General features: G+C 65.8%; 57 protein-coding genes and 1 tRNA gene (2 of these 58 running past the window's edge). 40 read left to right on the top strand and 18 right to left on the bottom strand.

The genetic code is table 11. The annotated features are described in order from the left end of the window. A protein-coding gene (locus tag IE187_RS04570) for a TetR/AcrR family transcriptional regulator (protein WP_189675265.1) crosses the window boundary here: on the bottom strand, nt 1-125 show its start. The gene continues 1132 nt to the left of window position 1, outside the view; only the first 125 of its 1257 coding nucleotides appear in the window; the start codon lies at nt 123-125; its stop codon lies beyond the left edge, outside the window. A gap of 144 nt (nt 126-269) precedes the next feature. Here IE187_RS04570 and IE187_RS04565 point away from each other — a divergent pair, with 144 nt between their 5' ends. The 5 genes from IE187_RS04565 to IE187_RS04545 all read left to right on the top strand — a co-directional run bounded on the left by IE187_RS04565 (nt 270) and on the right by IE187_RS04545 (nt 5572). Then, complete coding sequence (locus IE187_RS04565) at nt 270-1547, top strand: acyl-CoA dehydrogenase family protein (protein WP_189675264.1); 1278 nt, start codon at nt 270-272, stop codon at nt 1545-1547. A gap of 114 nt (nt 1548-1661) precedes the next feature. Continuing rightward, entirely contained in the window at nt 1662-2747 is a 1086-nt protein-coding gene (locus IE187_RS04560; protein ID WP_189675263.1) for a Zn-dependent alcohol dehydrogenase, read from the top strand. Next, on the top strand, nt 2747-3802 hold the full coding sequence (locus IE187_RS04555; RefSeq protein ID WP_133189436.1) for a phosphotransferase family protein: 1056 nt from the start codon (nt 2747-2749) through the stop codon (nt 3800-3802). Before IE187_RS04560 ends, IE187_RS04555 begins: the two co-directional genes overlap by 1 nt. Before the next feature lie 107 nt (nt 3803-3909). Further along, nucleotides 3910-4674 (top strand): SDR family NAD(P)-dependent oxidoreductase, encoded by a 765-nt coding sequence (locus IE187_RS04550; protein WP_189675262.1) that lies wholly within the window; start codon nt 3910-3912, stop codon nt 4672-4674. A 97-nt stretch (nt 4675-4771) separates the two neighbouring features. Next, nucleotides 4772-5572: an SDR family NAD(P)-dependent oxidoreductase gene (locus tag IE187_RS04545; RefSeq protein ID WP_189675261.1), complete on the top strand. Its 801-nt coding sequence runs from the start codon at nt 4772-4774 to the stop codon at nt 5570-5572. 3 nt (nt 5573-5575) lie between these two features. Here IE187_RS04545 and IE187_RS04540 read toward each other — a convergent pair whose 3' ends face one another. The 6 genes from IE187_RS04540 to IE187_RS04515 form a co-directional block, all read right to left on the bottom strand. After that, nucleotides 5576-6451, bottom strand: a complete 876-nt coding sequence (locus IE187_RS04540; protein WP_189675260.1) for an acyl-CoA thioesterase — start codon at nt 6449-6451, stop codon at nt 5576-5578. Between the two features lie 141 nt (nt 6452-6592). After that, nucleotides 6593-7720 carry an acyl-CoA dehydrogenase family protein gene (locus tag IE187_RS04535; protein ID WP_189675259.1) on the bottom strand — a complete coding sequence of 376 codons (1128 nt, stop codon included), beginning with the start codon at nt 7718-7720 and terminating at the stop codon, nt 6593-6595. Nucleotides 7721-7827: 107 nt separating this feature from the next. Further along, nucleotides 7828-9009, bottom strand: coding sequence for an acyl-CoA dehydrogenase family protein (locus tag IE187_RS04530; RefSeq protein ID WP_189675258.1), 1182 nt, complete (start codon nt 9007-9009; stop codon nt 7828-7830). A gap of 4 nt (nt 9010-9013) precedes the next feature. Beyond that, nucleotides 9014-10429, bottom strand: a complete 1416-nt coding sequence (locus tag IE187_RS04525; protein ID WP_189675257.1) for an amidase family protein — start codon at nt 10427-10429, stop codon at nt 9014-9016. Then, entirely contained in the window at nt 10422-12455 is a 2034-nt protein-coding gene (locus tag IE187_RS04520) for a 3-hydroxyacyl-CoA dehydrogenase NAD-binding domain-containing protein (protein ID WP_189675256.1), read from the bottom strand. Before IE187_RS04520 ends, IE187_RS04525 begins: the two co-directional genes overlap by 8 nt. Nucleotides 12456-12574: 119 nt before the next feature. Then, a complete protein-coding gene (locus IE187_RS04515) occupies nt 12575-13798 on the bottom strand; it encodes a serine hydrolase domain-containing protein (protein ID WP_229839224.1) in 1224 nt (407 codons plus the stop codon). A 143-nt stretch (nt 13799-13941) separates the two neighbouring features. On the opposite strand from IE187_RS04515, the gene IE187_RS04510 reads away from it, so the two are divergent. Continuing rightward, nucleotides 13942-15699, top strand: coding sequence for a class I adenylate-forming enzyme family protein (locus IE187_RS04510; protein ID WP_189675254.1), 1758 nt, complete (start codon nt 13942-13944; stop codon nt 15697-15699). 155 nt (nt 15700-15854) lie between these two features. Next, entirely contained in the window at nt 15855-17180 is a 1326-nt protein-coding gene (locus IE187_RS04505; RefSeq protein ID WP_189675253.1) for a glycosyltransferase family protein, read from the top strand. Between the two features lie 3 nt (nt 17181-17183). Here the strand turns inward: IE187_RS04505 and IE187_RS04500 are convergent, their stop codons facing one another. Together IE187_RS04500 and IE187_RS04495 are read right to left on the bottom strand one after the other, a co-directional pair. Next, nucleotides 17184-18146, bottom strand: coding sequence for a CPBP family intramembrane glutamic endopeptidase (locus IE187_RS04500; protein WP_189675252.1), 963 nt, complete (start codon nt 18144-18146; stop codon nt 17184-17186). Between the two features lie 46 nt (nt 18147-18192). Next, on the bottom strand, nt 18193-19674 hold the full coding sequence (locus tag IE187_RS04495; protein WP_189675251.1) for an FGGY family carbohydrate kinase: 1482 nt from the start codon (nt 19672-19674) through the stop codon (nt 18193-18195). 55 nt (nt 19675-19729) lie between these two features. Between IE187_RS04495 and IE187_RS04490 the strand changes: the two genes are divergently transcribed. Next, nucleotides 19730-20944 carry an AI-2E family transporter gene (locus IE187_RS04490; protein WP_133189412.1) on the top strand — a complete coding sequence of 405 codons (1215 nt, stop codon included), beginning with the start codon at nt 19730-19732 and terminating at the stop codon, nt 20942-20944. Between the two features lie 44 nt (nt 20945-20988). Continuing rightward, a tRNA-Asp gene (locus tag IE187_RS04485) sits at nt 20989-21065 on the top strand. A 141-nt stretch (nt 21066-21206) separates the two neighbouring features. Here the strand turns inward: IE187_RS04485 and IE187_RS04480 are convergent. The 4 genes from IE187_RS04480 to IE187_RS04465 form a co-directional block, all read right to left on the bottom strand. Then, a complete protein-coding gene (locus IE187_RS04480; RefSeq protein ID WP_189675250.1) occupies nt 21207-21416 on the bottom strand; it encodes a DUF2842 domain-containing protein in 210 nt (69 codons plus the stop codon). After that, on the bottom strand, nt 21413-21958 hold the full coding sequence (locus IE187_RS04475) for a 5-formyltetrahydrofolate cyclo-ligase (protein ID WP_229839223.1): 546 nt from the start codon (nt 21956-21958) through the stop codon (nt 21413-21415). The genes IE187_RS04480 and IE187_RS04475 overlap by 4 nt, the downstream gene beginning before the upstream one ends. 306 nt (nt 21959-22264) lie before the next feature. After that, on the bottom strand, nt 22265-22552 hold the full coding sequence (locus IE187_RS04470; protein WP_133189409.1) for a cell division protein ZapA: 288 nt from the start codon (nt 22550-22552) through the stop codon (nt 22265-22267). After that, nucleotides 22552-22740 (bottom strand): hypothetical protein, encoded by a 189-nt coding sequence (locus IE187_RS04465; protein WP_133189408.1) that lies wholly within the window; start codon nt 22738-22740, stop codon nt 22552-22554. The genes IE187_RS04470 and IE187_RS04465 overlap by 1 nt, the downstream gene beginning before the upstream one ends. A gap of 178 nt (nt 22741-22918) precedes the next feature. Here IE187_RS04465 and gap point away from each other — a divergent pair, with 178 nt between their 5' ends. The 3 genes from gap to IE187_RS04450 all read left to right on the top strand — a co-directional run bounded on the left by gap (nt 22919) and on the right by IE187_RS04450 (nt 25708). Next, nucleotides 22919-23929 (top strand): type I glyceraldehyde-3-phosphate dehydrogenase, encoded by a 1011-nt coding sequence (gene gap / locus IE187_RS04460; RefSeq protein WP_133189407.1) that lies wholly within the window; start codon nt 22919-22921, stop codon nt 23927-23929. A gap of 169 nt (nt 23930-24098) precedes the next feature. Next, nucleotides 24099-24506, top strand: coding sequence for an MOSC domain-containing protein (locus IE187_RS04455; protein WP_189675588.1), 408 nt, complete (start codon nt 24099-24101; stop codon nt 24504-24506). After that, nucleotides 24503-25708: a phosphoglycerate kinase gene (locus IE187_RS04450; protein ID WP_229839222.1), complete on the top strand. Its 1206-nt coding sequence runs from the start codon at nt 24503-24505 to the stop codon at nt 25706-25708. Before IE187_RS04455 ends, IE187_RS04450 begins: the two co-directional genes overlap by 4 nt. Before the next feature lie 55 nt (nt 25709-25763). Here IE187_RS04450 and IE187_RS04445 read toward each other — a convergent pair whose 3' ends face one another. Together IE187_RS04445 and IE187_RS04440 are read right to left on the bottom strand one after the other, a co-directional pair. Beyond that, on the bottom strand, nt 25764-26270 hold the full coding sequence (locus tag IE187_RS04445; RefSeq protein ID WP_189675248.1) for a TlpA family protein disulfide reductase: 507 nt from the start codon (nt 26268-26270) through the stop codon (nt 25764-25766). 48 nt (nt 26271-26318) lie between these two features. Then, entirely contained in the window at nt 26319-27524 is a 1206-nt protein-coding gene (locus IE187_RS04440) for an MFS transporter (protein WP_189675247.1), read from the bottom strand. Between the two features lie 135 nt (nt 27525-27659). Here IE187_RS04440 and IE187_RS04435 point away from each other — a divergent pair, with 135 nt between their 5' ends. From IE187_RS04435 to IE187_RS04415, 5 genes are read left to right on the top strand one after another with little or no spacing between them, the layout of a single operon-like run. After that, entirely contained in the window at nt 27660-28568 is a 909-nt protein-coding gene (locus IE187_RS04435; protein ID WP_189675246.1) for a class I fructose-bisphosphate aldolase, read from the top strand. A 36-nt stretch (nt 28569-28604) separates the two neighbouring features. Next, nucleotides 28605-29054 (top strand): hypothetical protein, encoded by a 450-nt coding sequence (locus IE187_RS04430; protein WP_189675245.1) that lies wholly within the window; start codon nt 28605-28607, stop codon nt 29052-29054. Next, on the top strand, nt 29044-29742 hold the full coding sequence (thiE, locus tag IE187_RS04425) for a thiamine phosphate synthase (protein WP_189675244.1): 699 nt from the start codon (nt 29044-29046) through the stop codon (nt 29740-29742). Before IE187_RS04430 ends, thiE begins: the two co-directional genes overlap by 11 nt. A gap of 32 nt (nt 29743-29774) precedes the next feature. Next, entirely contained in the window at nt 29775-29969 is a 195-nt protein-coding gene (gene relB, locus IE187_RS04420) for a type II toxin-antitoxin system RelB family antitoxin (protein ID WP_133189394.1), read from the top strand. Further along, on the top strand, nt 29947-30219 hold the full coding sequence (locus IE187_RS04415) for a type II toxin-antitoxin system RelE/ParE family toxin (protein ID WP_133189392.1): 273 nt from the start codon (nt 29947-29949) through the stop codon (nt 30217-30219). The genes relB and IE187_RS04415 overlap by 23 nt, the downstream gene beginning before the upstream one ends. Before the next feature lie 4 nt (nt 30220-30223). Here IE187_RS04415 and IE187_RS04410 read toward each other — a convergent pair whose 3' ends face one another. Beyond that, complete coding sequence (locus IE187_RS04410; RefSeq protein WP_189675243.1) at nt 30224-30769, bottom strand: peptidoglycan L,D-endopeptidase MepK; 546 nt, start codon at nt 30767-30769, stop codon at nt 30224-30226. Nucleotides 30770-30848: 79 nt separating this feature from the next. Between IE187_RS04410 and IE187_RS04405 the strand changes: the two genes are divergently transcribed. The 4 genes from IE187_RS04405 to IE187_RS04390 all read left to right on the top strand — a co-directional run bounded on the left by IE187_RS04405 (nt 30849) and on the right by IE187_RS04390 (nt 34098). Beyond that, a complete protein-coding gene (locus IE187_RS04405; RefSeq protein WP_189675242.1) occupies nt 30849-31865 on the top strand; it encodes a L,D-transpeptidase family protein in 1017 nt (338 codons plus the stop codon). A gap of 4 nt (nt 31866-31869) precedes the next feature. Continuing rightward, complete coding sequence (locus IE187_RS04400) at nt 31870-32478, top strand: M23 family metallopeptidase (RefSeq protein WP_189675241.1); 609 nt, start codon at nt 31870-31872, stop codon at nt 32476-32478. A 57-nt stretch (nt 32479-32535) separates the two neighbouring features. Then, nucleotides 32536-33099: an elongation factor P gene (gene efp / locus IE187_RS04395; protein WP_010187254.1), complete on the top strand. Its 564-nt coding sequence runs from the start codon at nt 32536-32538 to the stop codon at nt 33097-33099. A gap of 186 nt (nt 33100-33285) precedes the next feature. Beyond that, nucleotides 33286-34098, top strand: coding sequence for an inositol monophosphatase family protein (locus IE187_RS04390; RefSeq protein WP_133189384.1), 813 nt, complete (start codon nt 33286-33288; stop codon nt 34096-34098). Nucleotides 34099-34138: 40 nt separating this feature from the next. Here IE187_RS04390 and IE187_RS04385 read toward each other — a convergent pair whose 3' ends face one another. Beyond that, nucleotides 34139-34786, bottom strand: a complete 648-nt coding sequence (locus IE187_RS04385; RefSeq protein ID WP_229839221.1) for a hypothetical protein — start codon at nt 34784-34786, stop codon at nt 34139-34141. 181 nt (nt 34787-34967) lie between these two features. On the opposite strand from IE187_RS04385, the gene ndhC reads away from it, so the two are divergent. From ndhC to IE187_RS04290, 19 genes are all read left to right on the top strand, one after another. Then, nucleotides 34968-35342: an NADH-quinone oxidoreductase subunit A gene (gene ndhC / locus IE187_RS04380; protein WP_133189380.1), complete on the top strand. Its 375-nt coding sequence runs from the start codon at nt 34968-34970 to the stop codon at nt 35340-35342. Beyond that, complete coding sequence (locus IE187_RS04375; protein WP_229839220.1) at nt 35333-35911, top strand: NuoB/complex I 20 kDa subunit family protein; 579 nt, start codon at nt 35333-35335, stop codon at nt 35909-35911. The genes ndhC and IE187_RS04375 overlap by 10 nt, the downstream gene beginning before the upstream one ends. Beyond that, the gene (locus tag IE187_RS04370; RefSeq protein WP_189675239.1) at nt 35908-36732 is read left to right on the top strand and encodes an NADH-quinone oxidoreductase subunit C; all 825 of its coding nucleotides are present in this window, start codon (nt 35908-35910) and stop codon (nt 36730-36732) included. The genes IE187_RS04375 and IE187_RS04370 overlap by 4 nt, the downstream gene beginning before the upstream one ends. Then, entirely contained in the window at nt 36729-37964 is a 1236-nt protein-coding gene (locus tag IE187_RS04365) for an NADH-quinone oxidoreductase subunit D (protein ID WP_133189376.1), read from the top strand. The genes IE187_RS04370 and IE187_RS04365 overlap by 4 nt, the downstream gene beginning before the upstream one ends. Continuing rightward, nucleotides 37964-38632 carry a complex I 24 kDa subunit family protein gene (locus tag IE187_RS04360; RefSeq protein ID WP_189675238.1) on the top strand — a complete coding sequence of 223 codons (669 nt, stop codon included), beginning with the start codon at nt 37964-37966 and terminating at the stop codon, nt 38630-38632. Before IE187_RS04365 ends, IE187_RS04360 begins: the two co-directional genes overlap by 1 nt. Then, the gene (gene nuoF / locus IE187_RS04355) at nt 38632-39936 is read left to right on the top strand and encodes an NADH-quinone oxidoreductase subunit NuoF (RefSeq protein ID WP_189675237.1); all 1305 of its coding nucleotides are present in this window, start codon (nt 38632-38634) and stop codon (nt 39934-39936) included. The genes IE187_RS04360 and nuoF overlap by 1 nt, the downstream gene beginning before the upstream one ends. After that, entirely contained in the window at nt 39936-41936 is a 2001-nt protein-coding gene (gene nuoG, locus IE187_RS04350; RefSeq protein ID WP_189675236.1) for an NADH-quinone oxidoreductase subunit NuoG, read from the top strand. Before nuoF ends, nuoG begins: the two co-directional genes overlap by 1 nt. After that, nucleotides 41933-43102, top strand: coding sequence for an NADH-quinone oxidoreductase subunit NuoH (gene nuoH / locus IE187_RS04345; protein ID WP_189675235.1), 1170 nt, complete (start codon nt 41933-41935; stop codon nt 43100-43102). Before nuoG ends, nuoH begins: the two co-directional genes overlap by 4 nt. After that, nucleotides 43099-43584 carry an NADH-quinone oxidoreductase subunit NuoI gene (gene nuoI / locus IE187_RS04340; RefSeq protein ID WP_133189365.1) on the top strand — a complete coding sequence of 162 codons (486 nt, stop codon included), beginning with the start codon at nt 43099-43101 and terminating at the stop codon, nt 43582-43584. Before nuoH ends, nuoI begins: the two co-directional genes overlap by 4 nt. Before the next feature lie 33 nt (nt 43585-43617). Next, entirely contained in the window at nt 43618-44229 is a 612-nt protein-coding gene (locus IE187_RS04335) for an NADH-quinone oxidoreductase subunit J (RefSeq protein WP_133189363.1), read from the top strand. Beyond that, on the top strand, nt 44226-44531 hold the full coding sequence (gene nuoK, locus IE187_RS04330; RefSeq protein WP_010187224.1) for an NADH-quinone oxidoreductase subunit NuoK: 306 nt from the start codon (nt 44226-44228) through the stop codon (nt 44529-44531). Before IE187_RS04335 ends, nuoK begins: the two co-directional genes overlap by 4 nt. Nucleotides 44532-44536: 5 nt before the next feature. Then, nucleotides 44537-46684, top strand: coding sequence for an NADH-quinone oxidoreductase subunit L (nuoL, locus tag IE187_RS04325; protein ID WP_189675234.1), 2148 nt, complete (start codon nt 44537-44539; stop codon nt 46682-46684). A 154-nt stretch (nt 46685-46838) separates the two neighbouring features. Continuing rightward, nucleotides 46839-48368: an NADH-quinone oxidoreductase subunit M gene (locus IE187_RS04320; RefSeq protein ID WP_189675233.1), complete on the top strand. Its 1530-nt coding sequence runs from the start codon at nt 46839-46841 to the stop codon at nt 48366-48368. Further along, nucleotides 48365-49804, top strand: coding sequence for an NADH-quinone oxidoreductase subunit NuoN (gene nuoN, locus IE187_RS04315; protein WP_189675232.1), 1440 nt, complete (start codon nt 48365-48367; stop codon nt 49802-49804). The genes IE187_RS04320 and nuoN overlap by 4 nt, the downstream gene beginning before the upstream one ends. 5 nt (nt 49805-49809) lie before the next feature. Next, nucleotides 49810-50601: a biotin--[acetyl-CoA-carboxylase] ligase gene (locus IE187_RS04310; protein WP_189675231.1), complete on the top strand. Its 792-nt coding sequence runs from the start codon at nt 49810-49812 to the stop codon at nt 50599-50601. 30 nt (nt 50602-50631) lie between these two features. After that, complete coding sequence (locus tag IE187_RS04305) at nt 50632-51414, top strand: type III pantothenate kinase (protein WP_189675230.1); 783 nt, start codon at nt 50632-50634, stop codon at nt 51412-51414. Nucleotides 51415-51538: 124 nt separating this feature from the next. After that, nucleotides 51539-53176 carry a ribonuclease J gene (locus IE187_RS04300; RefSeq protein ID WP_133189348.1) on the top strand — a complete coding sequence of 546 codons (1638 nt, stop codon included), beginning with the start codon at nt 51539-51541 and terminating at the stop codon, nt 53174-53176. Between the two features lie 69 nt (nt 53177-53245). Next, nucleotides 53246-53524 (top strand): DUF1467 family protein, encoded by a 279-nt coding sequence (locus IE187_RS04295; protein ID WP_133189345.1) that lies wholly within the window; start codon nt 53246-53248, stop codon nt 53522-53524. A gap of 89 nt (nt 53525-53613) precedes the next feature. After that, nucleotides 53614-54660, top strand: coding sequence for a GGDEF domain-containing protein (locus tag IE187_RS04290; protein WP_189675229.1), 1047 nt, complete (start codon nt 53614-53616; stop codon nt 54658-54660). A 9-nt stretch (nt 54661-54669) separates the two neighbouring features. Here the strand turns inward: IE187_RS04290 and IE187_RS04285 are convergent, their stop codons facing one another. Further along, nucleotides 54670-55645 carry the 3' portion of a carboxylesterase/lipase family protein gene (locus IE187_RS04285; protein WP_189675228.1) on the bottom strand. Its footprint extends 467 nt past the window's final position, so only the last 976 of its 1443 coding nucleotides appear in the window; its start codon lies beyond the right edge, outside the window — the gene reads right to left on this strand; it ends in the stop codon at nt 54670-54672.

Below are 55645 nucleotides of genomic sequence, written 5' to 3'. Positions count from 1 at the left end.
GCGCTCTGTTCGTTGATCGCTTCGGCCGCTGCAGCGAGGATCGCGTCGCGCTTGGCGCGGAAGCGCTTGGTGCTGGTGTCGGAGTCCAGGCTCTCGGCGGTCGGAATGGTGTCGTTGGCCTCCATGCGGCAATCTGTAACATCATCTTTTAGAAGAAACAGTCCCTTTCGTGCGCGCGGGCAATGCGTGGCTTTTCCACGCCAAAGACGCTTTACCGAAAACGCGGTACGGTATACCCAGCCTCCCAACGACCCGATTGGAGAGAGCAGATGGACTTCAGCTTCAGCGAACGCGAGATCTATTTCAGGGATCGTGTGAAGGGGTTCATCGACCAGCAGATCCGCCCGCGCCAGGCCGAATATGACGAGCAGCACCATAGCGGCGAGCGCTGGAAGGTCATTCCCGTCATCGAGGAGATGAAGGAAAAGACCAAGGCGGCCGGCCTGTGGAATTTCTTCATGCCGCCGCATTCGGGGCAGAGCCATGTCGACGATTCGTTCGTCTTCGAGGGCACGCAGCTGACCAATCTCGAATATGCGTTATGCGCCGAGGAGATGGGCAAGGTCGGTTGGGCGAGCGAATGCTTCAATTGCTCGGCCCCCGACACCGGCAATATGGAGGTGCTCCACCGCTACGGCACGCTCGAGCAGAAGGAGCGCTGGCTGCGCCCGCTGATGAACGGCGAGATCCGCTCGGCCTTCCTGATGACCGAGCCGGCGGTCGCTTCGTCCGACGCGACCAATATCGAGACCTCGATCGTGCGCGATGGCGACGAATACGTCATCAACGGCACGAAATGGTGGTCGTCGGGCGTCGGCGATCCGCGCTGCAGAATCGCGATCACGATGGGCAAGACCAACCCCGACGCCTCGCGCCACAGCCAGCAGAGCCAGATCCTCGTGCCGATGGATGCGCCCGGCGTGACGATCAAGCGGATGCTGTCGGTCTATGGCTATGACCATGCACCGCACGGCCACGGCGAAGTCGTGCTGGAAAATGTCCGCGTTCCCGCCGAGAACATCCTGCTCGGCGAGGGCCGCGGGTTCGAGATCGCGCAGGGGCGCTTGGGGCCGGGCCGCATCCATCACTGCATGCGCACGATCGGCGTCGCCGAGACGGGCATCGAGGCGATGGCCAAGCGGCTGCTGAGCCGCGTCGCGTTCGGCAAGCGGATCGCCGATCAGTCGGTGTGGGAGGAGCGCATCGCGCGCGCGCGCATCGACATCGAGATGACGCGGCTGCTCTGCCTCAAGGCCGCCGACATGATGGACAGAGCGGGCAACAAGTCGGCGCAGCAAGAGATCGCGATGATCAAGGTGCAGGCGCCCAACATGGCGCTCAAGATCCTCGACGATGCGATCCAGGCGCATGGCGGTGGCGGTGTCTCGGGCGATTTCGCGCTGGCGCATGATTGGGCCGCGATGCGCACGCTGCGCTTCGCCGATGGGCCGGACGAAGTGCACAACCGGGCGATCGCGCGCAACGAGTTCGGCAAGTACGCGGATTTGCCGGCGGCGGTCGCGGCGAAGGACGCGGTGCGGCGCTAAACCAACCGTCACCCCGGCCTTGTGCCGGGGCCCACCGCGCTTTGCGTACGATGCGTGAGTGGTGAGGTGGACCCCGGCACAAGGCCGGGGTGACGAAGAGAAAAAGAGGGACACGTGAAAGCAGCCATCCTTTACGCCCCGAAGACCGAGTTGGTGATCGACGACATCGCGATCTCCGACCCCGGCCCGCGCGAAGTGCTGATCCGCACCGTGGCGTGCGGGGTGTGCCGCAGCGACCTGCACTTCGTCGACGGTGCCTTCCCGCACCCGATGCCGACGGTGCCGGGGCACGAGGCGGCGGGGATCGTCGAGGCGGTCGGTTCGGACGTCGCGCATCTCAAGGTCGGCGACCATGTCATCACCTTCTTCACCGTGTTCTGCGGCGCGTGCGAGATGTGCGTCACCGGGCGGCCGTCTTTGTGTGTCGATCCCTCGACGCGGCGGCCCAAAGGCGCACCGCCGCGGTTGGCGCTGAACGACGGCACGCCGCTCGCGCCGTTCCTCAATTTGTCGGCGTTCGCCGAGATGATGCTGGTCCACGAGAATGCCTGCGTCGCGATCAGCAAGGAAATGCCGCTCGACCGCGCCGCACTGCTCGGCTGCGCGGTGATCACTGGGGCTGGGTCGATCTTCAACGACAGCCAGTTGCGCCCCGGCGAAAGCGTCGCGGTGATCGGCTGCGGCGGGATCGGGCTCGCCGCGATCAATGCCGCCAAGATCGCCGGCGCGGGGCAGATCATCGCGATCGACCCCGTCGCCGACAAGCGCGCGCTCGCCGAAAAGCTCGGCGCAACGCACACGCTCGATTCGAACGATGCTGACCTCGCCAAGAAGGTCTTCGGGATGACTGGCGGGGGCGTGCATTACGCGATCGAAGCGGTCGGGCGGAGCAATACTGCCGAGCTCGCCTGGACGATCCTGCGGCGCGGCGGCACTGCGACGATCCTCGGGATGATCGCGCCGGGGAACGACGTGAAGATTGCGGGGCCGACCTTCCTGACGGGCAAGAAGCTGCAAGGCTCGCTGCTGGGCTCGACGCGCTTCCCGATCGATTTGCCGCGGCTGGTGCAGATGTATCTCGACGGCAAGCTCGACCTCGACACGATGGTCGCCGAGCGGATCAAGCTCGAGGACGTCAACCACGCGCTCGCAAACTTGCGCACCGGCGACACCGTGCGCTCCGTGATCGAGTTTTCGTGATGGACGATTTCGCGCCCCAGACGATCGCCGTTCCCGAGAAGGACCGGCTCGACGAGGCCGCGCTGACGGCGTGGATGGTCGCCAATGTCGAGGGCTTTGTGGGGCCGCTGAGCTACGCGAAGTTCGCCGGCGGGCAGTCGAACCCGACCTTCAAGATCGAGTCGCCGTCGGGCACCTATGTGTTGCGGCGCAAGCCGATGGGGGTGCTGTTGCCCTCGGCGCATGCGGTCGATCGCGAATACCGGGTGATCGCGGGGCTCTATCCGACCGGCTTCCCGGTCGCGAAACCCTATGGGCTGTGCACCGACCCCGCGGTGATCGGCACCGATTTCTACGTGATGGGCTTCGCCGATGGGCGCAATCTGTGGGACGGCACCTTGCCCGACTACACGCCCGGTGAGCGTACCGGCATCTACAATGCGATGTGCGACACGCTCGCGGCGTTGCATAATACCGACCATGTCGCGGCCGGGCTCGGCGAATACGGCCGACCTGGCAATTATTTCGAACGCCAGGTGGCGCGCTGGACCAAGCAGTATCGTGCGTCCGAAACCGAGCCCATGCCGCAGGTCGAGAAACTGATCGACTATCTCGGCCGCACCGTGCCCGAGCAGACACGCACCTCTGTCGTCCATGGCGATTACCGCATCGACAACATGATCTTCGACAAGACCGAGCCGCGCGTGATCGCGTTGCTCGACTGGGAATTGTCGACGCTCGGCGATCCGCTGGCGGACTTCTCCTATTTCCTGATGAGCTGGGTGACGGCGCCCGAAGGGCGGTCGGGGGTGCTCGGGCATACCGGGCCGGCGACGGGAATCCCGACGATCGAGGCGATGGTCGAGCGCTATTGCGCGGCGACGGGGCGGGACGGCGTGCCCGATCTCAACTGGTATTTCTCGTACAATCTCTTCCGGCTGACCGGCATCGTCCAGGGGATCAAGAAGCGGATCGTCGAGGGGACCGCGTCGAGCGCGCAGGCGGAGAAGTCGGCGGCAGGCGTGTACCGGCTGGCCGATGCGGCGTGGGATTTCGCGGTGAAGGCGGGGGCTTAGTTTCTTATTCCCCTCCCGCTTGCGGGAGGGGTTAGGGGAGGGAAGTGGCGGAGCGCCTGCGGACAGGCCCACCCCCAGCCCCTCCCGCAAGCGGGAGGGGAGCAAGAATGTCGCAATTCGATCTTACAGGCAAAGTCGCTATCGTCACCGGGTCCTCGCGCGGGATCGGCAAGGCGAGCGCGTTCGAGCTTGCCGAACACGGCGCCAAGGTCGTCATCTCGAGCCGCAAGCAGGACGCCTGCGATGCGGTCGCCGCCGAGCTCAACGCGCGCTTCGGCGACGGCACGGCGATCGCGGTTGCCGCCAACATCTCGGACAAAGCGGGGCTCCAGCACCTCGTAGACGCCACCCGCATGGCGTTCGGCCAGATCGACGTGCTCATCTGCAACGCCGCGTCGAACCCCTATTACGGCCCGCAAGCCGGGATCGCCGACGAGCAGTTCCGCAAGATCCTCGACAACAATATCGTGTCGAACCACTGGCTGATTTCGATGGTCGCGCCCGAGATGCGCGAGCGCCGGTCGGGCAGCATCGTCATCGTCTCGTCGATCGGGGGCTTGCGCGGATCGACGGTGATCGGCGCGTACTGCATCTCCAAGGCCGCCGACATGCAGCTCGCGCGCAACCTCGCGCAAGAATTCGGGCCCGACAACGTCCGCGTCAACTGCATCGCGCCCGGGCTGATCAAGACCGATTTCGCGCGTGCGCTGTGGGAGGATCCCGAGCGGATCGAGGCCGCGAACAAGACCGTGCCGCTGCGCCGGATCGGCGAGCCCGAGGAGATTGCCGGTGCGGTCGTCTTCCTCGCCAGCGCGGCGAGCAGCTTCATGACCGGGCAGACGATCGTGCTCGATGGCGGGGTTACCATCTAGCGCCGTCGCCCCGGCGGAGGCCGGGGCCGGTGTGGCTTGGCACGCGTGTGCCTCAAACGAAACGGCCCCGGCCTTCGCCGGGGCGACGGAGGATGCAATGGCACGGTTCAGCGGAAAATCGATCATCGTCACCGGGGCGGGCTCGGGGATCGGGCGCGCGACGGCTTTGCTGTTCGCGAAGGACGGCGGCAGCGTGATCGTCGCCGATCAGAGCGAAACGGTCCACGAAACCGCCACAATGATCGAGCGGGCGGGCGGCGCGGCGCACGCGATCCAGATCGATGCGGGCAACGAGGATGACGTGATCCGCGCGGTCAACGTCGCGTGCGAATATTATGGTGGGCTCGACATCATGTTCGCCAATGCCGGCATTTCGGGCGGGATGGCGAACCTGTTCGACACCGATGTCGCGCTGATCACCGAGGTGCTGCGCGTCAATCTGATCGGGCCGTTCCTCGCGATCAAGCACGCTGCCCCCAAGATCGCAGAGCGCGGCGGCGGCGCGATCGTGCTGACGGCGAGCGTTGCGGGGATCCGCTCGGGGGCGGGGTCGCCGGCCTATTCGGCGTCGAAGGCGGGGGTGATCAACCTCGCGATGGTCTCGGCGCAGCAGCTGTCGGGATCGAACGTGCGCGTCAATGCGATCTGCCCGGGGCTGACCGAAACGGGGATGACCAAGCCAACCTTCGATTATGCGCGCGAGGCGGGCAAGACCGACCGCATCGGCCGGCTCAATCCGCTGCGTCGCGGCGCGCAGCCCGAGGAACTGGCGGAAGTGGCGGCGTTCCTCGCCTCGGATGCGGCGAGCTACGTCAACGGGCAGGCGATCGCGGTCGATGGCGGTCTGTCGAGCAGCCATCCGGTGACCAAGCAGGAATATGGCAAGACCGCGGTGTAGCGATCACTCGCGCAGGCGGATCAGCCCTTCCTGCGCGACGCTCGCCACCAATCGCCCGTCGCGCGCGAAGATCTTGCCGCGGTTGAAACCGCGCGCATGGCCTGCCCAGGGGCTGTCGCAGACATAGAGCAGCCAGTCGTCGGCGCGGAAATCCTCGTGCAGCCACAGCGCGTGGTCGAGACTGGCAGTCTGCAATTTGTGCGTCATCCAGTTGACGCCATGCGCCAGCGTCGCGGTGCCGAGCAGCGACATGTCGGAGGCATAAGCGAGGATCGCGCGGTGCAACGCTGGATCATCGCCGATCGGCGCGACAACGCGGAACCAGCTGTTCTGGCGGGGCTCCTGCTCGACCGGGTCGAGCCAGCTGCGGGGGCTGACCGGGCGGATGTCGACCATGCGCGGGCGCAGGAAAACGCCACGGAATTTCTCGGGGATGCGGTCGATCATCGCAAGGCGGAGCTCGCGGTCGCTGGTCAGATCCTCGGGCGGCGGCACGTCCGGCATCGCGTCCTGATGCGCGAGGCCACCCTCGGGCACCTGCAGCGAGCAGGCGAGGTTGAGGATCGGAAGCCCACGCTGCGTCGCGATGACCCGGCGCGTGGCGAAGCTCTTGCCGTCGAAATCGCGCACGACGCGGTAGAGGATCGGGTGGCTCTCGTCGCCCGCGCGCATGAAATAGGCGTGGAGCGAATGCGCTTGCTTAGGGACATCGGTCGAACGCTGCGCCGCCTGCAGCGCCTGCGCGATGACTTGCCCGCCGAACACGCGGCCGAAACCGTCGGTGCCGCGAATGCCGCGATAGAGATCGGTGTCGATTTCCTCGATGTCGAGCAAATCGACGAGGTTCTGGGCGAGTTGGGCGGGGGTTGGGTCGGTCATGGTGTGCCTTAACGCTTAGGGGGACCGTGAGCCTTGATCGGACGGTGGAGGGGGCGTGCCTCGGGCCTGGTGTTGGTGGAGGTCCCCCTCCACCACTCGGCTGAAGAAGCCGCGCGGTCCCCCTCCTCGTTCCGTGGGGAATCAATACCCTGCCGCGCGTGCAACCTTGTCGGCGTGGAAGTTGGCATCGCCGAACATCTCGGCCAGCACGCGCGCGCGCTTCATGTAGAAGCCGATGTCATATTCGTCGGTCATCCCGATGCCGCCGTGCATCTGGACGCCTTCCTGCACCGACAGCGTCGTCGCCAGCGCGGTCATCGCCTTGGCGACCGAGACTGCGGTGTCGGCATGTGGGCTATCGAGATCGAGCAGTTGCTGGGCTTTCAGCACGGCGGCGCGCGCGACTTCCATCTCCGAATAGAGGTGCGCCGCGCGATGCTGGAGCGCCTGGAAGCTGCCGATCAACGTGCCGAACTGCTTGCGCTGCTTGAGATAGCCGACCGTCATGTCCATCGCGCCGCCACCGACGCCGAGCAATTCGGCCGAGGCGCCGGTCCGGCCGGCGCGCAGCAGCCGGTCGAGCGGCGAGCGGCCGCCATCGACGTCGCCGATCACCGCATCGGCATCGACCTCGACGCCATCGAACTCGAGCCGCGCGGCGAGGCTCGCGTCCGCAAGGCGCTCGGGGGTCGCGGTGAGGTTGGCGGCGTCCTTGGGGATCGCGAAGAGCGTTACGCCCTCGGCGTCGTCGGCGCTGCCGGCGGTGCGCGCGGCGACGATCAGCAGGTCGGCGACATGGCCGTGCGTGACGAACTGCTTCTTGCCGGTCAGCTTGAAGCCGTTGCCCGAACGCTCGGCGGTGAGGCCGACGCTGTCGCGGTGCTTGGCGGCCTCGTCGATCGCGAGCGCAGCGACGGTGTCGCCAGCGATGATGCCGGGGAACCAGCGTGCGGCATGCGCCGTGCCCTTGAGCGCCTCGACCGCCGCGACTGCGGTGGTGAGGAACGGCGAGGGCGACAGGTTGCGGCCGATCTCCTCGAGCACGACGCCCGCCTCGACATGGCCGAGCCCGAGCCCGCCTTCATCCTCGCCGATCAGGAGGCCGGTGAAGCCCATCTCGGCGAAGCTCTTCCACAGGTCGCGGCTGAAGCCGGTCGCATCCTTGGCGTCACGAAGCCCGCGCATGTGGCTGACGGGCGCCTGCTCGCCGACGAAATCGCGGATCGTGTCCTGCAGGGCGGTTTGGTCTTCGTTGAGAAACAGGGGCATTGCTAAACTCCGTCGCCCCGGCGAAGGCCGGGGCCGCTGTGATACGGGCACTCGCGGCGTTGCGCGCGGCAACGCGGCGGCCCCGGCCTTCGCCGGGGCGACGTTGCTTACGCCGGCAATTCGAGGATGCGCTTGGCGATGATGTTGAGCTGGACCTCGCTCGTCCCGCCCTCGATCGAATTGGCCTTGGTGCGCAGCCAGGCGCGCGCCTCGGCGCCGCCGCGCGAGCCTTCGCTCTCCCATTCGAGCGCGTCCGAACCGCCCGATGCCATCATCAGTTCGTGGCGGCTCTTGTTGAGCTCGGTGCCGTAATATTTCATCATCGAGGGCTGCGCCGGGTGGGCGCGACCGGCCTTCAGCTCGTCGATGAAGCGCTCGGACATCGATCCGAATGCTTTCGCGCGGACCTCGAACGTCGCGATCGCCGCGCGCAGCAGCGGATCGGCGAGCCGCCCCTCCGAATCGAGCCCGATCGTCGCGATCGCGCCGTCGAGCAGCGGATTGCCGCCGCTCGAGGCGAGCCCCATGCCCGAGATCATCTCGCGCTCGTGTCCGAGCAGATATTTGGCGACGTCCCAGCCCTTGTTCTCGTCGTGAACGCGCTGCGACTTGGGCACCTTTACATTGTCCATGAAGGTCTCGCAGAACGGCGAATAGCCCGAGATCAGCAGGATCGGCTTGGTCGAGACGCCTTCGCTCGCCATGTCGAACAGCACGAAGCTGATCCCGCCCTGCTTGCTGCTCTTGTCGGTGCGGACGAGGCAGAAGATCCAGTCGGCCTTGTCGGCGTAGGAGGTCCATACCTTCTGGCCGTTGACGATGTAATGATCGCCTGCGTCCTCGGCGGAGGTCGCGAGGCTGGCGAGATCCGAGCCGGCATTGGGCTCGGAATAGCCCTGGCACCAGCGGATCTCTCCACGCGCGATCTTGGTGAGATATTCGAGCTTCTGCTCCTCGGTGCCGTATTTCAGCAACGCTGGCCCGAGCATCGAAATGCCGAACGAATTGAGCGGATTGCGCGCCTTGATTGCGGCCATTTCCTCGCGCAGGATCTTGGTTTCGGCAGGCGACAGACCGCCGCCGCCATACGCCTTGGGCCAATCGGGCACGGTCCAGCCGCGCGATGCCATCGCGTCCATCCATTCCTTTTGCCCAGGCTGGAAATCGGGATTGCGGCCGCCCCAGCACGCGTCCTTTTCGGAGCGGACGGGTTGGCGCATTTCGGGCGGGCAATTGGCTTCGAGCCAGGCGCGGGTTTCGCTGCGGAAAGTGTCGAGGTCTTGCGTCATGGAATCAACTCCTCATCAAGGCATGGGCGGCGCGCGCCACCGCGATGGCGGTGAAGTCGCGATTGTAATCGGCGATCACTTGGACCCCGATCGGCAGACCGTCCGGGTCGGTGCCGATCCGCACGCTCGTCGCGGGCAGCATCGGGAAGGTGGCGAGGCCGGGATAGGCCATTTGCAGCGCGGCTTGCGTGTCGACACCGTCGATCATCGCGATCCGCGTCGCGAGCGGGGTGTCGTCGTGGTGATAGGCGGTGGTGCCCCAGGCGGGCGCGATCACCGCGTCATAGGCGCCGAACAGCCGTGCCCAATCGCGACGGCTCTTGGCCTGCGCATCGACCAGCGTGAACCAGTCGGGCAGCGGAAGCGGTTGCCCGCCGTCCATCGGCGCGCCGCGCGCCATCGCGACGAGCAGCATGTGGATATAGGCGCCGTGTTGCGCGACGAGATCTGGCAGCAAGGCGCTGGCATCGTCGACCTGCGCGCCTTCCGCGCGGAACGCCGCACCGACCGCTGCGATCGCTTCCTGGATCGACGCTTGCGAGGGCGCCAGCGGATGTTCCGGAAGCAGCAGGATCCGCCATTCGCCGGCTCCGCGCGGCGCGGGGCGGGCGAGCGCGTCGCCGCCCATCACACCGAACAGCGCCTCGAGATCGTCGGGATCGCGCGCGAGCGGCCCGGCGACGTTGAGCGCCACCCCGCAGCTTTGCGTGCGCGGGAAATTGTGGCCGAACGCGTTGAGCGCATTGTACGTCGGCTTATGGCCCCACACGCCGCAAAAGGCAGCGGGCAGGCGAATCGATCCGCCAATGTCCGAGCCGATCTCGACGGCCACGAACCCCGCGGCGAGTGCCGCCGCCGCGCCGCCCGACGATCCCCCGGGCACGCGGTGAGGATCGATCGGATTGCGCGTGCGGCCATAGACCGGGTTGTTGGTCTGGAGATCGGCGAGCGCGACGGGGACGTTGGTCTTGCCGAGGATCACCGCGCCGGCTTGCTTGAGCCGCGTGACCTGGACCGCGTCTTCGGTCGCGACGAAATCGGCGTGTTCGGCAAAGCCCCAGCACGAGACGAGCCCGGCGACATCGAAGCTTTCCTTGACCGTCATCGGCACGCCGAGCAGCACGCTTGTCGCGTCCTTGGGGCCAGCGTCGATCGCGCGCGCGGCATCGCGCGCGCGATCGAAATCGCGAACGACGACGGCGTTGATCTCGCCGTCGCCCGCCTCGATCCGCGCGATCGCGGCATCGCACTCGGCGAGCGCGGTGGTCTCACCGCTACGGATTGCGGCGGCGGTCTGGAGCGCGGACCGGACCGCCGTCACCCCGGCGGAGGCCGGGGTCGTCCTGCCGTGATGCGAGTCGGGTGCCTCACTCCCAGCGGCCCCGGCCTTCGCCGGGGCGACGGCGGTTTGCTCATCCATTGAACCGACCGCCGCTTTCCGCCTTCGACTTGAGCAGTTCCGCCACCGCGAAGCCGTGCTTCTCGAGCCCGGCGACGATCTTCTTGAGCCCCTCGGTATCGGCCCAGAACATCGGCCCGCCGCGATAGACCGGCCAGCCATAGCCGTAGATCCATACCACATCGATGTCGCTCGCGCGCTGCGCCATCTTCTCCTCGAGGATCAACGCGCCTTCGTTGACCATCGTGTAGAGCGTCTTCTCGACGATCTCCTCATCGCTGATCTCGCGCTTCTGCATGTTCGACTTCGAGCGGAAATCCTCGATGATCTCGGCCACGCGGGGGCTGGGCGTCGGGTTCCGCTTCTCGTCATAATCGTAGAAGCCCTTGGCGGTCTTCTGCCCCCAGCGCCCTTCGGCGGCGAGCGCGTCGCGGATGTTCTCGATCCGGTTGGGGTCGCGGTGCCAGCCGATGTCGACGCCGGCGAGATCGCTCATCTGGAACGGCCCCATCGGCATGCCGAACGCGACATGGACGCGGTCGATCTGCTCGGGGGTGGCGCCTTCCATCAGCAGCTTCATCGCCTCGACCTGGCGGGGCTTGAGCATCCGGTTGCCGATGAACCCGTCGCACACGCCGGCGACCACCGCGACCTTCTTGATCGTCTTGGCGAGGGCCATCACGGTGGCGAGGACATCGTCCTCGGTCTGTGCCCCGCGGACGACCTCGAGCAGCTTCATCACGTTGGCGGGCGAGAAGAAGTGCATGCCGACCACATCGCCGGGTCGCTTGGTGACCGAGGCGATCTCGTCGATGTCGAGATACGAGGTGTTCGAGGCGAGGATCGCGCCGGGCTTGGCGAGCGCGTCGAGGCGGGTGAAGATCTCCTTCTTCACGTCCATATTCTCGTACACCGCCTCGATGATGAGGTCGCACTCGGCGAGCGCCTCGAAATCGAGCGTCGGGTTGAGCGCGCCCATCGCTGCCTCGACCTGCTCGGGCTTCAAGCGGCCCTTGGCGGCGGAGGCCTCGTAATTCTTGCGGATCGTGCCCGCGCCGCGATCGAGCGCGTCCTGCGCCATTTCGACGATCGTCACCGGGATGCCCGCCGACAGGAAGTTCATCGAGATGCCGCCGCCCATCGTTCCCGCGCCGATCACGCCGACACGCTTGATCTCGCGCAGCGCGATCTTGGGGTCGATGCCGTCGATCTTGGCGGCCTGGCGCTCGGCGAAGAAGATGTGGCGCTGTGCAGCGGACTGGACGCCCATCATCAGTTTCATGAATTCCTGGCGTTCGAAGGCGATGCCTTCGTCGAAGCTCGATCCGTCGGCGGCTTTCTCGACGCAGGCGATGTTGGCAGCAGGCGCGTCGAAGCCGCGGAAGCGCTTGGCGTTGTCCTTCTTGAACGCGGCGACGGCTTCGGGGTCGGCCTGCGCGACCTTCTCGCGGGCGCGGGGCAGGGGCTTGGTGTCGGCGACTTCGCGCGCAAAGGCGATCGCGTCGGCTTCGAGGCTGTCTTCGCCTGCCAGGCGATCGATCAGGCCGGCCGACAGCGCGAGCTTGGCCGGGATCGGATCGCCTTTGGCGGTCATTTCGAGCGCGAGCTTGACCCCGGCGATGCGCGGGATGCGCTGCGTTCCGCCGGCACCGGGAAGCAGGCCGAGCTTGACCTCGGGCGTGCCGATCTTCGCGCTCGGCACGGCGATGCGATAGTGGCAGCCGAGCGTCACCTCGCACCCGCCGCCGAGTGCGGTGCCGTGGATCGCGGCGATAACCGGTTTGTCCGACGCTTCGATCATGTCGACCACGGTGGGGAGGCCCGGCTCCTGCATCGGCTTGCCGAACTCGGTGATGTCGGCGCCCGCGAAGAAGGTGCGACCGTCGCAGCGGATGACCATCGCCTTGACCTGCGGATTGGCGAGGCCCTCCTTGATCCCCGCCTCGAGCCCCTGCCGCACGGCCGCGCCGAGCGCGTTGACCGGCGGGTTGTTCGAAATGATGACGAGGACGTCGTCGTGGAGTTCGGTGGTGATCGGGCCGGTCATTTTTCTCTCCTGCTACGAACGTCGCCCCGGCGAGGGCCGGGGCCGCTGGAGGTGGTCCGCGACGTCAGCGACGCGCGCCCGACCCAGCGGCCCCGGCCTGCGCCGGGGCGACGGATGGGTTAGGTCAAGGCACTGTAAATCAACGTCTTCAACTCGCGTCGGATCGGGTAGATGTTCGACGGCGACACTTGCGTCATGAACACCATGTGCAGCTGCTCGACGGGATCGACGAAGAAGGCGGTCGAGAACATGCCGCCCCAATAATATTCGCCGACCGACCCCGGGATCATCGAGCGCGCGACGTCGATGTTGACCGCGAAGCCGAGCCCGAAACCGGTTCCGGCATTCGCGGCCTCGCTGAACAGCGATTTCGACAGCGTCGAAAGATCCGCTCCGCCGGGGAGGTGGTTCATCGTCATCAGCTCGATCGTCTTGCGCCCGACGATCCGCGCGCCGTCGAGCTCGCCACCGTTCAGCAGCATCGTGCAGAAACGATGATAATCGAGCGCGGTCGAGACGAGCCCGCCGCCGCCCGAGACGAGCTTGGGCGGCTTGCTCCACGCGCTCGCCTCGCCGCGATCATAGAGCACGCGGCCCTTGCCGGCGGCGAGCGTGTAGCAATCGGTCAGCCGGTCGATCTTGTCGGCGGGGACGTGGAAGAAGGTGTCGTCCATCTTCAACGGCGCGAAGATGCGCGTTGCGAAGAAATCGGGCAGCGAAAGCCCCGAGATGCGCGCGACGATCGCGCCGAGTACGTCGGTCGCGACCGAGTAATTCCATGCGCTGCCGGGCGAGAATTCCAGCGGCAGCCGGCCGAGCGCCGCGACGAGCCCGTCGAGATCGAGCCCGCCATGCCAATTCTCGATCCGTCCTTCGCGGTACGCGGCATCGATATTCGAGCGGTTCTGGAAGCCGTAGGTCAGCCCCGCGGTATGGCGCAGCAGATCGACCATCCGCATCGGGTCGCTCGTCGGCCGGGTCTGGAACGGCACGCCCGCGCCGCCGCCGTTATAGACACCGATATCCTTGAATTCGGGCAACACGTGGTGGACCGGCGTATCGAGCGCGACCTTGCCTTCTTCGACCAGCATCATGAACGCGATCGAGGTGATCGGCTTGGTCATCGAGGCGATGCGGAACAGCGAGCCCTCGTCGATCGCCGTGCCGCCACCTTCGCGCGCCGCGCCTTGCGAGGAGAAATGGACGATCTCGCCACGCTGCGCGATCAGCAGCTGCGCGTTCGGCAGCTTTCCCGAATCGAGATAGCGTTCCTTGAGAAAGGCATCGATCCGGGCGAGACGGCCTGAGTCGAACCGCGCGGCGGGGGGCAGGTTTGCAGCCATCGTGGTTTCCATACCCCCTGTTCGAAAGCGATGACACCCTATTGCCTTGAGTGGCGCACGAATCAACACTAACCTTGCTGAAACAGTGTTCCGCGGCAAACCCGAGTTTCAACTCACCGGGGATATGGCGCGCTTGAGGAGAGATGATCGTGGATATCGAACCGCTCGTCGCGCTCGATCCGGCCTGGCCCAGGATGACGTTGCCGCAAGTCGAGGCGGCGCTGGTTGCGCCGGGTGGCAAGTTCGAGATCGAGACGATCCCGATCCGCGGCATCCCGACTCGCGTATGGAAGCACGCCCCGCCGACGCTCGCCTGGCTGATCGCGGCATCGCGTGCGCATGGCGATCGGATCTTCACCGTCTATGAGGACGAACGCGTCAGCTACGACGCCAATTTCCGCGCGGTCGCGACGCTGGCGCACGCGCTGGTCGAGATGGGGATCGGCAAGGGCGACCGCGTCGGGCTGGCGATGCGCAATCTGCCCGAATGGCCGGTGATCTTCTTTGCCGCGGCAAGCATCGGTGCGATTATCGTGCCGCTTAATGCGTGGTGGACCGCGGGCGAGCTGGCGTATGGCATCACCGACTCGGGTTGCCGGCTGCTGTTCGTCGACGACGAGCGCTATCAGCGACTGGTGGCGGAGGGCGCGGCGTTTGCGGCGGTCGAGACTACCGTCGTCGCGCGCGCCTCGGTCGCGCTCGGCGCGGATGCGGTTCGGCTCGAGGACCTGATCGGCACGCCGACCGGCTATGCGACACTCCCCGAGCGCGACTTGCCCACGGCCGAGATCGCGACCGATGACGATGCGACGATCTTCTATACCAGCGGGACGACGGGCCATCCCAAGGGCGCGCTGGGGACGCATCGCAACCTCACGACCAACATCCTGACATCGGCGTTCGGCGGCGCGCGGGCGTTCCTGCGGCGCGGCGAGGCGCCGCCGGCGCCCGAGCCCAAGACCTTTCTCACCGTGATCCCGATGTTCCACGTCACCGCGTGCAGCGCGACGATGATGATGTCGATCGCCGCGGGCAACACGCTCGTCTTCATGCGCAAATGGGACACGGTCCGCGCGATGGAAATCATCGAGCGCGAGAAGGTCCAGGTGACGGGCGGCGTGCCGACGATCGCCTGGCAGATCCTCGAGCATCCCGACCGCGCGAAGTACGATCTCTCCTCGCTCGAGGCGATTGCCTATGGCGGCGCGCCCTCGGCACCCGAGCTGGTGCGGCGGATCTACACCGAATTCGGCGCGCTGCCGTCGAACGGCTGGGGGATGACCGAAACGATGGCGACCGTCACCGGGCATGGCGGCGAGGATTATCTCGCACGGCCGACCAGCGCCGGGCCGCCGGCCCCCGTCGCCGATCTCAAGATCATGGACGAGGATGGCACGACCGAGCTGCCGATCGGCGACGTCGGCGAATTGTGGGCGCGCGGCCCGATGATCGTGAAAGGCTATTGGAACAAGCCCGAGGCGACCGCGGCGACCTTCGTCGACGGATGGGTGCGCACCGGCGATCTCGCGCGGCTCGATGCCGAGGGTTTCCTCTACATCGTCGACCGCGCCAAGGACATGATCATCCGCGGCGGCGAGAACATCTATTCGTCGGAGGTCGAGAACGTCCTCTACGCCCACCCAGCGGTGACCGACTGCGCGCTGATCGGCTTGCCGCACCGCACCTTGGGCGAGGAGCCGGCGGCGGTGGTCCATCTGCGGCCCGGCACGAGCGTGAGCGAGGCCGAGCTCCAGGCATGGGTTCGCGCGCGGCTGGCGATCTTCAAGACGCCCGTTGCGATCCGCTTCGTCGACGACACCTTGCCGCGCAACGCCAATGGCAAGATCCTCAAAAAGGACTTGAAAGCGCTATTCGAGGATCGACTTATCGCGGTCGCGTAACCCCACCGCCGGTCCCGCCAAAGGACTTTAACCAGCTCCGTTAACGCCGCGGCAACGATTTTACCCGCGCATATGGTAAATTCGGTCTTAACGTGCTGGCCGTCTGCAAGGCTTTGACGCTTTGCTCTGTCATGGGGAACAGAGAAGGGCGGGATATGGCGGCGACTCGATCACTGAGCGCACGGATCGCGACGATCGAGACCGCGCCATGGGTCGTGCCCGCGCTGTTCGCGCTTGCGCTGCTGTTACGGCTCGCCATGCTGGTGCTGCTGCCGCAGGATCCCGTTTCCGACGGTGAATGGTACATGGTCCGCGCCGCCGAGCTGGCGCGCGGCATGGGCTATCAGGAGGCTGGGCACCCGACCGCGTTCTGGCCAGTCGGCTACCCGGCGCTGCTCGCGGGGAGCATGCTGCTGTTCGGGCCCGGGCTGTTCGGGCCGTTGCTGGTCAACCTCGTGTCGGTTGCGATGATCCTCGGCGCGATCGTGTGGCTCGGTCGGGCGCTCGGCGCAGGCGCGCTGGCGACGCGAATCGCGTTGCTGCTGTATGCGCTCTATCCCGCGCACATCGCCTATGTCGGACAGCCGTGTTCCGAGACCGCGTCGACCGCGATCGGCATGGGGGCTTTCGTGCTGCTGATCGTCGGACGCAAGCGCAGCCTCGCGCTGATCGGCGCTGGCGCGCTGTTCGGGCTCGCGACGCTGCTGCGCGCACAGATGATGCTGTTCCCGATCGGCGTGATCGTCGCGATGTTGCTGGCGTTGCGCAATTTTCGCTGGCGCGATGCGCTGCGGGCGGCGGTGCTGGTGCACATCACGCTGGCGGCGGTGGTGCTGCCCTGGTCGCTGCGCAATGTCGCGCAGATGGGGGCGTTCGTGCCGGTCTCGACCAATGGCGGCGTCGCCTTGTTCTACGGCGCGAACGATCGTGCGACGGGCGACTGGTTCGCGTGGGAGCGCACGCCCTATTGGGACGAGACGGTCGGCATCCCCTATAGCCAGCGCGTCGCGCAGCAGGTCGAGCTCGACCGCCGCTTCAAGGCGCGCGCGACACAGTGGATCGCGGCGCATCCCGCACAATGGAGCGTGCTCGGCATCCGCAAGATGGTGTTGCTGTGGCTGAAGGATTCGGACGCCTTCTGGTCGCTCGAAAAGACCTATCCCGATGGCTCGTCGTTGTGGCGCGCGGTGCAGGGGCTCGACCAGCTCTATTACATGGCGCTCGTCGGTCTTGGCCTGTTCGCGCTCGGCATCGCTGTGCGCGATCGGATCCGTGGACGCTGGGAGCGCGCCCCGCTGCTGCTGCTCGGCTGCATGCCGGCGTTCGCGACGCTGACGGCGTTCGGCTTTACCGGCCAGACACGCTATCATTATCCCGCGATGCCGTTCCTCATCCTCGCGGCGGGCTGGATGCTCGCGCTGATCCTGCGTCGGCTGGCCGCGCGCGAGCCAAGTGTCCGGCTCCGCCCGCGCGCTGTGTGATGTTCAGGCGTCGAAGGCGGTCGCGCGGCGCGGCAGCGTGCGGTGGATGATGAGGATCGTCAGCAGCAAGGTCGGGACGATCAGCACGCTGCCCTCGGGGCCGGTCGCCCCGCCCGACAACAAGGCCGCGCCAGTCGGATGCGTCGCGAGCAGATGCCCTTCCATCATCATCCCCGAATCAGGAACGCCGTAGAGGAACGACTGCGCCCAGTCCCACGTCGCGTGGAAGCCGATCGCCCACCACAACGAGCCCGTGCGATAGAGCGCATAGGCAAAGGTCAGCCCGGCAAGCGCGACGCTGACCAGCCCCATCGCCGATTCGCCGGCGTTCGAGATATGCCCGGCGGCAAACAGCCCGACCGAAAAGACCGCCGCCGCGACCCAGAAGCCGATCGTCCGTGCTGAGCGCGCGCTCGGCGAAACCGAAGCGATCAGGCCGGCGACACCCCGCGCGAGCGTATATTGCAAAAAGCCGCGCGTGAGGAATTCCTCGAACAGGCCGACGAGGCAGAAGAAGCCGAACCACGCCGCGCCATATCCCAAGGCCGCACCCGCGCCGAGCGCGACGCCGTCGAATACCAGCGCGCCGCACAGCGCCATCAGGCCGATCAGCAGCGACAGCATCGCCACACCCCAGCCCATGCCGGCGAGCAGATCCTTCCCCCGCCGTTCGCGCCGCAAGCCGTAGCTTGCGAACCGCCGCCGCTCGATCAGCGACAGCAGCAGTCCTGAGACAAGCACCGCGACGCAGAATGCGGCCTCGGGGACGAGCGACCCGAGCAACGGTTGCGGCAGGCCCGGGCCGGGCGGCCTGGGCCGGATAATGACGCTTGCCACCACCATCAACGCGCTGAAGATCGCGAGGAAGATCGCCAGGCTCCACCCGGCGCGCAGGCCGTCCTTGCCCTTGAAAATGAAACCGATCCCGCGGCGCGGAGCAGGCGTGGCGGGTGCGTGGTCGATCATCTGGAATCCTTGGGTAACAGCGCGGTCGCGCGACGCCTGCCGCGCTTCACGGCGCCGCGATGACGCGTTGGACGGCGGCGCGCCAGCCGTCGAGCCGCGCGTCACGCGCATCGGCGGCAATTTGCGGTTCGAACGTTTCGACCGCACCACGCATCACGCTCGCCGCGGCGAGATCGGCGAACAGACCGCAGCCGATCCCGGCGAGCATCGCCGCGCCGAGCGCGGTGGTCTCGGCGAACTTGGGCCGTTCGACGCAGACGCCGAGGATGTCGGCCATGTCCTGCGCCATCCAGTTGTTGGCGACCATCCCGCCGTCGATCCGCACGCTTTTCCAGTCGACCCCGTCGGCGGCAAAGGCGGTCTTGAGGTCGTGCGCCTGGTGCGCCATCGCTTCGAGCGCGGCACGGACGATATGCGCCTTGCCGGTCGAGAAGCTCAGGCCCGAGATCGATCCGCGCGCGTCGGGCTCCCACCACGGCGCGCCGAGCCCCGAAAGTGCGGGGACGCAATAGACGCCGCCATTGTCGGCCACGCTGTGCGCAAGCGCCTCGGTCTCGGCCGCGCTGCCGATCAGCCCGACCTCGTCGCGCAGCCATTTGATCAAGCTGCCCGCGACAAACACCGATCCCTCGAGCGCATAGGCGCGCCGCCCGTCGAGTTGCCACACGATCGTCGAGAGCAAGCGATTGCGCGATGTGGGGGGCGTCGGGCCGGCCTGGCTCAGCACGAACGCGCCGGTGCCGAAGGTCGCCTTGGTTTCGCCGACCTTGAGGCACGATTGGCCGATCGTCGCGGCTTGCTGGTCGCCCGCGATGCCGCAGATCGGGATCGCGGCGCCGAACAGCGTCGTCTCGCCGAAGCTGCCTGCGCAATCGACGATCTCGGGCAAGGCGGCACGCGGTGCGCCGAACAGGTCGATCAACCCGTCGTCCCAATTGCCGCTGCCGATCGCCATCAGCGCGGTGCGGCTGGCATTGGTCGCATCGGTGATGTGCAGGCCGCCCCGATTTTCGTTGGCCGTCAGCTTCCAGATCAGCCAGCTCTCGACGGTGCCGACCGCCAGACGCTTGCCCGCCGCCTTGACCTCTGGCCAGTTCTGCATCGCCCAGCCGATCTTGCTCCCCGAGAAATACGGGTCGAGCAGCAGGCCGGTCTTGGCCTGGACCATCGGTTCGTTGCCGGCCTCCTTAAGGTCCCGGCAGGTCGCGGCGGTGCGACGGTCCTGCCAGACGATTGCCGGGCTCAAGGGCTCGCCGGTCTCGCGGTCCCAGAAGACGACGGTCTCGCGCTGGTTGGTGATCCCGATCGCCGCGATCTTCTCGGCACCGCCCGCCTCCGCGATCACGGCGCGAGTCACCGCGAGCGTCTTCTCCCAGATTTCGCGCGCGTCATGCTCGACTCGCCCGGGGGCCGGATAGTGCTGGGTGAGTTCGAGCGCCTTGGTCGCGCGGCACTGGCCGTCGGGCTGGAACAGCATGGCACGAGTCGAGGTCGTGCCTTCGTCGATAACGAGGAGAAGATCGGACATAAGGCTATGGCTAGCGCCGTTTGCATGGCGTGGGAATGCCGCTACGGTCGCGCGCATGGCAGAACGCGACAACAGCACGAGCGGGGCGTTCGAACTCCCCCCGGTTCCGACCGAGGAGCCCGAGGATGAATGGCGGATCGCGATGCGGCGCGATCGCTTGCTCGCGGCGCTGACGCTCATTGCCGGCGTGGGGCTGGCAGTCGCCTTGCCGTTCGCGCTCAAGGCGGGGGCGGAGTTCTTCCTGCCGACGACCGCGGCGCTGGTGATCGCGATCGCGCTGGTGCCGATCCTCGAATGGCTCGAGCGGCGGCGCGTGCCATCTGCCCTCGCTGCGCTGACGTGCGTGTTGCTGTTCCTCGTTGCGGCGAACGTCGCGCTGGCGGCGATCATCGTGCCCGCCACCGAATTCTTTCGGCGGTTGCCCGAGCGGATCGACCGCATCCAGATGAACATCGCTCCGCTGATCGATCTGTACGCGAGCTTCCAGAAATACCTCAATCGCACCGTGCAGCACCTCGCCGCGACGGGCCCGGTCAAGGCGCCACCGACGGCTGCGGTGACGCCGCCGAGCTCGATCCTCGAACTCGCCGCGAGCTTTGCGCCGTCGGTGATCGTCCAGGTGTTCTTCGGGATCCTCGTCGTCTTCTTCTTCCTGTCGGGCTGGACGCGTCTGCGTCGCCGCACGATCACCAGCCGCTCGAGCTTCGGCGGCGCGATGGCGACCGCGCGCGTCATCCAGAACGTGGTCGACGATACCTCGGCCTATCTCGGGACGATCACGATCATCAACCTCGCGCTCGGACTGGCGATTTCGGGGCTGCTGTACGTGATGGGCATGCCGTTTCCGCTGATGTGGGGCGGGATCGTCGCCTTGCTCAATTACGTACCCTATTTCGGGCCGATCACCGCCGCGCTGCTGCTCGCGCTCGGCGGGTTGATGACCTTTCACGACATCTGGGTGGCGCTGGTGCCGGCGTTCGTGATGATCGGCTGCCATCTGGTCGAGGCCAATGCGATCACCCCGCTGATCGTCGGGCACCGCCTGACGATCAACCCGATCATGATTCTCGTGTCGATTTCGTTCTGGTCGTGGGTGTGGGGGACGGCGGGAACGCTACTCGCCGTGCCGTTGCTGATTATCCTGCAAACCGTGCTGGGGGCGGCGGGGAAACCCGATATCGCCGGTTTCCTGTTTGAACACGGGACCTTGACCCAGCGCCGCCGCAGCAATTTTGCAAATTCTTCGGAAGAAGGTGAAACGGGCGGTTGACAGTCAGGAGTCACCCCCATAGAGACGCGCCTCACGCTGAATAAGCGGGTGTAGCTCAGTTGGTTAGAGCGCCGGCCTGTCACGCCGGAGGTCGCGGGTTCGAGTCCCGTCACTCGCGCCATTCCCTCGATTGGGATGGCGTTTCGCGGACTTAGATCCCAGACATTGCATTATGTAACTCCGGCCACGGCTCATGCTTCAGCCAGATTGCACGTGCGCGTTTGCAGCACGCGGGGACATCGCCCCGCGAATCATGCCCGGTTCACCAGATGCCGGTTTCCATCCACGCCAGCATGCGCCGAAGCGGCAAGACCCAGATCCAGGCGACGCCCGCGACAAGGTAGAACAGCGCTTGCAGCAGCGGGTGCCACTGGCCGACGACGCCCGACAGACTCGCCGCGACGACGCACCACAGGCCGATCAAGGCGAGGATGGCGAGCATACCGACCGGTTTGCGCCAGCTAGGGGTCATCGACGTTCGCTCCATCCGGTTTCGGTGATGATCGCGTGGAGCGGCATGTCCCACGGATCGGTCGGCAAGCTGTCGACCTGTTGCACGCTCCACGCAACACCGATGCGGCGGGCGTGCGGGAATTGCGCGAAGGCGCGGTCGTAATAGCCGGCGCCCTGGCCGAGCCGGTCGAGCTTGGCGTCGAACGCGAGCAGCGGTGTCAGGATGATGTGGGGGACTAGCGCGCTTGCATGGCTGGTGGGCTGGCTGAGGCCATAGGGCCCCGCGTGGAGGGCAGCTTCGGTATCCCAGGCAAGGAAGCGCATCGGTTCGGTGCGAATCGTCACATGCGGCAGCGCGATGTGGCATCCGGCCTCGACTGCGGCGCGGGCGAGCGGGGCGGGGTCGGCTTCGCTGCCGACCGGCATGTAGGATGTGACCGTCAGGCCGGGCGTGAGCAGCGCAAGCAATTCTGGCGGCGGCACGATGGCGGGAGGGCCGTCTGCGAAGAAGGCGTCGCGCGCGGCGCGGATGCGCGCGCGCAGAGCCCGTTTGTCGATCACGCGCCGTCGCCCCGGCGTAGGCCGGGGCCGCTGTGTCGGGCGCGTAAGGCTGGCCATGCGCGCGCCGCTGGCCGGCCCCGGCCTGCGCCGGGGCGACGGGGGTGTCGCAAGGTATGGAAAGCGGTGGCGGGACCGCCGTGGCCGTGTGCCGGGTTATCCTCTGACGCGCGGTACGTCAGGTGGGGATCATGTGCTTCGGGCCAAGACCCTAGCAGGGACAACCCCCTTGGATGATGAATAGCCTCAGGGATAATAAAGGCTCGTACCGGGCAGTGCCCGCCACCGATCGATATAGGCGCTGTGCCGCTATTGCTCAAGGGAGTTGGCGAGCGATTCGAGCCGCTCCGCGATCGTGGTGAGCAGCACCTCGTCCTTTATCTCGGCCGGGCGGCGATTGGCCTCCTCGAGCGAGTCGGCGAGCATCAGCGCGACGAACATCATCGTGCGCTCGCCGCTGAGCCCGCCCGAAGCGCGCACCGCCATCGGCCAATGCGCGTCGAGCATCGCGGCGAGCCGGCGCAACTGGTCCTCCTGCCCGTCGGGCGAGGAGACGACGTGGCGACGATCGCCGATCTCGAGCGTGACGTCGGCCATCAGGCTTCGCTCTCGCGTGCGATCACGGCGTCGAGCGCCGAGACGGCTTCGGCCATGCGCGCGCGCAGCTTTTCGTGGCGCTTCTGGAGGGCGGCGGTGCTGGCGGTGCGGGCGGCGGCGGCGGCTTCGATGCGCTCCAGCGCGCGGTCGATGCGGTCGAGGGTCGAAGCGGTGGAGGTGTCTGCCATTCCGAGTGAGATAGCATGGCGCACCGCCCGAACAAGGCGGGTTCGTGCGCACGCCGCCCCACTCGCCGCGCGTTCGGGGCGGTTGACGCGCTGCCCGCGCGCCCGCAAAGACGCGCGCATCGAAGAAGAGTCGGCGGCGCGCCGCCGATCGACCGCAAAGCTTTAAGGAGCCAGGACGATGACGATCAAGGTAGCGATCAACGGTTTTGGGCGCATTGGCCGCCTTGTCGCGCGTGCAGTGCTCGAACGCGGTGACACGGGTCTCGAACTGGTGGCGATCAACGATCTCGCCGACGCCAAGTCGAACGCCTGGCTGTTCAGCCGCGATTCGGTCCACGGCAAATATCCCGGCGAGGTTTCGGCCGAGGGGAACGATCTCGTCGTCGACGGTAAGCGCATCCGCGTCACTGCCGAGCGCGACCCCGCCAATCTCCCGCACAAGGAACTCGGCGTCGACATCGTGCTCGAATGCACCGGCTTCTTTACCGACCGCGAGAGCTGCCAGAAGCATCTCGACGCGGGCGCCAAGAAGGTGCTGATCTCGGCACCGGGCAAGGGCGTCGACCTGACCGTCGTGTTCGGCGTCAACCATGACAAGCTGACCGCCGAGCACACGATCGTGTCGAACGCCTCGTGCACGACCAACTGCCTCGCACCCGTCGCCAAGGTGCTGAACGATGCGATCGGCATCGAGCGCGGCCTGATGACGACGGTTCATGCGTACACCAACGACCAGAAGATCCTCGACCAGATCCACCCGGACCTGCGCCGCGCACGCGCCGCTGCGATGTCGATGATCCCGACCACCACCGGTGCGGCGCGCGCCGTCGGCGAAGTGCTTCCCGAGCTCAAGGGCAAGCTTGACGGCTCGGCGATCCGTGTTCCCGTTCCCGACGGCAGCCTGATCGACCTGACCTTCATGCCGTCGCGCGAGACGACCAAGGACGAGGTCAACGCGATCCTCAAGGCAGCGTCGGAGAGCGGTCCGCTCAAGGGCGTGCTGGTCTATTCGGACGAGCCGCTCGTCTCGATCGATATCGTCCACACGCCGGCGTCGTCGACGATCGACAGCCTCGAGACCGCGGTGATGGACGGCAAGCTCGTCCGCGTCGTCAGCTGGTACGACAACGAATGGGGCTTCTCGAACCGGATGGTCGATACCGCCGGCGCGATGGGGAAGTTCCTCTAAGGTGACCTCGACCACCGCCCGTCATCCCCGCGAAAGCGGGGATCCCGCTTTTTCTGCAACGACGGACAAAAGCGGGACCCCCGCCTCCGCGGGGGTGACGGGGGGTAGGTTGAGTACGGTGCTCGGAACCTTGGCGGGCATCGCGCGCCACGGCCGACCCAAAGGGCCGATGGAGACCGTCGATCATGTCGAGGTCACGCTCGATGGCGGGATCCACGGCGACTTTCGCGGAACGATAAAGCCCGGTGGCAAGGGGCGGCGGCAGGTCACGTTGATCGAGCGTGCCGACTGGGACGCCGCGATGGAAGAGGTCGGCCACAGCCTGCCGTGGTTCGAGCGGCGTTCGAACCTGCTCGTCGAAGGCCTTGATCTGCCACAGCGCGCCGGCACCAAAGTGCATATCGGGGACGATGTCGTCCTCACCATCACACGCGAGACCGATCCGTGCGAACGGATGGAAGCGCTCGCGCCCGGCTTGAAGGCAGCATTGCTGCCCGATTGGCGCGGCGGCGCTTGTTCGCGTGTTCTTGTCGGCGGGATCATCCGCGTCGGCGATTCAATCAGGGTGGAACCATGACGGATTCTTCAGTGACGCGCGCTTTCAAGACCCTCGATGACATGGGCGACGTGCGCGGAAAGCGCGTGCTGGTCCGCGAAGATCTCAACGTCCCCATGGCAGACGGAAAAGTCAGCGATGACACGCGCTTCCGCGCAACCTTGCCGACGGTGACCGAACTGTCCGACAAGGGCGCGATCGTGCTGATCCTCGCGCATTTCGGGCGGCCCAAGGGCATGCGCAATCCCGATATGTCGCTCGCCTTGCTCACCAAGCCGTACGAGACCGTCCTCGGCCGTCCGGTCCAGTTCGTCGACTATGACGGCGCGGCGGATGCGATGGCGAACCTGCAGCCGGGCGATGTCGCAATTCTCGAGAATACGCGCTTCAATGCCGGCGAGGAAAAGAACGACCCCGCGTTTGCGGCGCAACTCGCCGCGCTCGGCGATTTCTACGTCAACGATGCTTTCTCGGCCGCACACCGCGCACACGCCTCGACCGAGGGGCTCGCGCATCTGCTCCCGGCGTTTGCGGGGCGCGCGATGGAGACCGAGCTCGACGCGCTCGACAAGGCGCTCGGCAATCCCGAGCATCCCGTCGCGGCGGTGGTCGGTGGCGCCAAGGTGTCGACCAAGCTCGACGTGCTCAAGCATCTCGTCGCACGCGTCGATCATCTCATCATCGGTGGCGGGATGGCGAACACCTTCCTTGCGGCGCGCGGTGTCGATGTCGGGAAAAGCCTGTGCGAGCATGAGCTTACAGGCACTGCCGAAGAGATCTTCGCAGCAGCCGAGCAAGCCAATTGCACGATCCATCTGCCCTATGACGTCGTGGTGGCGAAGGAATTCCGCGCCAACCCGCCGGTCCGTACCGTCAACGTCCATGAGGTCGCCGCCGACGAGATGATCCTCGACGTGGGGCCAGCCGCGACCGAGGCGCTTGCCGACGTGCTCAAGAACTGCCGCACGCTGGTGTGGAACGGCCCGCTCGGCGCGTTCGAGACGCCGCCGTTCGACACCGCAACCGTCGCGCTGGCGAAGACCGCGGCGGCGCTGACCAAGAGCGGCTCGCTCGTTTCGGTCGCGGGGGGCGGCGATACCGTCGCGGCGCTCAACCAGGCGGGCGCGGCCGACGACTTCACCTTCGTCTCGACCGCGGGTGGTGCGTTCCTGGAATGGATGGAAGGCAAGGACTTGCCGGGGGTTGCTGCGCTTTCGCGGTAAACGGCCGGCCGACCGTCTCCTTCCCCGGCACGTGCCGGGGAGGGGCGGTCGCGGCTCACCCCGCCGGCACGGGCTCCTGGAGCAGTGGCACGAGCAGCGCGTTGAGTTCACCGAGCTCGAACGCGTTGGCCTTGGCGTAGCGCAGGCGCCCGGCGCGATCGATGATGAAGTTGGTCGGCACGCCCGCCATCGCGGCATAGGGCCCCTTGATCCGCCGCGCCGATTGCATGTGCATCACCGCGAACAGCTTCTTCAGCTGGAACGGCTGGAGCGAATCCTCGGTCGCGATCGCGAAGACCTTGAGGCCGTGGCCTTTCTGCGCTTCGTAATACGCGTCGAGCAGTGGTAGCTCCTGCTTGCACGGCCCGCACCACGTCGCCCAGAAGTTGAGCACGACGACGTGCCCGTGAAGCTGGTCGGAGGAAACCTTGCTGCCGTCGATCAGCGTCAGTTCGAACGGCGGGGCGAGCTCGCCGACCTTGGGTTGCGGGCTCGCGCCCGCAAATAGCGCAGCCGCAGCAACCAGCGCCAAGCTGCAAGAAAATCTCGATAAAATCCGCATCGCTACGCCCCCGTAAGCGCACGAGAGTGTCGCGGATCGCGCGGGCGGTCAATCCTTGGCGAGCTCGGCCTCGGGCGCGGACGGGCGATCGAACAGCAGATAGAGCAGCAACGCCAAACCGCCGATCGCAGCGCCGATCAGGCTCGAGAACGACCAGCCGCCCGCCGCGAAGCTCGCGCTGCCGATCAGCGATCCGCTCGCGCCGAAGACGAAGACGATCGTCATATAGGCGGCATTGATCCGCCCGCCGGCCGCGCTGTCGAGCCCGAAGATGATGCGTTGCCCCGAAATCTGGTTGAGCTGCACCGCGGCGTCGATCAGCACCGCGGTCACCGCAAACGCGATCAGCGCCCCGGCTGCGACGACCAGGTCGGCGGCGATGAACGACAGCATCAGCAGCGCCAGCGCGACGAGCGTCGTCGCGCGCGCGTGGCCCTTGTCGGCGAGATAGCCGGCAATTGGTGCCGCAAGCGCGCCGCCCGCGCCGGCGAGCGCGAACAAGGCGATGCCGTTCGCCCCCAGCCTGAAGCGCTGCGTGAGGACGAGCGGCGCCGCGGTCCAGAACAGATTGAACGCGATGAACAGCAGCGCCTGGTACGCCGCGCGCAGCCGCAGCGCGGGATAGCGCCGCAGCAGTTCGAGCGAGGAGGCCAGCAGCGCGGAATAGGTGAGGGTGCTGTCAGGACGTCGCGATGGCAGCATCAGCAGCAAGGCGAGGCCGACCAATGCGGTGACGCCAGCCGACCAGAAGAACAAGGCGCGCCACCCCAGCGCGCCGGCAACGAAGCTCGCGACCGGTCGCGCGAGCATGATCCCGGTAAGCAGTCCGCTCATCACCAGCCCGATCGTCCGGCCTTGGCGCGCTTCGCTGCTGAGCTTGGCGGCAAGCGGAACGAGGACTTGCGCGCCGACCGAGCAAATCCCGGTGGCGAGTGCTGCTATCAGGAAGGTCCGCGGCCCCTCCGCCAGCGCGATGCCGATGCAGCCGAGCGCCGCGCCGACGGTAGCGATGATGATCAGCCGCTTGTTCTCGATCAGATCGGACAGCGGCACGATGAAGGCGAGGCCAAGGCCGTAGCCAAGCTGGGTCAGCGTGACGATGCCGCCGGCCGCCGACGGCGACAGGCCGATGTCGGGGCCGATCATGCCGATCAGCGTCTGGGCATAATAGAGGTTGGCCACCATCGCCCCGCAGGCGACCGCCATAAGGGCGGTGACGGCGGGGGACAGGTCATGCGTATCGGGATCACTCATGCCGCCTGCGAAAGCGCGCGCGGCGACGAAAGGCAAGTGCGCAGGTCGCAATCGCCTAGCCCACGATTGCTGCGTTGCAGTCCATTGCCGGGCTGACTATCAGCCGCACAAAGAGTCACAACCGGAGAGCTGTCGATGACCCCAATAGTTCAAGCCATTCTCGACAAATATGAGTCGGATAGCCCTGCTACCAAGGCAAATCTTGCGCGCATCCTGATGCACGGCAAGCTCGGCGGCACCGGAAAATTGGTGATTCTCCCGGTCGATCAGGGCTTCGAACATGGCCCGGCGCGCAGCTTCGCGGTGAATCCGGCGGCGTATGACCCGCATTATCACTGGCAGCTTGCGGTCGACGCCGGCCTCTCGGCATTCGCTGCACCGCTCGGCATGATCGAGGCGGGCGCACAGACCTTTGCCGGCCAGCTCCCGACGATCCTCAAGGTCAACAGCTCGAACAGCTGGGCGCAAGGCGCCAACCAGGCGGTGACGGGTTCGGTCGAGGACGCGGTGCGGCTCGGCTGCGCGGCGATCGGCTTCACCATCTATCCGGGTTCGGACGATTTGTTCGAGATGATCGGCCAGATCCGCGAAATGTCCGCCGAAGCCAAGTCGGTCGGCATCGCCACGGTGATCTGGTCGTACCCGCGTGGCGGCGTGCTGCCCAAGTCGGGCGAGCTCGCGCTCGACGTCGGCGCCTATGCCGCGCACATGGCGGCATTGCTCGGCGCGCACATCATCAAGGTCAAGCTGCCGAGCGATCACATCGAGCAGAAAGAGGCCAAGCCGATGTACGAGGGCACCGACTGGTCGAACCAGGCGGACCGCGTCAAGCACGTCGTCCAGTCGAGCTTTGCCGGGCGCCGGATCGTCGTGTTCTCGGGCGGCGCGGCGAAGGGGTCGGACGCGGTCTATCAAGACGCGCGCGACATTCGCGACGGCGGCGGCAACGGCTCGATCATCGGGCGCAACACCTTCCAGCGCCCGCGCGACGAAGCGCTCGAGATGCTCGCCAAGATCGTCGCAATCTACAAGAACGAGGAATAAGCCGTGGAATTCGCCTATCATCGGAGTTTGGCTCCGATGATAGGCGTTCTGCTCGGCATCGCGATCGTCGAGATGCTGGTGGTGCATCTCGTCGTCGTCGCATGGCTCGGCTGGTGGGCGGCGCTGGTCGCTGGCGTGCTCGATGCCTCGCTGGTGATTGCGCTGATCGGCCTGATCCGATCGTTCCGGCGCCTGCCCGTGACGCTGGCGGATGGCGTGCTGACGATGCGCGCCGGGTGGCTGAAGAGTGTGACGATGCCCGTGGCGCAGATCGCGGGGCTGCGCGCCAGCTGGGATGCAGCGGCGATCAAGCAGCGTGGTGTCCTCAACCTTGCTTTGGCAAGCTGGCCGAACGTTGTCGTCGATCTCCACCCGCCGCTCGCCACGCGGCGCGGCGGGCAACTCCACGCAGTCGCGCACAAGCTCGATGATCCGGTGGCTTTCCATGCCGCGATCGCGGCGCTATCGCGCAGCGATGGACATTGAAGATGCACGCGGCGAAGATCCGCTCGGCCCGCTTGACCCCAATTTCGCGGCACGCTTCACGCGCGACATCCGCCGGCCGCCGTGCCAGCTCTATCTCGTCTCGCCGCTCGACGTCACCGGCGGCTTCGCCGATCGTTTGAAGCGCGCGCTCGACGGCGGGCCGGTCGCGGCGTTCCAGTTCCGCGTCAAGGACGTCGACCAGCACGTCGCCGCCGCGCTTGCCGATCCGCTGCAGCGGATCTGTGCCGATGCCGATGTCGCCTTCATCGTCAACGACAGCATCGCGCTCGCCAAGCGGCTCGGCGCCGATGGCGTGCATCTCGGCCAGGAAGACGGCGACCCGCGCGAGGCGCGCAGCGAATTGGGGACGACGGCGCAAATCGGCGTGTCGTGCCACGACAGCCGCCACCTCGCGATGGAAGCGGGCGAGGCTGGGGCGGACTATGTCGCGTTCGGCGCTTTCTATCCGACGACGACGAAGGTGACCGACCATGTCGCCGATCCGGTGCTGCTGAGCTGGTGGACGACGGTGTTCGAAATCCCCTGCGTCGCGATCGGCGGGATCACCCCGGCCAATGCCGCGCCGCTGGTTGCGGCAGGTGCGGACTTCGTCGCGGTATCGAGCGCGGTGTGGGGCGGCGATGAGGCCGCTGCGGTTCAGGCCTTCGCAGCGGTGCTCGCTGGCTAGAGGCTGGCGCGGATTCGTGCTACAGCGAAGGCATGGCCAAGCTGTCTCCGATCGAGTCCGAATTCGCCACCACCGAGGAGGCCGAGGCGTATGACGTTTGGTTTCGGGCGAAGGTGCAGGAGGCGCTCGATGAGCCGGGGCCGGGCATCCCGCATGATGTGGTCATGGCCGAGATGCGTGCGCTGATCGAATCGAAGAAGCGCGATGCGGCTGATCTGGGACGATAGAGCCGTAGACGATTTTCGCGGGATCCTCGGGTACATCGGGGACCGTAACCCTACCGCCGCCACACGGCTCAACGATGCAGTGGATCGGACGCTGGAACTGATTACGTCCAATCCGTATCTTTATCGTCGCGGACGCGTCGGCCCGACGCGCGAAGCGGTCGTGACCCCGAATTATGTCGTCGTCTACCGGGTCGACGATGATCTCGTTAGGGTCGTCCGCGTGTTGCACACACGTCAGAGCTACCCCTGACGCGTCACCAATGCCGCACGCGGCCCGTATCGACATGCACGAACCCGTCGCGCGGATAGAACCCCACACCGCCGCCACCCAGCGCCAACGCCGCGCCGTGCAACCGATCAAGCCGCACGCCAGCGACCTTGATGTCGGTCGCCTTGCCCAGCATGTGCTGGCTCTGGCTCGCAACGCCGGTGTGCGAACCGCCCCGGGCGCGCAGCGAGGCGTTGGTGGCGGGCGATCGGTAGCCCGAAATAAGGTCGATCTTGGTACGGCCGCCCAATTCCAGCTTGTCGCGCAGCCTCACGAGCAAGGCGAGCAGCCGGCGGTCCATCGCGGTTGCCTGGCCGGTGCGCCAGTCGCGCAGGCCGTGGTTGAGCTCGGCCAAGCCTTGCGGAACGAACGATCCGTTGCGCGCGAACAGCGCGTCGACGCTCTCGCCGGTGTGGACGTTGCGGATCGCGAGGCGCCACTCGGTGCCTATGGCGACCGCGGGAAGCGGGAAGGCGAGCGCCACACCGCCGGCAAGCACGCCGCCGATCAGGCCCCGTCGCGAAAGTTTCATTTCGGGTTCGCGTAAAGTGTCGGACACAAGCGTGTCACAAGTCGTTGTCTGCATAGTGAATATGTAGGAGCCGAGCGTAATGCGGAAAATGGTGGCCGGAACGGCCTGTCTGGCGATAGCCTCCTTTGGGCTGATCGCCGCTGCCGCGCCGGGAACAAAAGCTGCGTCCGCCGCGACCAAGCTTGATCCTTCCACGCTCCACGTTCAAGTGATCCTCGATCATCTCGGTTTCTCGCCCGGCGTACTAGATGGTCGTGAGGGTAAGTCGCTGGTTGCCGCATTGAAGGGCTTTCAGGAAACGCGCGGTCTTCAGCAAACCGGCGCGATGGATAAGCCGACGCTGCAGGCACTGTATCCCGATCGTAAGTGGCGCCCGACCGTGATCGTGACGCTGACGCCGGAAATGCTTGCGGGCCCATACATCAACCCGCTGCCGAAGGACCCGGCGCTGCAGGCGAAGCTGCCGCAGCTTGGCTATCGCACTACGATGGAGAAGCTCGGCGAGATGTTCCACACCACGCCAGCGGTGCTGGTCGAGCTCAACAGCCCGACGACGCCGCTCAAGGCGGGCAGCAAGATCGTCGTCCCGAACGCAATCGCGACGTCGATGGCGTACAATCCGAAACTGCCGGAGAAATGGCGGCAGACCCTGGCCTCGCTCAACGTCGACTCAACTGAGCCGGCAGGCGCCAAGATCGTGGTGAGCAAATCGCGCGAAGTGCTGCGCGTGCTCGACAAGGACGGCAAGCTCGTCGCGCAGTTCATGGCGACGATGGGCAGCGAGCATGATCCGCTGCCGATCGGCACGTGGAAGATCAACGGCCCGTCGTATAACCCGCCATTTCATTACAACCCCAAGCTGTTCTGGGATGCCAAGGGCAGCGCGAAGGCCGCCTTGCTTCCGCCGGGGCCGAACGGTCCTGTCGGCGTGGTGTGGCTCGATCTTTCGAAGGAGCATTACGGCATCCACGGGACGCCCTCGCCCGAGACGATCGGTCGCGCCGAAAGCCATGGCTGCATCCGCCTGACCAATTGGGACGCCGCGCGGCTCGCGATGATGGTCAAGCCTGGCACGCCGGCCATTTTCGAGAAGTGACCGCGTGAGCCGGGTTGCGCGTTTCGTTCTGATCTCGCTGGCGATCATGGCGGCGGCGTGGATCGCGCTGCTCGCCTTGCTGCCGGAGGCCTCGCGCCGGATCGGTGGCAGCGCCGAGCGATCGCCCGCCGTGAAGTCCCCGCCAGCGGTCGGTGCGGCGGGGGAGGGCGCAGTGCTCGCGGTCCCGATCGGCGGCGTGCGGCGACACGATGTTCGCGAGTCGTGGGGCGATCCGCGCGAAAACGGGCTGCGCGAACATCATGGCACCGACCTGGCAGCGCCTGCCAACACGCCGGTTTTGGCGGCGGCGCCCGGTACCGTTGAGAAGCTCTGGACCAGCGTCGCGGGCGGGACGACCGTGTACGTCCGTTCGCCGGCGCGGAACTGGACCTATTATTATGCTCATCTCAGCGGCTATGCGCCGGGCCTTCATGAGGGCCAGTCGGTCAAGGTCGGGGCCGTGCTCGGCTATGTCGGCGACACCGGGAATGCCGGCGCCGGCAATTTCCACCTGCATTTCGGTCTGACGCACACCACGCCCGACCAGCATTGGTACGAAGGCATGGACGTCGATCCCTACCCCTATCTTGCCGGAAAGGCCTTGCCCCGCTAAGGCGCACGTCCGCGCGGCGTGCCGTGCGCTTGGCTCTTTCCAACTACAGGCTCCCCCATGAAGATCAACGCGGTCGAAATTCGTCCCGGCAATATCCTGGAATATGAAGGCGGTATCTGGAAGACCGTCAAGATCCAGCATACCCAGCCGGGTAAGGGCGGGGCCTATATGCAGGTCGAAATGAAGAACCTCATCGACGGCCGCAAGACCAATGTCCGCTTCCGTTCGGCCGAAAGCGTCGAGAAAGTCCGTATGGACACGGTCGATTTCCAGTATCTGTTCCGCGAGGGCGACACGCTGACCTTCATGGACAAGATCAATTACGAGCAGATCACGCTCGACGCCGGCATTCTCGGCGACGCGGCGGCGTTCCTGCAGGACGGTATGGACGTCGTCATGGAGCTCTGGGACGAGCGCCCGATTTCGGTGCAGCTCCCCGACACGATCGAAGCGACGATCGTCGAGGCCGATGCCGTGGTGAAGGGGCAGACAGCGTCTTCGTCGTACAAGCCCGCAATCCTCGAGAACGGGGTGCGCGTGATGGTGCCGCCGCATATCGGGGCTGGCACGCGGATCGTCGTCGATGTGTACGAGCAGACCTACGTCCGCCGCGCGGACTGATCAATTCTCCCTAGCCCTCTCCCGCCTTCGCGGGAGAGGGTTGGGTGAGGGCCTTCTTCTAATCGACGCGCCGAACGAAGAAGGCCCTCACCGACTACGACTAGGCCCGCCCGAAGATGGCGGACCAAGTCTCCGTAGCCTCTCCCGCGCGCGGGAGAGGGCAAGAGTCTCTATCGAGTATAGCCAATGCCCTCCCATTCCGGCCTCATGACGATCATCGACCGCGCGGTCCGCAAGGCCGGCCCGCGGCTGCGGCGCGACTTCAACGAAGTCCAGCAGCTTCAGGTCAGCCGCAAGGGGCCCGCCGACTTCGTGTCGATGGCCGACGAGCGCGCCGAGCAGACGATCTACGAGGAATTGTCGCGCGCGCGCCCCGATTGGGGTTTTCTGATGGAAGAGCGCGGCGAAGTCCCCGGCGACCCCAACAAGCCGCGCTTCATCGTCGATCCGCTCGATGGCACGACCAACTTCCTCCACGGCATCCCGCATTTCTCGATCTCGATCGCAGTCGAGGAGACGCTGCCCAACGGCAAGCGCGAGATCACCTCGGCGATGGTCTATCAGCCGATCACCGACGAAGCCTTCTGGGCCGAAAAGGGCCGCGGCGCGTGGGTGCAGGAGCAGCGGCTGCGCGTCTCGGCACGCCGCGACCTCTCCGATTCGCTGATCGCGACGGGCATTCCCTTCCTCGGCCACGGCAATTTCACCGAGTGGAGCCGGATTTTCGGCGCGATCGCGCCCGAAGTCGCTGGCATCCGCCGGATGGGCTCGGCCGCGCTCGATCTCGCCTGGGTCGCGGCGGGGCGGTACGACGGCTATTGGGAAAGCGGCCTCAAGCCGTGGGACGTCGCGGCGGGCATGCTGCTGGTCAAGGAAGCCGGCGGTTTCGTCAGCGATTTCCGTGGCAGCGACCAGATGATGCAGCGCAGCGAGATTCTTGCGGCAAACGACGCGCTGCAGTCGCGACTGCACAAGCTGCTCGCAAACGCGCTGCGGTAATCGGACCAAAGCCCCTCCCTTGAAGGGGAGGGGCAAGAATTTATCGGGTCTGCGCGCCGGTTAGGCCATGCGCCGCGCGATAATGGTCGACCGCGATCAATATCCCCGCGATCTCGGCCGGGGCAAAGCCTTCATCCCGCTCGGCGCCGGTTTTCGCCTTCAGACGATATTTCCACACCGCGACCCGGCCCGGCAGGTACTTCGCCGCGAGCGTGCGCAGCAGCGTCTCGTCGACCGGGAAAGCGAAGGTCTCGAGATACGCGCACCCGACATAGACGCGGCACGATCCGCGGTAGCGGCCGATGGGGATGAGCGGCACCGACACCGGTCCGTCGGGCGTTTCGTAGTTCACCACCTCGAACCGAGCACGGTGCTGCTCGGTGTAGCGCACCATATGATAGACCTGGAACCGCGTCTCGCCGCTCGTCTTGTCGACGAACGCCCGAAAGAAGCCGTCGTCGTTGACGATCCTGAGCAGCCCGTCGTGCTGCTGCCAGCCGCGCATCGTGGATATCGTCGCGACGGTCTCGAGCGCGTCGTCCTTCACATCGGCCGCGGCGGCGAATTGATCGGGCGTCATCGCGAAAAGTGCGCCGACTTGGTGGGGCAGGGGATCGGCAGATGCGCTGGCGGGCGCCGCGGCCGCCATTAAAACCGCCAGCCGAAGCACGATATGCCGCGCGCGCATTGCCATCCCCCGATGCTCGTCCCCGCTAAGAGTTTGACGCATCGCGATTGTACGTCAAGCGCGACGCTTCGCCGGGCTTGTTGCGATTCATTCTCACGCCTCTAAGCCTTGCTCGCTCCGGGGCATCGTCCTAAAGCCCCGGGCATCCGTTCGCACATGCGAGAAGCACCCAAGGCTGATCATGCTCGACCTGTCGCAATATCTCCCGATTCTGCTGTTCCTGGGCGTAGCCCTGGTGCTGTCGAGCGCCTTCGTGTTCCTGCCGATTCTGGCGGCACGCTTTACCGGCGCGCACAAGCCTACCGCCGAAAAGCTCAGCGAATATGAGTGCGGCTTCCCCGCATTCGAGGATCCGCGCAGCCAGTTCGACGTGCGCTTCTACCTCGTCGCCATCCTGTTCATCATCTTCGATCTGGAAGCGGCGTTTCTCTATCCCTGGGCCGTATCGGTCTTCAAACTCGGTTGGGTCGCCTGGGGCTCGATGATGCTGTTCATCGTCGAACTCGCGCTCGGCCTCGTCTATGCATGGAAGAAGGGAGCGCTCGAATGGGAGTAGCACCAAGCCTGCCCGGTCACTCGGGCCCCGTCGAACTGCTGCGGCAGCCGAGCGGCAGCGACATCATCCAGCCCGATCAGGCGTTCTTCAACGATCTGAATGGCGAACTCGGCGACAAGGGTTTCCTCGTCACCTCGACCGAGGATCTGTTTCACTGGGCGCGCACTGGCTCGCTGTGGTGGATGACGTTCGGTCTGGCGTGCTGCGCGGTCGAAATGATCCACGTCAACATGCCGCGTTACGATCTCGAGCGCTTTGGCGCCGCACCGCGCGCGTCGCCGCGCCAGTCGGACGTGATGATCGTCGCCGGCACGCTGTGCAACAAGATGGCCCCGGCGCTGCGCAAGGTCTACGACCAGATGTCGGAGCCGAAATACGTCATCTCGATGGGGTCGTGCGCCAATGGCGGCGGCTATTACCACTATAGCTACTCGGTCGTTCGTGGCTGCGACCGGATCGTTCCGGTCGACATCTACGTGCCGGGCTGCCCGCCGACTGCCGAGGCGCTGCTCTACGGCATCATGCAGCTCCAGCGGAAGATTCGCCGCGTTGGGACGATTGAGAGATGAGGGCGCCTGCACCTGCCTATGTCGCCAATGATGGCGTGATCGAGGCTGCTTCGGCGGCACTCGGTGGCCGTCTGCTGCATTCGCTCGACGCCGTCGGCGAAGTCGCGCTGCACGTCGATCGCGCCTCGCTGGTCGACACAATGGTCGCGCTGCGCGATACGCCCGGTCTCGAATATCAGCAGCTGATGGAAATTGCCGGCGTCGATTATCCCGATCGCGGGGTCGATCGCTTCGAAGTCGTCTATTGCCTGCTATCGTTGACGCGCAATCATCGCATCCGCGTGCATGTGCAGACCGATGACGAGAAGCCGGTACCATCGGTGACGGGCATCTGGCCGGTCGCCGGCTGGCTCGAGCGCGAAGTCTACGACATGTACGGCGTGCTCTTCTCGGGCAATGCCGATCTGCGGCGCATCCTCACCGACTACGGCTTTCGCGGTCATCCGCAGCGCAAGGACTTCCCGCTGAGCGGCTATGTCGAACTGCGCTATTCGGAAGAGGCCAAGCGCGTCGTGTACGAGCCTGTCCAGCTTGCGCAGGATTTCCGGACGTTCGACTTCATGAGCCCGTGGGAAGGCGCCGAATACGTCCTTCCGGGCGACGAGAAGGCTAAGCTGCCCGAAGAGAAGGGCGCGCCGACTCCGCTCAAGGCCGACGAGATCGTCAAGGCCGACGCCAACGTGTCGGCCAAGGCCGCGCCGAGCGACCCGAAGACGACCGAAAGCACCGCGCAATCGGGCGCCGGCAAGCCCGGTCCGAGTGCCGGCGAGAAGCCTGCCGATCCCGACGTCGTTCCCTCCCCCAAGGGGCAGAACCAGTGACAGAGTATCTCGACCAGCTCGAAAAGCGTTTCGACGGCGAAGACCCCGAGGTCGGCGACGTTGAGATTCAGAACTACACGATCAACTTCGGTCCGCAGCATCCCGCGGCGCACGGCGTGCTGCGCCTGGTGATGGAGCTCGACGGCGAGATCATCGAGCGTGTCGATCCGCATGTCGGTCTGCTGCACCGCGGCACCGAGAAGCTGATCGAGTACAAGACCTACATGCAGGCGCTGCCGTATTTCGATCGCCTCGATTACTGCTCTCCGCTGTGCATGGAGCATAGCTATGTGCTCGCGGTCGAGAAATTGCTCGATCTCGAAGTGCCGCTTCGCGCGCAATATCTGCGCGTGCTGTTCGCCGAACTGACGCGCATCTCGAACCACATGCTCAACCTCGGTTCGCACGTCATGGACGTCGGCGCGATGACGCCGAACCTGTGGCTGTTCGAGATCCGCGAAGACTGCATGAACTTCTTCGAGCGCGTCTCGGGCGCGCGCATGCACAGCGCGTACTTCCGTCCGGGCGGCGTCCACCAGGATGCGCCGCTCAAGCTGCTGACCGACATCGCCGACTGGCTCGACACGCGCCTGCCGCGTTTGTTCGAGGATGCGATCTCGCTCGTCGCCGACAACCGCATCTTCAAGCAGCGCAACGTCGATATCGCGACGGTCAGCCGCGACGATGCGATCAAGTGGGGCTTCTCGGGTCCGATGATCCGCGGCTCGGGCATCGCCTGGGATCTGCGCAAGTCGCAGCCGTACGACGTCTACGACCGGATGGACTTCGACGTGCCGGTCGGCACGCGCGGCGATTGCTATGACCGGTTCATGGTGCGCGTCGAGGAAGTCCGCCAGTCGGCGCGGATCATGAAGCAGTGCCTCAACGAGATGCCCGAGGGACCGATCGCGTCGCTCGACCGCAAGGTCGTGCCGCCCAAGCGCGCCGAGATGAAGCGCTCGATGGAGGCGCTGATCCACCACTTCAAGCTCTATACCGAGGGCTTCCACGTGCCGGCCGGCGACGTCTATGTCGCGACCGAAAGCCCCAAGGGCGAGTTCGGCGTGTATCTCGTCGCCGACGGCACCAACAAGCCGTATCGCTGCAAGATCCGGCCGACCGCCTTCTCGCATCTGCAGGCGATGGACTTCATGTCGAAGGGCCACATGCTCGCCGACACGACCGCGATCCTCGGTGCGATGGACATCGTTTTTGGTGAATGTGACCGCTAATGGCTGAAGCCCCCAAGATCCCCGACGAAGCCGAGACCCGCGCGCGCTGGGGCGCGTTCGCCTGGACCGAAGAAAACCAGAAGAAAGCGAACGAGATCCTCGGTCGCTATCCCAAGGGGCGCGAGCAATCCGCTTCGCTGCCGTTGCTCGATCTCGCGCAGCGCCAGGTCGGCGCCGAGACGCAGACGCAAGGCTGGCTGCCGGTTCCGGTGATCGAGTTCGTCGCGCGCCAGATCGGCGTGCCGTACATGCGCGTCTACGAAGTCGTCAGCTTCTATACGATGTTCAACATGGCGCCGGTGGGCCGCTATCACGTCCAGGTCTGCGGCACGACGCCGTGCCTGCTCGGCGGCAGCGACGACGTGCTCTCGGCATGCAAGAACAAGGGTCTGATCAAGGGCCGCACCACGCCCGACGGCATGTTCACGCTCACCGAGGTCGAGTGCCTCGGTGCCTGCGCCAACGCGCCGATGGTCCAGATCAACGACGACAATTTCGAAGACCTGGATTACGACAAGACCACGGCGATCCTCGAGGCACTCGCCACGGGCGGGACGGTGACGCCGGGCTCGCAGACCGGGCGTCGCGACAGCTGCCCGGCGGGCGGGCCGACCTCGCTCACCGCAATGGTCGATGAAAACCACGATTATCGCGAGGAGTGGGCCTGATGCTCGCCGACAAGGATCGCATCTTCACCAACGTCTACGGTTTCCAGCCGTGGAACATCGACGCCGCGATCAAGCGTGGTGATTGGGACAACACCAAGGGCCTTATGGCGCTCGGGCAGGATGCGCTGATCGACGCGGTCAAGGCATCGGGCCTGCGCGGCCGTGGCGGCGCTGGCTTCCCGACCGGCACCAAATGGTCGTTCATGCCCAAGGAGCCAAAGGCCGATCGCCCGAACTTCCTGGTGATCAACGCCGACGAATCCGAGCCGGGTTCGTGCAAGGATCGCGAGATCATCCGTCACGATCCGCACAAGCTGATCGAGGGCGCGCTGATCGCGGGGTTCGCGATGCGCGCGCGTGCGGCCTACATCTACATTCGCGGCGAATATATCCGCGAGGCCGAAGTGCTCTTCGCGGCGATTGCCGAGGCGTATGACAAGGGCTTAATCGGCAAGAACGCTTGCGGGTCGGGCTACGATTTCGACGTGTTCTGCCATCGCGGCGCCGGTGCCTATATTTGCGGCGAAGAGACTGCGATGCTCGAGAGCCTCGAGGGCAAGAAGGGCCAGCCGCGCCTGAAGCCGCCGTTCCCGGCAGGGGCGGGGCTCTACGGCTGCCCGACGACAGTCAACAATGTCGAGTCGATCGCGGTCGTCCCGACGATCCTGCGCCGCTCGCCGGAGTGGTTCGCCAGCTTCGGCGCGGAGAACAACCGCGGCACCAAGCTGTTCCAGATCAGCGGCCATGTGAACAAGCCGTGCGTCGTCGAAGAGGCGATGTCGATCACCTTCCGCGAGCTGATCGAGACGCATTGCGGCGGGATTCGCGGCGGCTGGGACAATTTGCTCGCGGTCATCCCCGGCGGCTCCTCGGTGCCGCTCGTTCCGGCGGCCGAGATCATGGACTGCCCGATGGACTTCGACGGCCTCAAGAAGGTCGGCTCGGGGCTCGGCACCGCGGCGATCATCGTGATGGACAAGTCGACCGACATCGTCCGCGCGATCAGCCGCCTCTCGTACTTCTACAAGCATGAGAGCTGCGGCCAGTGCACGCCGTGCCGCGAGGGCACCGGCTGGATGTGGCGCGTGATGGAGCGGATGCGCACTGGCGACGCCGACATCTCCGAGATCGACACGCTGTATCAAGTGACCAAGCAGGTCGAAGGCCACACGATCTGTGCGCTCGGCGATGCCGCGGCGTGGCCGATCCAGGGCCTGATCAAGCACTTCCGCCCCGAGATGGAGCGGCGGATTACGGAAAAGCGCGGTGGTGGTCTCTCGCCGATGATGGAAGCGGCTGAATAATGCCTATTGTCAAAGTCGATGGCGTCGAAGTCGAAGTGCCCGCTGGTGCCACCGTGCTCCAGGCGTGCGAGATCGCCGGCAAGGAAATCCCGCGCTTCTGCTATCATGAGCGCCTGAGCATCGCCGGCAATTGCCGGATGTGCCTGGTCGAGGTGAAGCCCGGCCCGCCCAAGCCGCAAGCGTCGTGCGCGCTGCCGGCGGCGGACAAGCAGGAGATCTTCACCAACTCGCCGATGGTCAAGCAGGCGCGTGAAGGGGTGATGGAGTTCCTCCTCATCAACCATCCGCTCGATTGCCCGATCTGCGACCAGGGTGGCGAATGCGACCTGCAGGACCAGAGCCTCGCTTACGGCCGCGGCCACTCGCGCTATGACGAGAACAAGCGCGCGGTCACCGAGAAATATATGGGGCCGATCGTCAAGACGGTGATGACGCGCTGCATCCAGTGCACGCGCTGCATTCGCTTTGCCGAGGAAGTCGCCGGCGTCGAGGAAATCGGCGCGATCGGTCGCGGCGAGGACATGCAGATCGTGTCGTACCTCGAAGGCGCGGTCACGAGCGAGCTTTCGGGCAATGTCGTCGATCTGTGCCCGGTCGGCGCGCTGACCTCGAAGCCTTACGCTTTCGAGGCGCGTCCGTGGGAGCTCAAGAAGACGCTGACGATCGACGTGATGGACGCGGTCGGCACCAACATCCGGCTCGACAGCCGCGGTCGCCAGGTGCTGCGCGCCGTGCCGCGGATCAACGAGGACGTGAACGAGGAGTGGGCGAGCGACAAGACTCGCCACGCCGTCGACGGCCTGGTGCGCAAGCGCCTCGACACGCCGTACATCCGCAAGGACGGCCGTCTCACCAAGGCGACGTGGGACGAAGCGTTCGCTGCCATCGCCGCGGTCGATGCGGGGTCTAGCGTAGCCGCAGTCGCGGGTGATCTGGTCGACGCCGAGACGATGTATGCCGCCAAGGCGCTGCTCGCGAGCATGGGCTCGACCCTGCTCGAAGGCCGCCAGACCGGCATGGATTACGACACGTCGAGCCTCGCCGCGGTCAATTTCAACACGACGATCGCCGGCACCGAAAAGGCCGACGTGATCCTGCTCGTCGGCAGCAATTTGCGCTGGGAAGCGCCGCTGGTGAACACGCGGATCCGCAAGGCGATCAAGAAGGGCGCGAAGGTCTTCGCGATCGGGCCGGAAACCGAGCTGACCTACAAGGTCGAATGGCTCGGCGCCGACCTGGCGCTGCTCGGCAACCTGCCGGAAGCCGTCACCGAGACCTTCGCTTCGGCCGAGCGTCCGATGGTGATCGTCGGCGGGGCGGGGCTCAAGGCGCTCGGCGCCGCGCTCGCGCTGGTTTCGCCGCTTGGCCTCGTCAAGGATGCGTGGAACGGCTTCAACGTCGTTCATATGGCGGCGAGCCGGATGGGTGGTCTGATGCTCGGCTTCGCGCAGAAGGGCGGCATCGCCGACCTCGTCGCGGCGGCGCCCAAGCTCGCATTCTTCCTCGGCGCCGACGAAGTCGATTTCAGCAAATTCGCTGGCAGCTTCAAGGTCTATGTCGGCCACCACGGCGACAAGGGCGCTGCGGCTGCCGACGTGATCCTGCCAGGCGCGAGCTATGCCGAGAAGTCGGGCACTTACGTTAACCTCGAAGGTCGCGTTCAGCGCGGCGAGCGGGCTGTGTTCCCGCCCGGCGACGCGCGCGACGACTGGACGATCTTCCGCGCGCTCTCGGCGGTGCTCGGCAGGACGCTCCCGTTCGATACGCTCGACGAATTGCGTGCCAATATGGCGCTCGATACGCCGGCTTTGGCTACGCTTGGGCTCGCCAGCTTCGACTGGGCACCGCCTGCGCTCGACGCAAGCGCGACCGGCGAGATCACCGGCTATCCGATCCAGGACTTCTACTTGACCAACGCCATCTGCCGCGCGAGCCCGACGATGCAGCGCTGCTCGTCCGAGCTCGTCCACGGTGTCGACTTTGCGGAGGCGGCGGAATGACCTCCTTCTTCACCTATCGCTTCGGCTGGGACTATGGTTGGGCGTGGTTCGCCGCCACGCTGATGGACATCCTGCTCGTCGCGCTGCCGCTGATGCTGTCGGTCGCGATGATCATCTATGCCGATCGCAAGATCTGGGCGTCGATGGCGCTGCGTCGCGGCCCCAACGTGGTCGGGCCGTTCGGCCTGCTCCAGTCGTTCGCCGACGGTCTGAAGGTGTTCCTGCAGGAAACCATCATCCCGTCCGCGTCGAACAAGGTGCTGTTCCTGCTCGCGCCGATCATCACCTTCACGGTGGCGTTGATCGTGTGGGCGGTGGTGCCGTTCGATGCGCGCGCGGCGATCGCCGATATCAATGTCGGTCTGCTCTACGTGCTCGCGGCTTCGTCGCTCGGTGTGTACGGCATCATCCTCGCCGGCTGGTCGTCCAACTCGAAATATCCGTTCTACTCGGCGATCCGCGCTGCGGCGCAGATGGTGTCGTATGAAGTCGCGATCGGCTTCGTGCTGATCTCGATCGTGCTGTGGACCGGCAGCTTCAACCTGACGAACATCGTTCAGGCGCAGAAGGGCATGGGCTTCGGCCTGATCAACGGCTTCTTCATCAACCCGCTGCTCTTCCCGATGGCGGTGGTGTTCTTCATCTCGTCGCTCGCCGAGACGCAGCGCGCACCGTTCGATCTGACCGAGGCGGAGAGCGAGCTCGTCGCCGGCTACCAGACCGAATATTCGTCGATGTCGTTCGCGCTCTACTGGCTTGGCGAATATGCCAACGTCATCCTGATGTGCACGCTCAACGCGACGTTGTTCTGGGGTGGCTATCTGCCGCCGCTCGACATCCCGATCCTGTACATGGTCCCGGGGATCATCTGGCTCTTCCTCAAGATGCTGGTGTTCTTCTTCCTGTTCAGCTGGGTGAAGGCGACCGTGCCGCGGTACCGCTACGACCAGCTGATGCGGCTGGGCTGGAAGATCTTCTTGCCGCTGTCGCTGTTCTGGGTGTTCCTCGTCTCGGGCGTGTTGATGCTCACCCGCGTCGGCACCGAGTGCGCCCCGCAGGACCGGGTCTATTCCAAGCAATATCTCTATGACGATGGTCGTCAGCGCTATCCCACCGATGGCGTGTGCCAGACCGCGTCCGCGAACCAGACGGAGAAGCGCTCGTGAACATCGGGCAGATCATCAAGTCGTACACGCTCTGGGAATTTCTCAAGGCGCACACGCTGACCTTGAAATATTTCTTCAAGGCCAAGGCGACGATCAACTATCCGTTCGAGAAGAACCCGATCTCGCCGCGTTTCCGTGGCGAGCACGTGCTGCGGCGCTATCCGAACGGCGAGGAACGCTGCATCGCGTGCAAGCTGTGCGAGGCGGTGTGCCCGGCACAGGCGATCACGATCGAGGCCGAGCCGCGCGACGACGGCAGCCGCCGCACGACGCGCTACGACATCGACATGACCAAGTGCATCTTCTGCGGCCTGTGCCAGGAAGCCTGCCCGGTCGACGCCGTCGTCGAAGGCCCGAACTTCGAATATGCGACCGAAACGCGCGAAGAGCTGATCTACGACAAGGCGAAACTGCTCGCCAACGGCGACCGCTGGGAAAGCGCCATCGCGGCGAACCTTGCCGCCGATGCACCGTACCGTTAAGCGCCACGCGACTTAGAGGGGCCCACTGATTCCGTGATCCAAGCAATCGCCTTTTACCTGTTCGCTGGTCTGGTCATCGCGTCCGCCGCGCTGACCATCACCGCGCGCAATCCGGTGCACGCCGTGCTGTGGCTGATCCTGGCCTTCTTCAACGCTGCCGGCCTCATGGTCCTGGTCGGCGCCGAGTTCATCGCGATGCTGCTCGTCATCGTCTATGTCGGCGCGGTCGCGGTGCTGTTCTTGTTCGTCGTGATGATGCTCAACATCGACTTTGCCGAGCTGCGCGCCGGTTTCGCCAAATATGCGGCGATCGGCGCGGTGTTCGCGGTCGGTCTCGCCGCCGAGATCATGGTCGCGTTCGGTGCCTGGAGCGCCGGCAAGATCGAGCTCGCGCGCCGCGCCGCGCCGACGCCCGACACGCTGCCGAACATCGAGGCGCTCGGGATGCTGCTCTACACGCGTTACCTGTTCGTGTTCGAGGGGGCGGGGCTCGTGCTGCTCGTCGCGATGATCGGCGCGATCGTGCTGACGCACCGCGAGCGCAAGGGCGCGCGCGCGCAGAATGTCAGCCGCCAGAACGCGCGGCGTCCGCAGGATGCCACGCGCAACACGCAACCTACCGTCGGCAAGGGAATTGAGCTGTGATTGGTCTCGGCCATTATCTCGTGGTCGGCGCGATCCTGTTCGCGCTCGGCGTGCTCGGCATCATCGCCAACCGCAAGAACCTCATCGTCATGCTGATGGCGGTCGAGCTGATCCTGCTCGCGGTAAACCTCAACTTCGTCGCCTTCTCGGGGTATCTCCACGATCTCGTCGGCCAGGTGTTCGCGATGTTCGTGCTGACCGTCGCGGCGGGTGAGGCCGCGATCGGGCTCGCCATTCTCGTCATCTATTTCCGTAGCCGCGGGACGATCTCGGTCGACGACGCCAACCGGATGCAGGGGTAAATTTCGTGATCCTCTTCATCGTCTTCCTGCCGCTGCTCGCGGCGATCGTCGCGGGCTTCGCGAACAAGAGCTTCGGCGCGATCCTGCCGAAGGTCGTAACGACCGGTGCGCTGTTCGCGTCGTGCGCTTTAAGCTGGCCGATCTTCATCCACTACCTCGGTGGTGGCGAAGCGACGGTCACGCCGGTGCTCGACTGGATCCATTCGGGCGACTTGGCGGTAGACTGGTCGCTGCGCGTCGACGCGCTGACCGCGGTGATGCTCGTCGTCGTCACGTCGGTCTCGGCGCTCGTGCATCTGTATAGCTGGGGCTATATGGAGGAGGACCCGGACCAGCCGCGCTTCTTCGCGTATCTGTCGCTGTTCACCTTCGCGATGCTGATGCTCGTGACCGCGGACAACCTCGTCCAGATGTTCTTCGGCTGGGAAGGCGTCGGTCTCGCATCGTACCTCCTGATCGGTTTCTGGTTCCGCAAGCCCAGCGCCAATGCCGCGGCGATCAAGGCGTTTGTCGTCAACCGCGTCGGCGATCTCGGCTTCATGCTCGGCATCTTCGGCACGTACCTGGTGTTCAACACCGTCTCGATTCCCGAGATCCTGCGGCTTGCGCCCGGGATGGCCGGGTCGACGATCGGCTTCTTCGGCGGCCGCTTCGATACGATGACGGTGCTCTGCCTGCTGCTGTTCGTCGGCGCGATGGGCAAGTCGGCGCAGCTCGGGCTCCACACCTGGCTGCCCGACGCGATGGAAGGCCCGACCCCGGTGTCGGCGCTGATCCACGCGGCGACGATGGTCACCGCGGGCGTGTTCATGGTGTGCCGCCTGTCGCCGATGTTCGAGACCTCGCCGTTCGCGCTGACCGTCGTGATGACGGTGGGTGCCGCGACCTGCCTGTTCGCGGCGACGGTCGGGCTGGTGCAGACCGACATCAAGCGCGTGATCGCCTATTCGACCTGCTCGCAGCTCGGCTATATGTTCTTCGCCGCTGGCTGTGGTGCGTATGGCGCTGCGATGTTCCACCTCTTCACGCACGCTTTCTTCAAGGCGTTGCTGTTCCTCGGTGCGGGTTCGGTGATCCATTCGATGCATCACGAGCAGGACATGCGCTATTATGGCGGCCTGCGGAAATCGATCCCGATCACCTTCTGGGGGATGATGATGGGCACGCTGGCGATCACCGGCGTCGGCATCCCGGCCGTGTTCGGCAACCCGCTCGCGATCGGTTTTGCGGGCTTCCATTCGAAGGATGCGATCATCGAGGCGGCCTGGGCTTCGGGCCAGCACGGCGCGTCGATCGTCGGGATCATCGTCGCGTTGCTGACGAGCTTCTACTCGTGGCGCCTGATGTTCCTGACCTTCTGGGGCAAGCCGCGCTGGGAGCAGTCCGAGCATATCCAGCACGCGATCCACGACGCGCATGGCCACGGCCATGACGCCGTGCACGCCGGCCATGACGACCACGGCACGACAGCGGCGCATGCGCACCACGGCGAAGCCGCCGAGGAAGGGCAGGGCAGCGAGCCACATGCTCATGATCACGGTCACGTCGTCCAGGCGCATCCGGTGTTCACTACGCATGGCGATGGCACTGGCGGCTATCATCCGCACGAGAGCCCGTTCCCGATCCTGCTGCCGCTGATCATCCTGTCGATCGGTGCCATCGCTGCGGGCTTCGTGTTCCACGGCTATTTCATCGAGCCGAGCGCGGGCGAAGAATATTGGCACGGCGCGATCGCGTTCCGTGAGCATCTGATGCACGCGATGCACGAAGTGCCGCTGGGCGTGAAACTGTCGGCGTCGATCGCGATGCTGACCGGGTTGCTCGGCGCCTACATTTTCTACATCCGCTCGCCGCACGCGCCGCGGAAGCTCGCCGAGACCTATGCCCCGGTCTACGACTTCCTGCTCAACAAATGGTATTTCGACGAGCTCTACAACCTGCTCTTCGTCAAACCCGCTTTCGCCATCGGCCGCTTCTTCTGGCACCGCGGTGACGAGCAGACGATCGATCGGCTCGGCCCCAACGGCTCGGCTTGGGTCGTGTCGCAAGGCTCGCGCGTCGCTGGAAAGCTGCAAACTGGATATGTCTACACTTATGCCTTTGTCATGCTGCTCGGTCTGACCGGCGCCGTCACCTGGGCGATCACGCGATGAGCGCGCGCCTTAACATCGTCGCCCCGGCGCCGGGGCACCCCAAAAAGTATTACTTTTTGGGGACCCCGCAGGCCGGGGCCGGCCAGCCGAATGTGGCTGACGCCGGACACACCAACGCAGCGACCCCGGCCTTCGCCCGGGTGACGGGGATATAATGACCGGTTTCCCCATCCTCTCCGTGATGCTCGCCATCCCCGCGCTTGCGGCGGTCGCGTGCCTCTTCGTCAGTGCGCAGGGCGCACGCTGGATCGCGCTGATCGCGACGCTGATCGATTTCGTGCTCGGGATCGGCCTGTGGGCCAGCTTCGACATCGGCGGTCCGCAGTGGCAGTTCGTCGAGAATGCCGGCAGCCTTGGCGTGTTCAGCTGGAAGCTCGGCCTTGACGGCTTTGCGCTGCTGCTGGTCATGCTCAGCGTCTTCCTGATGCCGATCTGCATCGGCGCGAGCTGGGTCGCGATCGAGAAGCGCGTCCAGGAATATATGGCGGCGTTCCTCATCACCGAAGTCCTGATGATTGGCACCTTCGCGGCGCAGGACCTGTTCCTGTTCTACATCTTCTTCGAAGCCGGCCTGATCCCGATGTACCTGATCATCGGCATCTGGGGCGGGGCGAACCGGATCTACGCGTCGTACAAATTCTTCCTCTACACTTTGCTCGGCTCGCTGCTGATGCTCGTCGCGATGCTGTGGATGGTGAATTTCGCCGGCACCTCGGACATCCCGACTTTGCTCAACACCGATTTCCCGGTGCAGGTGCAGACGTGGCTGTGGCTTGCTTTCTTCGCCTCGTTCGCGGTGAAGATGCCGATGTGGCCGTTCCACACCTGGCTTCCCGACGCGCACGTGCAGGCGCCGACCGCAGGGTCGGTCATTCTGGCGGGCGTGTTGCTCAAGCTCGGCGGATACGGCTTCCTGCGCTTCTCGCTGCCGATGTTCCCCGAAGCCTCGGCGCAGCTGACCTGGCTGATCCTCGCTTTGTCGGCCGTGGCGGTGATCTACACCTCGCTCGTCGCGCTGGTGCAGTCCGACATGAAGAAGCTGATCGCTTATTCGTCGGTCGCGCATATGGCGATCGTGACGATCGGCCTGTTCGCCTTCAACCGGCAGGGCATCGAGGGTGCGATGATCGTCATGCTGTCGCATGGCCTCGTCTCGGCGGCTTTGTTCCTGTGCGTCGGCGTAATCTACGACCGGCTGCATACCCGCGAGATCTCGCGCTATGGCGGCCTGGCGATCAACATGCCGCGGTATGCGCTGCTGTTCCTGTTCTTCACGATGGCCTCGATCGGCCTGCCGGGGACGAGCGGCTTCGTCGGCGAGTTCCTCTCGCTCGCCGGGACCTACCGTGTCTCCACCACTGCCACCTTGCTCTGCACGACGGGCATCATCCTGGGTGCCGCCTACATGCTCTACCTCTACCGCCGTGTCGTTTTCGGCGAGATCGTTCATGACGACGTCCGTGCGATGAAGGACATCAGCTTGCGCGAAATGGCGTTGCTGGCGCCGATCGCTGCGGTCGCTCTGTGGATGGGCGTCTATCCGGAAAGCTTCCTCGCCCCGATGCGCAGCGATGTCGCGACGCTCGAGGCACGGATCGCACGCGCGACGCCCAAGGGTGACTCGCTGCCGACGCCGGGCAAGGCTCCGGCCACACCCGCGGCACATGCGGAGGCACGGCCATGAACGCTTCGCTGTTGATGACGCTGCCCGAGCTGGTGCTTGCGGCGGGTGCGATCGCTTTGATGCTGGTGTCCGCTTGGGGCGGGCAGGGCTCGACGCGGCTGGTGTCGTGGGCCTCGGTCGCGGTGCTGATCGGCGCCGGGCTGGCTTTGCTCGGGCCGGCGTCCAAGGGTGGCGCGGCGTTCGAAGGGCTGTACCGCGCCGATGCCTTTGCGGCTTACGCCAAGGTGCTGATCTACGTCGCCTCGGCGGTTGCGATCCTGATCGCGCCACGCTTCTTCGCGCAAGGCCGCGGTGACGATCTGCGTCCCGAATATCCAGTGCTGATCCTGCTCTCGGCAGCGGGCATGGGCATGATGGTGTCGGCGGGCGATCTGCTGACGCTCTATGTCGGTCTCGAACTGCAGAGCCTTGCGGCGTACGTGCTGGCGAGCTTCATGCGGCGCGATACGCGCTCGGCGGAAGCGGGCCTCAAGTATTTCGTGCTCGGCGCACTGGCGAGCGGCATCCTGCTGTACGGCATCTCGCTGGTGTACGGCTTCAGCGGCACGACGCTCTTCTCGTCGATCGCGACGGCGTATGGCGCGGGCCATTCGCTCGGCCTGACCTTCGGGCTGGTGTTCGTCTTTGCTGGCCTCGCCTTCAAGATGAGCGCGGTGCCGTTCCACATGTGGACGCCCGACGTATATGAAGGCGCGCCGACCCCTGTCACGACCTTCTTCGCGTCGGCGCCGAAGGTTGCGGCGGTCGCGCTCGCGGTGCGTGTCGCGATCGAGGCGATGGGCCCGGCGACCGACCAGTGGCGCCAGATCGTGATCTTCGCCTCGCTCGCGTCGATCATCTTCGGGGCGGTCGCGGCGATCGGACAGACCAATGTCAAGCGGCTGCTGGCCTATTCGTCGATCAACAATGTCGGCTTCCTGCTCGTCGGCCTTGCCGCCGGCACGCAGGAGGGCGTCGCGTCGGTGCTGTTCTACCTCACCGTCTATGTCGTGATGACGCTCGGCAGCTTCGTCGTCGTCCTGCAGATGAAGGATGCCGAGGGCGAGCCGGTCGAGACGCTGGCGAGCTTGGCTGGCCTGTCGCGCGCGCGGCCGGGCCTGGCGCTGGCGATGGCGATCTTCATGTTCTCGCTCGCGGGTATCCCGCCGTTGCTGGGCTTCAACGCCAAGCTGGCGGTGTTTACAGCAGCCGTGAATGCGGGGCTCTATCCGCTGGCCGTGGTCGGCTTCGTCGCCTCGGTGATCGGTGCGTACTATTATCTGCGCGTCATCAAGGTGATGTACTTCGATGAACCTGCGGAGGCCTATTCGGGCCGCGCGACGCCGGTCGAGAGCGCGGTGATCGCGGTGTCGGCGGTGTTCGTGTCGCCGGTCGGCTGGCTGCTGCTCGCACCGCTCGGCGTGGCGACGATGTTCGCGGCGAAGGCGCTGTTCTGACGGCGATGATCCGGACCGTCGCCGAGACGGGGTCTACCAACGCCGATATGCTCCTCCTCGCCGCTGCGGGCGCCGAGGAGGGGGTGTGGCTGCGGGCCGAGCGGCAGAGTGGCGGGCGCGGGCGGCAGGGGCGCGTGTGGGCCTCGCCGGTCGGGAATTTCTACGGGTCGACGGTGGTGCGGGTGCGCGCTGGGGATCCGGCGGCGGCTACGCTGGCTTTGGTTGCTGCGATTGCCTTGGAAGAGGTGGTTCGCGTCTATCTGACCGATACCGTCGCCCCGGCGGAGGCCGGGGGCGCTGCGTTAGGACATGCACCGGCCGGTGCGCGCGATGCGCCAGCGGCCCCGGCCTGCGCCGGGGCGACGATGTGGATCAAGTGGCCTAACGATCTGCTCCTCGGCGGGGCCAAGCTTTCCGGCATCTTGCTCGAGCGTGCCGGCGATGCGGTCATCGTCGGGATCGGCGTCAACCTCGCGCATCACCCGGAGGACACCGATCGGCTGGCCACCAGCCTTGCCCAGCACGGCGTAACCCCAGACTCTGCCGATTTCGCCGAAACGCTCGCCGAGGCCTTCTCCCGCTGGCTCGCGATCTGGCGCGGGCAGGGGCTCGCGCCGATCCGCGCGCGCTGGCTCGAGCGAGCACACCCGGTCGGCACCGCGCTTACCGCGCGGCTGCCTGACGGCCAGGCGATCGACGGGCTGTTCGGCGGGCTCGACGGCGACGGCGCGCTCATCCTGCGCTTGGCGGATGGCGGCAGGCGTGTCATTCACGCCGGCGACGTGTTCCTGCTTTAGCTTCCCATCCGTTCGGACAAGGCTCATCCCATGCTGCTCGCGATCGATGCCGGCAACACCAATATCGTCTTCGCCTTGCTCGAAGGAGGCGCGATCAAGGCGCGCTGGCGGATCGCGACCGATCCGCGCCGCACCGCCGACGAATATGCCGTGTGGCTCCACCAGTTGCTCAATCTCGAGGGCTATGACCGCCAGTCGGTGAGCGGCGTGATCATCGCCACCGTCGTCCCGCGCGCGCTCCACAACCTGCAGACGCTCGCGCGGAAATATTTCAACACCGAGCCGCTCGTCGCGGGCGAACCGCCGGTCGAATGGGGTATGGCGCTCGACGTGCTCGAGCCCGAGAGCGTCGGCGCCGATCGCGCCGTCACGATGATCGCGGCGCACGCGCGTCACCCCGGCGACCTGATCGTGATCGACTTTGGCACCGCCACCACGCTCGACGTGGTCGATTATACCGGCGCGTACAAAGGCGGGATCATCGCGCCGGGGATCAATCTGTCGCTCGACGCGCTCGTCACTGCCGCCGCCAAGCTGCCGCGCATCGCGATCGAGGCGCCCGCGACCAGCAGCGTGATCGGCCGCGACACCGTCAGCCAGATGCAGATCGGCATCTTCTGGGGCTATGTGGCGATGATCGAGGGGCTCGTCGCGCGGATGAAGGCCGAGGTCGGGCGGCCGATCAAGGTCGTCGCGACGGGCGGTCTCGCGATCCTGTTCGAGCAGCACACCAGCATGTTCGACGTGGTCGAACCCGATCTTACCATTCAGGGGCTGGCGATTCTGTGGGATCGCGCCCATATAGAGACCTAGAGTCAGCGAGTGTGCGCCGCGTTTCGGAGCCCCGCTTCCCCAACTCTTACGAAATTCCGCGCTTAACAGGCGCAAACCCGAAGGCACGCGCTTGGCGCGGCCGAAATGAAAGTACCGATTCTACGTGACGAAACCAAAGAACGAGCTTCTCTTCCTGGCCCTTGGCGGGTCGGGCGAAATCGGCATGAACGTCAATCTCTACGGCTGCGAAGGCAAGTGGCTGATGGTCGATTGCGGCATCACCTTCGCCGATCCGCAATATCCCGGCATCGACGTGATCCTGCCCGACCTGCAGTTCATCGAGGAGCGCCTCGACGATCTGGTCGGCATCGTCCTGACGCATGGTCATGAAGATCACATCGGTGCGCTGCCGTATCTCGCCGAGGACCTCGGTGTGCCGCTGTACGCGACGCCGTTCACGGCTGGCCTGATCCGCGGCAAGCTCGAGGAAGAGGGCAACGCCAACCGCGTCAAGCTGCGCGTGATCCAGCCCAACGCGCCGTTCGACCTGGGGCCGTTCGGCGTGACCTTCGTGCCGATGTCGCACTCGATTCCCGAGGCGAGCGCGTTGCTGATCGACACGCCCTACGGCCGGATCTTCCACACCGGCGACTGGAAGCTCGATGCGGCGCCCGTCATCGGCCATCCGTCGAGCCCGGCCGAACTCGCCGCGATCGGCGAGGACGGTATCCTGGCGCTGGTCTGCGACTCGACCAACATCTTCAACAACGAGGCCTCGGGCTCGGAGAGCGACGTGTTCTCGGGGCTGATGGACGTGATCAGCAAGGCCAAGGGCCGCGTGATGGTCACGTCGTTCGCGTCGAACGCCGCGCGCCTCCACACGCTTGGCAAGGTTGCGATCGAGACGGGCCGTTCGCTCTGTGTCCAGGGCCGTTCGCTCGACCGGATCCTCAAGGTTGCGCGCGCGACGGGCTATCTCAAGGACTTCCCCGAGACGATCGACGCCGAGGCCGCGATGCGGCTGCCGCGCGACAAGGTGCTCGTCGTCGCGACGGGCGGGCAGGGTGAGGAGCGCGCCGCGCTCGCACGCGTCGCCAACGGCCAGCACCCGATCGCACTGGCGAGCGGTGATACCGTCGTCTTCTCGTCGAAGCAGATCCCCGGTAACGAAGTTGCGATCGGTCGCATCCAGAACCAACTTGCCGCCAAGGGCGTGATCATGATCACCGACCGCCAGGCGCATGTCCATGTGTCGGGCCATCCGGGTCGCCCCGAGCTGCTCCAGATGTACCGCTGGATGAAGCCCGAGATCCTGATGCCGGTGCACGGCGAAATGCGCCACCTGATGGAGCATGCGCGCTTCGGCCTGTCCGAGAGCATTCCGCGCGCGCTGGTGCAGACCAATGGCGACATCGTGCGCCTCGCGCCGGGTGCGCCGACCAAGATCGGCAATGCGCCGGTCGGCCGGCTCGTGCTCGACGGCGACGTGATCTTGCCGGGTGATGGCCAGACGATCAACGAGCGCCGCAAGCTCGCGCTCAACGGCCAGATCTCGGTTGCCGTCGCGATCGGGTCGCGGGGGCTGATCGGCACGCCGCAAGTCCGCATCCAGGGCATCCCGGTCGAGGAAGACCGCGAGCCGTTCCTCGAGGAAACCGTCAGCGCGGTGATCGCGGCGACCAAGCAGGGCGGGCGCGACCGCGACAAGCTGCGCGAGCAGATCCGCCTCGCCACGCGCAAGGTCGCGACGCGCTGGACCGGCAAGAAGCCGAACGTCGACGTGCTGCTGATCGAGGCGTAAGACAACGCCGTTGCCCTTCCCTTGATCGGGAGGGGCGAACCTATCGGGCTCGGGACGGGATCAAGACCAATGCGGTGGACTTCGGCGCTGGCGATCTACTTCCTGTTCTGGGCCTTTTCGGTGTTCTTCGTGCTGCCATTCGGCGTGAAGACCAGTGATGAAGCCGGCGTCGAGCGCATCCCCGGCCAGGCCGAAAGCGCGCCGCACGAATTCAACCCCGGTCGGATCGCCAAGCGCGTGACGATCCTCGCGACGATCCTGTGGTCGCTCTACATGCTCAACTTCCATTTCGGCTGGCTCACGCCGCAAATGCTCGACGTGTTCGGCACGTGGAACGGCGTCGAATAAAGGGACCGCCGCGGCAACGATTTTCACATCGTTCTGCATCCGTTATTAACCCGCTGTCGGTACCATGGCTGCGGGAAACGGGGCAGGTCATGAAGTTCGGGCGGACGCAACAGGGGGTGATGGACGGTTCTGAGAGCGGCACGCCGTTCAAGGAGATCGCTGCGAGTGTCCTCGCATTTCTTGACGATCAGTCGCTCGATCCGACTCCGGGGAATTACGAACTGGGGTTCCTCTATCGCACCGATCCCGAAAGTCTTGCCGCCCGCTCGGTCGACGGCGTCCTGACGACCGGTGCAAAGCTGCGCCAGGACCAGGCCGATTATATCCTCGGCGCCTATCACGCCTTGGTACGAACGCAGGGAGCTTCGCCAGAGGCCGCGCCCGAGGCCGAAACCAGGACCGGCGCACGGTTGCGTCACCAGACGCTTCAGCTCCACGACCTGGCCTCCGATGCAGTGTCGGTCACCGGGCAGTTCGGGCGCGATCTCACAGCAGAGCTCGACCAGATCGAGGTCGAATCGCTGCCGATCGCGCGGACGATCTCGACGATGATCGCGCGGTCGAGCGATGCCGAGCGCAACCTCGTCGCGGCGTTGAAGGAGATCGACGCCTTGCATGCCGAAGTCGCCGCCGCGCAGAACGATGCGCTGCGCGACTCGCTGACCGGGCTCGCCAATCGGCGTGGGTTCGCTGCCGAACTCACCAAGGGGCCGGGCGATGCGCCGCTCGCCTTGGCGATTTGCGATATCGACCGGTTCAAGGCGATCAACGATCGCCACGGGCATCCCGTCGGCGATCGCGTGATCAAGGCGGTTGCCGAGTCGATTGCGCGCAGCTGCGCACCGCACGTCGTATCGCGCTGGGGTGGGGAGGAATTCGTCATCCTGATGGACGGCGTCACGCTCGATGAGGCGTACGAGATCATCGCGACCGCAAACCAGGCGCTGCAGAAGCGCGCGTTCCGGATCCGGGAATCAGGCGAAGCGCTTGCTCCGATCAGCTTTTCTGCAGGGATCGTGCTGACGCAGCGGACCCGGGCGCTCGACGCGATCGCCGCCGCGGACTTGCTGCTTTACCGCGCGAAGCAGGCGGGGCGAAACACGGTGTATGTCCAGGACACCGCGCTCGCTGCCTGACCGGCGCGCTTATTTCGCCGGCGCTGCCGCAGCGGTGCGCCCTGCGTCGATCTCCGCACCCCAGGGATCGCGGTGCGCGTCGGCTTTGCCGTCTGCGCCGAAGTCCATGATCATGTCGTTCGCACGTGTGTAGCGCGGCCAGACGGGAAGGCCCGCGCCGTTGGGCGTGCCGGTCCTGGCGAAGGTGACGATCGCGCGGCTGATCGTCTTTGCGACCGCGACGTCCGCGGGGGTCGTCGCAGCACCATATTTGATCGCGGCGGTATCGAGAAAGAATGGAATATCGGTCGCGTGCTGGGCGCCGGGCTTGCCGATCGAGGTGGCGACATAGCTGAAGCGATACCCCCAGACCGGCACGCCCGCCTCGGCGAGCATTGCCGAAATATCGCGCGCGCCGGCAATCATCCCTCCGGTCTTTCCGCCCATGTCGGCGCTCGTCGCGCCGATCAACATCGGCACCTTGGCGAAGCGCCCGGTCGTATAGGCCTGCCGCGTATCGACCACCACTGTTCCGTCGGTGAAGGGGCCGCCATACGTGGCCGGCCCGGGCTTGGGTTGGAACAGCTCGATCAAGCTGAGCCCATCGGTGACTTGGTCGGCGCTCAACGCGCGCAATTTGGCGAGCGCATCGGGCGCGGTTGGGTCGATGCCGTGCGTCTTGGCGAAGGTCATGCCGATCTGCTCGGCGGCCGCGAGCGGCTTGCCGGGCTCGACGGCGGCGTCACCACCCGACATCACGATTGCCTTGGCGAACAGACCGGAAGCCAGCGGCGACGTCACCAGCGCATGGACCGAGCGGCCGCCGGCGCTTTCGCCGATGATCGTGACGTTCGCCGGATCGCCGCCGAAGCGCGCGACGTTGCGCCGCACCCATTGCAGCGCCGCGATCTGGTCCATGATGCCGTAATTGCCGAGCCGTCCGCCGTCGGCATTGGCCTTGGTCAGCTGCGGCAGAGCGAAGGTGCCGAACCGCCCGACGCGGTAG

Source organism: Sphingomonas glacialis, assembly GCF_014653575.1.
GTDB lineage: Bacteria > Pseudomonadota > Alphaproteobacteria > Sphingomonadales > Sphingomonadaceae > Sphingomonas > Sphingomonas glacialis.
This window is presented reverse-complemented; position numbering and strand designations above follow the sequence as displayed.

Excerpts from the sequence above, each read along its gene's own strand:
- IE187_RS04565 (WP_189675264.1), top strand. The coding sequence starts at position 270 with ATGGACTTCAGCTTCAGCGAACGCGAGATCTATTTCAGGGATCGTGTG.
- IE187_RS04555 (WP_133189436.1), top strand. The coding sequence starts at position 2,747 with ATGGACGATTTCGCGCCCCAGACGATCGCCGTTCCCGAGAAGGACCGG.
- IE187_RS04550 (WP_189675262.1), top strand. The coding sequence starts at position 3,910 with ATGTCGCAATTCGATCTTACAGGCAAAGTCGCTATCGTCACCGGGTCC.
- IE187_RS04545 (WP_189675261.1), top strand. The coding sequence starts at position 4,772 with ATGGCACGGTTCAGCGGAAAATCGATCATCGTCACCGGGGCGGGCTCG.
- IE187_RS04540 (WP_189675260.1), bottom strand. The coding sequence starts at position 6,451 with ATGACCGACCCAACCCCCGCCCAACTCGCCCAGAACCTCGTCGATTTG.
- IE187_RS04535 (WP_189675259.1), bottom strand. The coding sequence starts at position 7,720 with ATGCCCCTGTTTCTCAACGAAGACCAAACCGCCCTGCAGGACACGATC.
- IE187_RS04530 (WP_189675258.1), bottom strand. The coding sequence starts at position 9,009 with ATGACGCAAGACCTCGACACTTTCCGCAGCGAAACCCGCGCCTGGCTC.
- IE187_RS04525 (WP_189675257.1), bottom strand. The coding sequence starts at position 10,429 with ATGGATGAGCAAACCGCCGTCGCCCCGGCGAAGGCCGGGGCCGCTGGG.
- IE187_RS04520 (WP_189675256.1), bottom strand. The coding sequence starts at position 12,455 with ATGACCGGCCCGATCACCACCGAACTCCACGACGACGTCCTCGTCATC.
- IE187_RS04515 (WP_229839224.1), bottom strand. The coding sequence starts at position 13,798 with ATGGCTGCAAACCTGCCCCCCGCCGCGCGGTTCGACTCAGGCCGTCTC.
- IE187_RS04510 (WP_189675254.1), top strand. The coding sequence starts at position 13,942 with ATGATCGTGGATATCGAACCGCTCGTCGCGCTCGATCCGGCCTGGCCC.
- IE187_RS04505 (WP_189675253.1), top strand. The coding sequence starts at position 15,855 with ATGGCGGCGACTCGATCACTGAGCGCACGGATCGCGACGATCGAGACC.
- IE187_RS04500 (WP_189675252.1), bottom strand. The coding sequence starts at position 18,146 with ATGATCGACCACGCACCCGCCACGCCTGCTCCGCGCCGCGGGATCGGT.
- IE187_RS04495 (WP_189675251.1), bottom strand. The coding sequence starts at position 19,674 with ATGTCCGATCTTCTCCTCGTTATCGACGAAGGCACGACCTCGACTCGT.
- IE187_RS04490 (WP_133189412.1), top strand. The coding sequence starts at position 19,730 with ATGGCAGAACGCGACAACAGCACGAGCGGGGCGTTCGAACTCCCCCCG.
- IE187_RS04480 (WP_189675250.1), bottom strand. The coding sequence starts at position 21,416 with ATGACCCCTAGCTGGCGCAAACCGGTCGGTATGCTCGCCATCCTCGCC.
- IE187_RS04470 (WP_133189409.1), bottom strand. The coding sequence starts at position 22,552 with ATGGCCGACGTCACGCTCGAGATCGGCGATCGTCGCCACGTCGTCTCC.
- IE187_RS04465 (WP_133189408.1), bottom strand. The coding sequence starts at position 22,740 with ATGGCAGACACCTCCACCGCTTCGACCCTCGACCGCATCGACCGCGCG.
- gap (WP_133189407.1), top strand. The coding sequence starts at position 22,919 with ATGACGATCAAGGTAGCGATCAACGGTTTTGGGCGCATTGGCCGCCTT.
- IE187_RS04455 (WP_189675588.1), top strand. The coding sequence starts at position 24,099 with ATGGAGACCGTCGATCATGTCGAGGTCACGCTCGATGGCGGGATCCAC.
- IE187_RS04450 (WP_229839222.1), top strand. The coding sequence starts at position 24,503 with ATGACGGATTCTTCAGTGACGCGCGCTTTCAAGACCCTCGATGACATG.
- IE187_RS04445 (WP_189675248.1), bottom strand. The coding sequence starts at position 26,270 with ATGCGGATTTTATCGAGATTTTCTTGCAGCTTGGCGCTGGTTGCTGCG.
- IE187_RS04440 (WP_189675247.1), bottom strand. The coding sequence starts at position 27,524 with ATGAGTGATCCCGATACGCATGACCTGTCCCCCGCCGTCACCGCCCTT.
- IE187_RS04435 (WP_189675246.1), top strand. The coding sequence starts at position 27,660 with ATGACCCCAATAGTTCAAGCCATTCTCGACAAATATGAGTCGGATAGC.
- IE187_RS04430 (WP_189675245.1), top strand. The coding sequence starts at position 28,605 with ATGATAGGCGTTCTGCTCGGCATCGCGATCGTCGAGATGCTGGTGGTG.
- thiE (WP_189675244.1), top strand. The coding sequence starts at position 29,044 with ATGGACATTGAAGATGCACGCGGCGAAGATCCGCTCGGCCCGCTTGAC.
- relB (WP_133189394.1), top strand. The coding sequence starts at position 29,775 with ATGGCCAAGCTGTCTCCGATCGAGTCCGAATTCGCCACCACCGAGGAG.
- IE187_RS04415 (WP_133189392.1), top strand. The coding sequence starts at position 29,947 with ATGCGGCTGATCTGGGACGATAGAGCCGTAGACGATTTTCGCGGGATC.
- IE187_RS04410 (WP_189675243.1), bottom strand. The coding sequence starts at position 30,769 with ATGAAACTTTCGCGACGGGGCCTGATCGGCGGCGTGCTTGCCGGCGGT.
- IE187_RS04405 (WP_189675242.1), top strand. The coding sequence starts at position 30,849 with ATGCGGAAAATGGTGGCCGGAACGGCCTGTCTGGCGATAGCCTCCTTT.
- efp (WP_010187254.1), top strand. The coding sequence starts at position 32,536 with ATGAAGATCAACGCGGTCGAAATTCGTCCCGGCAATATCCTGGAATAT.
- IE187_RS04390 (WP_133189384.1), top strand. The coding sequence starts at position 33,286 with ATGCCCTCCCATTCCGGCCTCATGACGATCATCGACCGCGCGGTCCGC.
- IE187_RS04385 (WP_229839221.1), bottom strand. The coding sequence starts at position 34,786 with ATGCGCGCGCGGCATATCGTGCTTCGGCTGGCGGTTTTAATGGCGGCC.
- ndhC (WP_133189380.1), top strand. The coding sequence starts at position 34,968 with ATGCTCGACCTGTCGCAATATCTCCCGATTCTGCTGTTCCTGGGCGTA.
- IE187_RS04375 (WP_229839220.1), top strand. The coding sequence starts at position 35,333 with ATGGGAGTAGCACCAAGCCTGCCCGGTCACTCGGGCCCCGTCGAACTG.
- IE187_RS04370 (WP_189675239.1), top strand. The coding sequence starts at position 35,908 with ATGAGGGCGCCTGCACCTGCCTATGTCGCCAATGATGGCGTGATCGAG.
- IE187_RS04360 (WP_189675238.1), top strand. The coding sequence starts at position 37,964 with ATGGCTGAAGCCCCCAAGATCCCCGACGAAGCCGAGACCCGCGCGCGC.
- nuoF (WP_189675237.1), top strand. The coding sequence starts at position 38,632 with ATGCTCGCCGACAAGGATCGCATCTTCACCAACGTCTACGGTTTCCAG.
- nuoG (WP_189675236.1), top strand. The coding sequence starts at position 39,936 with ATGCCTATTGTCAAAGTCGATGGCGTCGAAGTCGAAGTGCCCGCTGGT.
- nuoH (WP_189675235.1), top strand. The coding sequence starts at position 41,933 with ATGACCTCCTTCTTCACCTATCGCTTCGGCTGGGACTATGGTTGGGCG.
- IE187_RS04320 (WP_189675233.1), top strand. The coding sequence starts at position 46,839 with ATGACCGGTTTCCCCATCCTCTCCGTGATGCTCGCCATCCCCGCGCTT.
- nuoN (WP_189675232.1), top strand. The coding sequence starts at position 48,365 with ATGAACGCTTCGCTGTTGATGACGCTGCCCGAGCTGGTGCTTGCGGCG.
- IE187_RS04310 (WP_189675231.1), top strand. The coding sequence starts at position 49,810 with ATGATCCGGACCGTCGCCGAGACGGGGTCTACCAACGCCGATATGCTC.
- IE187_RS04305 (WP_189675230.1), top strand. The coding sequence starts at position 50,632 with ATGCTGCTCGCGATCGATGCCGGCAACACCAATATCGTCTTCGCCTTG.
- IE187_RS04295 (WP_133189345.1), top strand. The coding sequence starts at position 53,246 with ATGCGGTGGACTTCGGCGCTGGCGATCTACTTCCTGTTCTGGGCCTTT.
- IE187_RS04290 (WP_189675229.1), top strand. The coding sequence starts at position 53,614 with ATGAAGTTCGGGCGGACGCAACAGGGGGTGATGGACGGTTCTGAGAGC.